This is a genomic window from Prevotella sp. FD3004 (assembly GCF_000746155.1).
Taxonomy (GTDB): Bacteria; Bacteroidota; Bacteroidia; order Bacteroidales; family Bacteroidaceae; genus Prevotella.
On the sequence record NZ_JQKR01000012.1, the window covers coordinates 57,672 to 115,342 of the forward strand.

The following is a 57,671-nucleotide window of genomic DNA, read 5'->3' on the forward strand; positions in this document are numbered from 1 at the left end:
GAGAATAAATGATGAAACGAACCATAACCGTATTGGCCTCTTTATTGATACTAGGGGCAACTTCTACAAAAGCAGAATCTGCAGATTCGTATGAGGAGTTTGAAGAGTCTAAGATTCGTATTAATGTGACAGGCGAACTGAATAGTGCTGACGCATGGAAACTGGAGGCAGGATGCCATTGGTTTCCTATTCCTTTTGTAGGAGTAGGAGGCTCGTTGGGTTACTATAGGCAGTTTTCTACAACGGATATAGCAAGAGGGGATACATGGTGGACTAATGAAGATTCCGAAAAAGCACAGAACCTCTTTTTGCATCCATCTGCCATTTTCTTCTCGCCATACATCTTCAGAAAGTCGGATTATGCGATTTGTTTGTATGGGGAACTGGGTACCCTGCTAACCATTCCATACGATAGAATCGACATTGATATAAATCCCAACGAGGTCCGTATTCCTGAAAATCGTAAGAGCATTAGTAGTAGTAAGGGCGCATGGTGTTTCTTTGACGGCAAGATAGGTCTGTCTCTCAGAGTCAACAAGGGGACGATAACTTTGGGATATTCGTATTCCACTCTCGATGTGTATGCCCAGCGTAGAACTATGAAATACGACAATCAGAAGTTTGACCAGTTCTACCCCAAAGCCAAAGGTACTCATGGTGCCTTTCTATCTATCCAGATAGGCCTATAGCGTTTGCAGCCATATAATCTTGCCAAACTAATGGGCGACTTTTTGCTGGAAGGCATCGAATTGGGCTTGGCCGCTGTTGCCATAGCAGAACAATCCTACACGGATGCCCTTCCAATAGCCTGAATGCATGGAGAACGCAGAACCTGCGGGCTGGTAATGTAGTCCATCGGTACTATAATAGAACTGGTGGCTGTTGGCCTGACAATCGTTGGTGACGCGGAGCCAAAGCTTTTGGAAACGGCCATTCTGGACAAGGGTACGCTGCCCATCGACTTCAATAAAAACGCCTTCTTTGCAGAGACCAACGCCTCGGAACTGTTTGCCAGAGCAGAAAAGCCCCGCATAATTATCACCTGAAGCCTCAACCATCGTAAGACTTTCACTCTGATAACCTACGACTTTCTGCGTCAACATGTTATGACTGACCATTAGACAATCGGCAGGCAGAGCCTTTAGCGTGAGCCAGCCCTTACGGGCTGTGAGGCTCCAATGAGTATCGACAGGGTTGTGGTTCCACTGCCATTGGAGGCCAAGAGTGGCAGAGAAGTCGTCAGAGGTCTGAGGCAGGAAGACTGTAGCCGATGGAATGGGCTTTTTCCATGAAGCGACAGGCTCACCAATGTCGTTTCCATCGAAATCGACGCCCATCAATGGCCAGTCGGCTTCCCAACGGGCGGGCTGCAGATGGACCACACGTCCCAAGACGGGCGTCTCCTGAAAATGGTAAAACCACCAAGAGCCATCAGAGGCATCAACCAAAGCACCTTGATGAGGACCATTCACACGGGTAGAGCCTTGTTCGAGAACAACACGGCGCTCGTATGGACCATAGATGTTCTTAGAACGAAGTGCAGTCTGCCATCCCTGGCCTACTCCGCCCTCAGGAATAATAAGATAGTACCAGCCGTTGCGCTTAAGGAATTTGGTTCCCTCGGCCACAGGGCCTTCGTAGACGGTCTGACCTTCGTCGAGCAAGGTCTTACCGTCAGCCGACATGCGATGGACGATGATAGGGCCCGCGCCACGACGGCTACGCCCTAAGTAGGCTTGTCCGTCTTCGTCCCAGAAAGGACAAGGATCCTCCCATCTCTCGACACGTTTCACCAGATGGAGCGGCGCCCAAGGGCCATGAGGATTGCGGGCGGTGGTCATATAAAGTCCTTCGTCGGGGGTACAAAAATAGACGTAGTAAAGACCGTTGTGATAGCGGATGGCTGGTGCCCACGAGCCGCTGGCATAGTGTTGGTTATCATCCCATCCCGGCTCATCGAAGCGGCGGTATATCTGACTGATATACTTCCAGTTGACCATATCATCGCTCTCAAGTACTTGCATGCCAAGGAAATGGAAATCGGAAGCGACCATATAATATTTTGAGCCCACTCGGATGACATCAGGATCGGAGAAGTCTACATTAAGCACGGGGTTGCGATAGGTGCCGTCGCCTTGGTCGCCCCATCCTTCAACATCGTCATTCACAAAGTCTGGACGTATATCGGGCTGTTCTGTCACAATCTCAATATTCGAGAACTTCACATTGCGAGCATGACGCACAAAAAAGCCTTTGGCAGGCAGGTTGCCCCACATGGTGGCTTCTGGATAGGCTTTTTCTTTCTCGTCGCGGATGGTATCGCAGATTTGTGCCATTTCATCGGCTTTGACACCCCCTTTATGATAGAGTGATATGTTTGAGAGCGAGACATTACGAACAGGATGACCAGGCAGTCCAGTGATACTGCAACCCATGGAGCCCGCATGGCGAATTTGGATGTTATTGAGGTGGACGCCATCAATGTGCCCCACATGATTGATGGGTACGATGGCTTCCATATTGGCACCACTGGACAGGTAGCCACGTCCACGATTGCCCAGACGGATGAAGATGGGTGACTCAGTACCTTCGACGGTGAAATCGGATATATTGACGTTCTCGAGCACGCCTCCATCGACAATTTCAAGCGAGATGGCAGAAGAACCTATCCACTGACCGAAAAACTTCTCCTTCTGATCAGCACTAGGCTTCACCACAATGCCAGAGATGTTGACGTTACGAAAACCGCCATTGGTCTCTGTGCCCAGCTTCACGGCATTGCAGTGGCTCGACACCACACAATCGCTGATGCGAATATTCTCGCAAAGACGAGGCGATGTGCTTTTTAGCGTAATGCCGTCGTCGTCGCTATCGGCCATCATGCCTCGTACTATCACATCGTGACAACCATCAATATCGAGAGCATCATTATTATAGTTATTACGGTTAAAAACCTTGATTCCATCGATATGCAGACGGTCACAAGCCAGATAGTGCTGCATCCAGCAACCACTGTTTTTAAGGGTAACGTCCTTAATAGTAATGTCCTGACTCTGGATAAAGCGAATGAGATGGGGGCGCGTGACACCCTCGTCATTCCAAGATAGTTTTTCGAAAGCACGCCCCTGCCCGTCAATGATACCATAGCCATCGATAACTATATTATGTACCGAGTCGGCATAGATCAGCTGAATGGTCTCTGTCTGGGTTCGGAGGGATACATAGCTCGATTTCATCGGGCGATAATCTTTCAGATCAGTAGAACCCAAGACAACTGCGCCATGATCAAGATGGAGATGGACATTGCTTTTCAGTACAATGGTTCCTATCCTGAAAAGGCCTGCAGGAATTACAACACGACCTCCACCTTTTTCAGAACAGCGATCGATGGCTTTCTGAAAAGCCTCCGTACTATTTACCCCAGCATCGCTGGTGGCTCCATAATCTACAACATTATAATCGGCAGCCCTACAAATGAATGCCGGAATCAGGAGAAGTGTTGTTAGCAGATGTCTCATAATATGTTGGCTATACGTTTCAATGCTTCTTCCAAACGGCTACGCTGTGTGGCAATGTTGAAGCGGACATACCCCTCGCCCGTCTGAGGACCATACATCGTACCAGGATTTATCCACACCTTTGCCTCATTCAACAGACGGTCGCATAACTGCTGGGCGGTAATGCCCATGGCAGAGATGTCAACCCATGGAAGATAGGTGCCTTCGAGGCGACAGAGTTTCCACTGGGGCAGTCTTTCCTCGATGAAATCGCGCAAAAAGCAGTAGTTCTTCCAAAGATACTGGTTCAATTCGTCAATCCACTCTTCGCTCTCGTTATAGGCTGCCTTTAGGGCTACAGGACCAAAAGGATTCAGGTCGCACACCTCGTTAATATTGATGGCACGATCCAGTCGGCGACGCCATTCAGGTTGTGCACAGATGATATTAGCGGCCTGCAAGCCAGCGATATTGAACGACTTGGAGGGAGAGTTAAGTATGACACTATTCTGACGACAGTTGTCGCTCACAGCAGCAAAGGGTTGGAACTTGTAGCCTGGCATAATAAGTTCACAATGTATCTCGTCGCTCACCACCTTAACACTGTGTTTCAGACAGATATCATTCATGCGTTCCAGTTCCGCTTTAGTCCACACACGCCCACAGGGATTGTGGGGGTTACAGAGCAGGAAGACAGTAGTTTTCTCGTCGGAACACTTGACTTCGAAATCGGCCCAGTCTACTTCAAAGGTATCATCAACCCGCTTCAATGCTGTCTCAAGCACTTCACAACCATTATTTCGAACAGAAGAGAAGAAGCAGTTATAATCAGGCGAAAGGATAAGCACCTTTTCACCTGGCATGGTTAATGCTTTGATTGCGACCGACATAGCTGGAACAACTCCAGTAGTATAGAGTATTTCTTCACGCCGGATGGACCACTCGTGGCGACGCTGAAACCATGAGATAATAGCTTCATAATAGTCTTCCTCGACAACGGTATAGCCAAATACCCCATGGGCGGCACGCCTTTTAACGGCATCAAGGATAGCTGGGGCAGCCTTAAAGTCCATGTCTGCCACCCAGAGGGGAATCACGTCAGCCGAGGGACCTTCATCCCATTTTACACAGCCCGTACCTCTGCGCTCTACTTCTTCATCGAAATTATACTTCATTTCCTAGTTTCTATTACACAATTATTCGGTTGACGCACGTTCTCATCAATGGTGATACTACCGATGGAATCGGCAATAATGTGCCCAGATGTAGGATTCTTAATATTCTCAATATGGCCTTTAATATCTGCCTCGACGGTGGAGTACTCAAACATACGGTCACATGCTGCGTCGATAGTACAATTCTCGAGCACCAGGTTCTGGGTGTAGCACAGTAACTGTTCACCTGCCAAATGACAATTCACAAGTCGTACGTTCTTGGAGTGCCAAGCCAGATACTCGCCATCGAGCACTGAGTCATAGACAGTTACATTCTCGCACTCCCAAAAAGAGTCTTTTGTCAGGATCTTAGCGTTATGAATCTCCACATTCTTGCAATACTGGAACACGTACTTTGAGTCGCTCTCAAGCCCATCGACATAGATATTCTCTGAAAACATGAAAGGATAAGTGCCTCCATGTAACTTGACGTTCTTAATCTTAATACCATTCACCTTCCAGAAAGTCTCATCAGCATCGGTAATCTCCACATTCTCAAGTTCCAAATTTTTCATTTCTCGGAAGAACTTCGGGCCATCGATGCGCGAATTCTTCATCACTAAATCGTTTGTATACCAGATGGCAGAACGAGAATCCATAGCAAAATAACAATTCTCAATATAGGCGCCATCGACATGCCACCAGGGATACTTACCATAAAACTTGCAATCGTGTGCTTCCATGTTCTGGCACTGCTTGATACCAGATTCGCCATCAGTGATTGTTACATTCTCCAATCGTAAATCATGACAGGCGAACAAAGGACGCTCGCCGCCGAATTTCTCATCTTTTATCAGTTTCATTGTTTTGTATTGTTTTATTCGGCGACAAAGATACAAATAAAAATCCGTAATCGGTTCACATCGACTACGGATTCTATAACCTATTTAAAGGTTTTTAATATGTTAGAGAGAGATTTATCATCGTTTGGCAATCAGACGACTATCGAGCGGCTCCATCACAACCATGCGACTTGAGAGGAACATATTGTCTTTTGCCTCGTTCATTTTATAGGTCCTGACCGTTGTAAGACTGGGAGCAACAGAGCGATAAAGCGTAACCTCGGCAGGCAGGTCGTAAGCCTGTTTCTCAGCATTCCACTTGCAAGTCTCCATGTTGTAGCCGTTCTTGTAATACTTGTAGTTGTGACAGAAATCGTTCACCCAATCCTTGCGGCCCTCATCCCAGCGCAATACTTCGCGGGTGGTAAGACGACCCTGCTCGTCGTACTCGTAACGATACTCCATCTTGGCACACACTTCATTGTCAGCCTTTTGCTCGTAGACTTCAATTCTGTGAATCACACCATCCTCCAGATCTGAGTTGTACAGATAGGGGGCATTCACGTCGTTAGCGGCATTGAAATACATCGTGAGAACTGTTGCGATAGTGATAATTGATTCCATATCTCTAATATTTTAATTGTTACTACATCTGTTTGACGTTGCAAAGGTAAGAAAAGTTGCAAAGGCATTAAGTTATCAGAATGTTATCTTTAGGTTAAATCCGAAGCACCATGTTAACAAACTATAAAAACAGCGTCTTCGATGCAGTATTTCACCACCCTCACACATTATAATAATAGGAAGGGGATTATTTTATTAATCATAAAGATATGGAAAAGAGAATCTTATTATGGATGGTCGCAATACTGACGCTTTGCAGTTGCTCTACAAGCGACAATATTTACGATCCTATTTCGCTATCCAAAGTGTCTCATAGCGATTGTGGGAATCATATTCGGACGCGTGGCGAATATGCGCCAAAGTTAAAGCTCACCTATAATAAGGATAGCAAGACCATTACTGGTGAGTATATCAACTACACGCTGAACTGCGACTATACCAATGCAGGCATCAATATTGACCATGATGTCGACGGGGCACTTGTCTTAAATCCTTGGAATGACGGTGAGGGTAAAGCCAACTGCATCTGTCATATAAACATCTACTTCACCATTCATAACGCCACCATGCCAAGATACCATCTCATCTTAAACCGCCAAAAAGTCATCATCCATGAAGGAGACGGTTCCATACGCGAAGAGATTTGGACAGACTACGATGGTGTTATTTCCTTCTCAACCCAGAATACAATTACAATAAATCTGTAATACAGATATCATAATAAACTTCTGTTTTTATTTGGTCATCTCAGGAAAAACCTATACCTTTGCCCCTTGTATTAAAGAGAAGCAAAGCAGGCCATCGACGGGCTGACGCGAGAAGACCATTATGCATAGAAACAGGTATAGAAACGTTTCAATCATTAGTGCGGCGGCAGTATTGTTGCTACTGGCCCTCTATATGTGGATGACCTACCGCTCTGTGTCGAAAGACATCTCGGAAAGGGCCAGTAACCAGTTGACATGGGCCATGTTCTATGAAAGTTACCAACGCGCGGAATTTGTAACCACTGGCGACACTCTCAGTCTGCCCCAGGCACGAGGAAATCTGAGTCTGGCCTCATCGGTCGAAGGTATGAACGACGCGTTAAGTTGCAAATATCAGTCAGAGATATCGCTTGACACAGTGGCTCTGTTTGTCGACTCATTGCTGAGCATAGCCCACATTAACCGCGATGTAACAATCCAAGAAATAGATGCCACCAAGAAGGTGATTCGTCAGAACAATAACCGAAGTACATCGTGGTCTCTGCTGACAAAACCTGTCAGTATACGTCGCAATCAGTCAAAGGCTATACGATTGGCGCTGAACAATCCCTATCCGGAATTAGCCCAAAAACTGAGCCCGCTATTCCTCATCAGCGCCATTATCCTGGGGTTCTTCGCCATCATCATCTTTCAACTATTGCGCTTCATTACGGAACAGGAACAGATTGCAGAACTGAGAAACGACTTCTCGTATGCCATGGTGCACGACATGAAGTCGCCACTATCGTCGATTATCATGGGAGCCCACTTCCTGCATAGCGGCAAGGTTGACGACAAGCCTCAGATTAAAGAGAAATATTATAGTATTATCGAGGATGAGGCAGAACACCTGCTGACACTTGTCAACAAACTGCTTACCATCTCGAAACTGGAAAACAAGAAACTGATACTCAACAAGTTGGACATCAATCTTGAGCCCATTATTGATGATCTTATAGAGAAAACCAAACCTAAGACCACAAAACCTTTAAAGGTTACTACCGACTTAAAGACAAAGAACATTCTGGCCGACGAACAGTATATTACAGAGGCCATTTCGAATCTGTTAGACAACGCTATCAAATACTCAAAAGACAATATCGAAATCAAGATATCAACCATAGATACCGACAAATATGTATTACTTAAGGTTCGTGATAATGGTATCGGCATCTCGAAAGAGGAGCAGCAGGTGATATTCGACAAGTTCGGACGGGCAGCTATACACGAGAAGAATCGCAAAGGCGGTGTGAGCGGCTTCGGCCTTGGACTGAACTACGTAGATCAAGTGATGCAGGCCCATGGCGGCAAAGTTACGGTGTCGAGTGAGAAAGATAACTATTCCGAATTTACTCTTTATATACCCAAGAACGTATGATAAAACTATTGTTAGTAGAAGACGACGAATCGCTGGCTTACATTGAGAAGACCGGTTTGGAAGATATCATAGGCGGCTATGAGGTAACGACTGCTTCCAATGGAAAGGAAGGCGTAAAAGCCTGGGAAGAGACGCATCCCGATGTGATTATATCAGATATCGACATGCCCGTAATGAATGGTTTTGAGATGGTGGAGCGTATCCGCGAGACGGATGGCAATGTGATTATCATCTTCACCTCTGCCCTTACCTCACCCAACGATGTGAAAGCCGGTTACCGTCTTGGCATCAACAACTATGTGAAAAAGCCTTTTGTACCCGAGGAGTTAGATGCCCATATTCAAGCTCTGATGAAAATGCGCGGTGGACTCAAGACACAGAACGAGACCAGCCACTACAAACTGGGCAAATACACGCTTGACGCCGATCATGCAACGTTGAGAAACGACGAAACAGGAGAAACTCAGACTATAACGGTGCGTGAGGCCCAGATTCTACAGCTGCTGGCAGACAATAAGAACAATGTGGTGAGGCGCGAGGCCATACTCAGTCGGTTCTGGAACACAGAGGATGACTACTTTGCCTCACGTTCGCTTGATGTTTTCATTAATAAATTGAGAAAGCTGTTAGCTGACGAGCCTAAAATCAACCTGAAAACGATTCGAGGCATCGGACTACAATTGCTGGTCGAGGGTTAATCAATGGGCTTGTAAGGCTCCATTGCTTTCAAGGTATAAAAGACAGCAGGCAGGACCAAGATGGCAACCATGAAGAACCACCAGCCCTCGAAAACGGTGCCTATCAGGCAAAGCATAACGATATAAAACACCACATCACCGATGATGACAGGTATCACGCTACGGGAATACTCGTAGACCCATCCCTCAAACATCACCATCATCATAGTTGGCACTATTAGTAACGGACTGTTGTAAAGAAGTGACAACAAAGACATAACAACACCATAAACAGTTATCACGATGGCAGGACGATGCTTCCATTCCAATATCTCACGAAGCACAGCCCCATAGATAACCAGATTACAAGTAGCCTCAATAGCCGACAGCACCAAAATGGAGAAGATCGGATGAATTCTCATCCACCTGTATGTTTCACGCACGGTGGAATCCGACTCTGTAATAATCGTACCGTCAGGCTCTGCTATCGGATTATACACAATACAATTGAGCAAAGCCATACCTGCCATAGCTATAATCAGCGCAATAATCACCTTCCAACGCACGTTTCTGGGAATACGTCCCTCTGAATAAGACGCGAAACCAAAATGAAGAAACACCCAATGAAGGAGAATACAAAGTGTAAAGATCATACAGCATCCTCCAACTGTCATGATACTCATGGTTGTTGTTGTGCCCGATTCGTTTTCATTGAATCCATCGATGAATCCCGTGACAAAGCCGACAACGGCTCCACCAACAAACAGCACTCCGAGAGTAATTCCAAGTGCCAGAAGTAAATACATCAATGCCTTCTTCATCGTTTTTTTACACTTTATCGGGTGCAAAGATACGACGATTTTCTGAGATACTCCCCTATCGCAATGTTATCTTTAGGTTAAATCTTTAAGGTTCAAACCACGTTCTCCCTATAAATCAAGTTGTTGGCACCGCTCGTAATTTTCAAGGCTTCAGGATGTTCCTTAATGAAAGAATCGATATGGCGCACACGTTTTTCTTCAAAGATCTCCTCAATAGCAATGAGAATACCTGTCTCTTCAACATCGCCAAAACCATAGTTGATTGCTGTACCAAAAAGTTTCATAGTAGGCGAGAGACTCATATAAGCATTAACCAGCGGCGGAATATTATAGCCCAATTTACGAACCTGCCCATTCAATATCTTATAGTCTTCCTTGAATGTATGGCCGCTGAAGAGTGCCTCCAACTCCTTCGGGTCCGTCTCCAATTCAAGCGGTTTCATCGGGATAATCAACTTGTCCTTATCGTCGAAATGCTTTTTCAGGAAATAAAGAATCATATCACGACCTTTGCGGATATAAGAAGGATACATGGTCATCTTACCAAAGAAATACTTCACGTTGGGCTTGATAACTGTCAGAGCGCCAAGTCCATCCCAAAGATTGTCGAGCGCAAAGAGACTTTTGGCACCCATGCGGGAACTCTGATAAGGGAGAGCAACAAACGAACGTCCCAGTTCGATAGTCAAAGGCGCATAGTCCTTAATAAAGCGATCAGAGAAATGGAACATATGGCTGGTAGCCAGGATGGGCTGACCTTTTTCGTCATACTCCCAGTCGGTACCCAACAGATAACGATAACCACCAATGATTTCTTCTGCCTCAGGATTCCATACGATAAGCTGCTTATAACAATTGTCACAGGTATCGAACTCATCGATATCCATTGACTTGCCCGTACCTCCACCAGCTTCACGGAAAGCGATCTCACGAAGTCGCCCGATCTCCTTCATTACATTAGGTGCGTTGTGAGCAGTTATCACATAAATCTCGTTATGACTCTTGTTCGTCATACGAAGTTGGCGCTCAGGTGTCAGCTCACTCTTAAGAAGTTCTTTGTCTATTGGCTGGATAATCTCCTGTTCCATTTTATTTATTTATAGCTTTAAAGTTTATAACAGTTTTCTCTAACAAATTGTGCCCATTCCATCGGCGATTTGCTTTTGTCAAAAGTTTGCCAGGGTACAGGCTTTCCTATCTTGATTTGAAAGGTTTTATGCACGTTTTTATACATTTCATCGACCAAATAGAGCATTGCGAGATTGAATGGCAGATACCTATCACTGAAATTAGCCAGACGATAAAAGAAATTAGAATTCTGCCCTCCGAAATGAATCGGCACAACATCACGTTGGTACTCTACACTCTTAGAAATAAAAGTTTTGGTCCAGGGTATATCCTCAATAACCCCATTACGACGGCGAGAACATAAGCCCGCAGGGAACATCAGCATATGATTGTCACTCTCAAATCCCGCCTTCACCATAGCAGGGAAGTTGCGACTTTGGCCGCCTGTCTTATTGATAGGGATACAGACGGGAGCCAAACCTGGCAAATTCATCAGTAAGTCGTTGACAAGATAGCGGAATCGTCCGTTATAATGCCTACCGATAACAGCCCCAAGAGCCACCCCATCCTCTCCACCAAGGGGATGATTGCTGACAAAGGTGTAAAGTTTGCCGTCCTGAGGATCCGGAAGATTCTCCTTACCCTCAATCTCCAATGTCATGTCGAGATATCTGACACACTCCTCGAGCCATTCCACCCCCGATTTGTCGCGACTCTCCCACAGGAAAGCGTTGACTTCATCCTGATGAGCGATGCGCTTGAGCCAGCTAATCAAGGGGCGTGGTACAAACTTTGCCCTTGTGCCCATCTTGCCTTTCAATATCTGATCGATATCAATGGTTTTCTCTGTTACAGTTGTCATTCTCTCTTCAAAACACTAACGTGGTGCAAAAATAGCACATTTCTTTCAATAATGAGCAAAAAAAAGAAGAAAAAGTTTCTTTTTAAATGTATTTAGTACACAAAAGGGGGTTAAATCAATAAAATAAAGTTAAAAATAAAAAAAAGTGGGGAAATGTGGTGCAAAGTGGGGAAAAATTCATATCTTTGTAACCGATTTCTATTAATTATGTACGTATGCGTTTTTTAGGTAATATAGAAGCAAAGGCCGATACAAAGGGAAGAGCCTTTCTGCCAGCCGTTTTCCGCAAGGTGCTACAAGCATCAGGCGAGGAATGTCTGGTACTGAGAAAGGATGTTTTCCAAAAGTGTTTGGTGCTATACCCTGAAAGCGTATGGAATCAGCGTCTTGATCTGCTGAAGCAGCAGCTTCGCCCCTGGAAACAGTCACATCAGCAGATGTTCAGACAGTTTGTATCAGAGGCAGAAGTCGTAACACTTGACGGCAATGGCCGCTTCCTGATTTCAAAGCGTCTGCAGAAGATTGCAGAAATAGAACAAGACATCCAGTTTATCGGCATGGACGACACCATCGAGATATGGTCGCCGAGAAACCTGGAACAGACCCTCAAGACCGATGACGACTTCGGTATGGAATTTGAGAATATCATGAATACCAACGAGAACCAATGATGACTACTGCCGATACATATCACGTTCCAGTACTTCTACAGGAAAGCATCGACGGGCTTGACATCAAGCCCGATGGTGTTTATGTAGACGTTACTTTTGGCGGTGGCGGACACAGTAAGGAGATTCTGCGCAGACTTGGCAAGAAAGGTCATCTATACAGTTTTGACCAAGACGAAGACGCAGAGTGCAACATCGTTAATGACGAGCGTTTCACATTCGTAAGAAGCAATTTCAGATATCTCCGCAACTGGATGCGCTATTATGGCGTTGAAAAGATCGACGGACTTCTGGCCGACCTTGGTGTTTCCAGTCACCATTTCGATGACGAGACACGCGGTTTCTCTTTCCGTTTCGATTCTCCACTAGATATGCGGATGAATAAACGGGCAGGAATGACGGCAGCAGAAATCCTGAACAGTTACGACGAGGAACAACTTTCGGACATTCTTTACATCTATGGTGAACTGAAGAATGCTCGAAGAATAGCCTCAGCCATCGTCAAGGCCCGTAACGAGAAACATATAGAGACCACCAGCGACCTGATGGCAGCCACAGAGAAGCTATTTCAACGGGAGCGTGAGAAGAAAGAAATGGCCAAGATGTTTCAGGCCCTGCGCATAGAGGTAAACCACGAGATGAGTGCTTTGAAAGAGATGCTCAATGGCGCAAGAGATGTCCTTGGCGAAGGTGGCAGGCTGTCGGTCATCACTTACCACTCACTAGAAGACCGCATTGTGAAGAACTTCATGAAAGCAGGCAATGCAGAGGGTAAGGTAAAACAAGATTTCTTCGGACGTATAGAGGCACCTTTTAAGTCGATTAACAATAAAGTTATCGTACCCACAGATAAGGAACAACAGCAGAACCCACGAAGCCGAAGCGCAAAATTAAGGATCGCAGAAAGAGTTTAAGATTAAAATATGGCAGAAGACAAGAGCATGAAGCCAGAAGTGCAGGATGAGGAGAGCGTCAGCATACTGGAAGAAGCAGCCGACATGAAGGAACAGGCCAAGAAGACCATCCAGATGATTAAGGAGAAGGCGAAGGAAGAAGATCCCAAACTAACCTCTTCCTTGACATTGAGGACGATTCTCGGTGGTGACTTCCTGACAGCCGACATGGTTCGCCGACAAATCTGGCTCTTCGTACTGATGGTTGTCTTTACCATCCTCTATGTAGCATTCAGATACCAGTGTCAGCAGGACATGATTGCCATAGACAAGCTGGAGAAAGAAGTCCTCGATGCGAAATACAAGGCCCTTTCGAGTTCAAGCACCCTTACTGAGAAATGCCGTGAGAGCCATGTACTGGAAGCTTTGAAGCATAACAAAGACAGTTTGCTGCACATTGCAGACCAGCCACCTTATATAATTAATGTACCAGAATAAAGAGAGGCGGAATGAGTAAGTTCAAAAGCGAAAAAGTAATGCCCCGCTACTTTGCCATTGCAGTAGTCATGACATTGATTGGTTTTGCCATTGTAGGTAAGGCCATGTATATCATGACCGCCAAGAAGCAATATTGGACTGAGGTGGCATCCCGTCTGAAACGCGACAGCGTTACCGTAAAGCCAAGCCGTGGCAACATTCTCAGTTGCGACGGCCAGCTGATGGCCAGCAGTATTCCAGAGTATAAGGTATACATGGACTTTCAGGCTGGAGCCGATGACTCTGTCGGCAGCCACAAGCGCGACTCTGTCTGGGAAGAGAAGATAGACAGCATCTGTCTGGGCTTAAACCAGATCTTTCCATCAAAAAGCGTCAATGAGTTTAAAACACACCTACTTGAAGGAAAAAAGAAGGTACAGAAGAACGGCACCGTGGGCGCCCGCCATTGGGCCATCTGGCCACGGCGCATCGACTATAATACCTTCTGCGAGATTCGCCAATTGCCGATTTTCAAGGAGCCTGTATATAAAGGCGGTTTTCATTGGGAAGAATATAATGCCCGCCGCAAACCGTTCGGTTCATTGGGCGAACGTACCATCGGTGCTATGTTCGGAGCCAAGGATAGTGCCAAATACGGTTTGGAACTGTCGTTCGACTCTATCCTCCGAGGCAAAGACGGCTTGATGCACCGCCGTAAAATTCTTAGCAAGTACCTGGATATTCCCGTTCTCTCTCCTATTGATGGTGCTGACATTGTAACAACCATCGACGTAGGTATGCAAGACTTGGCAGAGCGCGCTGTTGTTGAGGAACTGAAGGAGATTAACGGAGAAATGGGCGTTGCCATTCTGATGGAAGTGGAGACAGGCGATGTAAAAGCTATTGTTAATATGTCGCGTGGTTCAGATGGACGATATTACGAAACTGTGAACAACGCTATCAGCTATCGTTGTGAGCCAGGCTCTGTATTCAAGGTCGCATCGTTCCTGGTAGCCCTCGACGATGGTATCATTCCCAACGATACGAACTTCGTAATCCATACCGGTAGCGGTGTCATGGAGATGCACGGCAGACTGATGAAAGATCACAACTGGCGTCGTGGCGGTTATCAGGATATAAACGTTGCCAGAACGCTCGAAGTCAGCTCGAACATCGGCGTGAGCTATGTCATCGACAAGTTCTATGGCAGTAACCCCAGAAAATATGTAGAAGGTCTTTATCGTGTAGGCATCCACGAAGATCTGAAGATTCCTCTGGTGGGCTATCGCACCCCGATGATTCGTATGCCCGACACTAAGACCACTGATCGCGCCAAATACTGGAGTAAAACGACTCTACCTTGGATGAGCATCGGCTACGAGACACAGATTGCCCCCATCAACACGGTTGCTTTCTACAACGCAATAGCCAACAATGGCAAGATGATGCAACCCCGCTTTGTTAAGCAGATTGTAAAGAATGGCGAAGTCATTAAGGAATTTGAGCCCGTTGTTCTGAAAGAGCGTATTGCAAAACCCCAGGCCATCAAAACCATGCAGACCATTCTGGAACATGTGGTTAGTCAAGGATTAGGAAAGAAAGCCGGCTCAAAATCGTTTAAGGTGGCAGGAAAGACCGGTACAGCTCAGGTGGCTGACCAATACGGAGGCTACCACTCTGGTGTTACCCGCTACTGGCTTTCGTTTGCGGGTTACTTCCCTGCAGACAATCCACGCTACAGTTGTATTGTATGCCTGAAGAAGTCTGGTCTTCCCGCATCAGGCGGTGGTATGAGCGGTGTGGTATTCCACCATATTTCCGAAGGTGTCATGGCCCAGAATCTGAAGCGAAGCGTAGAAGACGCTCACGATGAATATTCCGTTCTGACCCCAATAGTAAAGGAAGGTGATGTCGTTGCGTCAAATCGCGTACTGAGACAACTTGGCGTGAAGGCAGGCAATAATATCAACGAAAAGAGAACTGCCAGGAACATTGTACCCAATGTTATAGGCATGGGAGCCCGCGATGCTGTTTACCAAATGGAAAGCAGAGGCGTCAAGACAAAACTGAGAGGCAGAGGCAGGGTGAAGTCACAAAGCATCTTTGCAGGGACAGCCGTCAGACAGGGCATGGTGTGCGAATTAATATTAGAATAATAATCAAATAATGTATAGAGAGAGATGAAACTGAACGAGCTGCTTAAACATGTAGAAGTAGTCGAGATCCTTGGTAATATGGATGTAGAGATTACTGGTGTGAATATTGATTCACGTCGCATTGAAGCCGGTCATCTGTTTGTTGCCATTCCTGGCACACAGACCGACGGTCACAAGTTCATTCCAAAAGCTATCGAACAAGGCGCTACAGCCGTGCTCTGCGAATATTTCCCGGAAGAGAGAAAGCCCGGCATCACCTATATAGCAGTAACATCAACTGAAGGCTGCGTCGGTGAGGTGGCTACCCAGTTCTTTGGTGATCCTTCACGGAAACTGAAACTGGTGGGTGTAACTGGCACAAATGGTAAGACAACCATTGCGACCTTACTATATAATATGTTCCGTAAGTTTGGACACAAATGCGGTCTGCTCTCTACCGTCTGCAATTACATTGAAGGTGAGGCAATTCCCGCAGACCATACCACACCAGACCCAATAGAACTGAACCGCCTGCTCGCTAAGATGGTAGAGGCAGGTTGTGAGTATGCTTTTATGGAGTGTAGCAGTCATGCTATTGCCCAGAAGCGCATCGGCGGACTCAGATTTACCGGTGGACTCTTTACCAATCTGACTCGTGATCATCTGGACTATCATAAGACGTTCGAAAACTATCGCGATGCGAAGAAAGCCTTCTTCGACGGACTCGACAAGGATGCTTTCGCTATTACCAACGCCGACGATAAGAACGGCTCTGTTATGGTTCAGAACTGTAAGGCACAAATCAAGACCTACTCTACCCGTTCGATGGCCGACTTCAAGGCGAAGATCATCGAATGTCACTTTGAAGGCATGTATCTCGACATTAATGGCAAGGAAGTAGGTGTACAATTCATTGGCAAATTCAATGTCAGCAATCTGCTTGCAGTATATGGCGCTGCAGTTATGCTGGGCAAGAAGCCCGATGACATCCTCGTCATTCTGAGCACACTGAAGAGTGTGAACGGACGATTGGAGCCCATCCATTCACCCGAGGGATACACAGCCATCGTTGACTATGCCCACACGCCCGACGCACTTGAGAATGTACTGAATGCCATCCACGAAGTGCTCGATGGTAAAGGGAAGGTGATTACCGTATGCGGTGCCGGCGGCAATCGTGACAAGGGGAAACGCCCGCTGATGGCGCAAGAAGCAGTAAAACAAAGCGATAAGGTGATTATTACCAGCGACAACCCCCGTTTTGAAGAGCCACAAGACATTATCAATGATATGCTGGCAGGTCTCGATGCTAAACAGATGAAGAAAGTTGTTAGCATTGTCGACCGCCGAGAAGCCATTCGCACAGCATGTATGATGGCTGAGAAGGGAGACGTCATCCTCATTGCCGGCAAGGGACATGAGGACTATCAGGAGATTCAGGGTGTGAAACATCACTTTGATGATAAGGAAGTAGTTCGCGACATCTTTAACGCTTAATTTTTTGGCTTATGTTATACTATTTGTTCAGATTCCTCGACCAATATGACATCCCAGGCTCTCACATGTGGGCCTACATCTCATTCCGCTCCATTCTGACGCTGATTATCTCATTGATGATCTCGGCCTGGTTTGGCGAGAAGTTCATCAAGTGGATGAAACGTAGGAAGATCTATGAAACCGAGCGCGACCCGAAGATCGACCCATTTGGAGTCGAGAAGAAAGGAGTGCCAACCATGGGCGGCATCATCATTATCGTCAGCATACTAGTACCTGTTCTTTTGCTTTGTCGTATACGTAACACTTACATCATCCTGATGATCATCACCACCATCTGGTTGGGATTCCTAGGATTCCTTGATGACTATATCAAGATTTTCAGACGCAACAAAGACGGTCTGAAAGGCAAATACAAGATTGTAGGACAAGTCAGTATTGGTTTCATCGTAGGTTTGACCCTCTGGTTGAGCCCCGATGTCGTTGTCAGAGAGAATGTCAACGTGAAACAGCATAATCAGGAATTAGTGGTAAAGCATAAACCTGAGGCTGTCAAGTCACTACAGACCACCATTCCTTTCATCAAGAATCACAATCTGAATTATTCAGAGATCATGTCGTTCTTCGGAAAGAACAAGGTAGCGGCAGGTTGGGTTATCTTCGTGTTTATCACCATCATAGCCGTAACAGGCGTATCCAACGGTGCCAATCTGAACGATGGCATGGACGGCATGTGTGCAGGAAACTCTGCCATAGTCGGTGTGGCACTAGGCATATTGGCTTATGTTTCATCACACATAGGTTACGCCTCCTATTTCGACATCATGTACATCCCTCACTCTGAGGAGTTAGTAGTCTTCCTTTGCGCATTTATTGGAGCAATGATTGGTTTCCTGTGGTATAATGCATATCCTGCTCAGGTGTTCATGGGCGATACAGGATCGCTGACCATCGGTGGTATCATCGGTGTATGTGCCGTCATTATCCACAAAGAGCTTCTGCTTCCGATTCTCTGCGGAATCTTCTTCGTAGAAAGTCTGAGTGTCATCATACAGACCCAGTGGTTTAAGATCCAGAAGCGGAAAGGCAAGCGTGTACGCGTATTCCGCGCCACCCCGATCCACGACAACTTCCGCAAGTTGGATTCCCAGTTAGATGCGACCAGCACCTATATCTTTAAGAGCTGGCCCAATCGCCCATTCCATGAATCAAAGATCACCATCCGCTTCTGGATTACATCCATTATCTTAGCGGCATTGGCCATCATAACATTAAAGATGAGATAAAAAAAGAAAATGAAAAGAATAGTTATCTTAGGAGCAGGAGAAAGCGGTGCCGGCGCAGCTGTCCTCGCCAAGAAAGAAGGTTTCGACGTGTTCGTATCAGACATGTCGAAGATTGCCGACAAATATAAGAAACTGCTGAACGACCACCAGATTGAATGGGAAGAAGGACAGCACACAGAGGAAAAGATTCTCAATGCCGACGAGATTATCAAGAGTCCAGGCATCCCCGATACCGCTCCCATGATTCAGAAAATCATCGGTAAAGGTATTCATGTCATCAGTGAGATTGAGTTCGCTGGCCGATACACCAACTCGAAGATGATTTGCATCACTGGCTCTAATGGTAAGACCACCACCACATCGCTCATCTATCACATCTTCAAAGATGCGGGTTATGATGTCGGATTGGCTGGCAACATCGGTAATTCACTCGCCCTGCAGGTGGCTGAGGATCCTCACGAATACTATGTGATTGAACTGAGTTCTTTCCAACTGGACAACATGTACGATTTCCATGCCGATATCGCCATCCTGCTGAATATCACGCCCGACCATCTCGACCGCTACAACTTCGAGATGCAGAACTATGTTGATGCCAAGATGCGCATTATCCAGAACCAGACCCCGAAAGATGCTTTCATCTATTGGGCCGACGACCCCATCATCAAACGTGAACTGGAGAAGTACGACATCAAAGCCATCCAGTATCCTTTCTCAGAGTTGAAGGAGAAAGGCGTGATTGGCTACATTGAAGAAGGACAGTATAAGATTGAGGAGCCCGAGCCATTTAATATGGAACAGGAGAGCCTCAGCCTCACGGGTAAGCACAACATATACAACTCGCTGGCCGCAGGTATCGCAGCTGATATCGCAGGTATCAAGAAAGAGGAGATCCGCAAGTCTCTGAGCGACTTCCCCGGCGTAGAGCATCGTCTGGAAAAGGTATGTATGGTTCGTGGCGTCCAATACATCAACGACTCCAAGGCAACGAATGTCGATGCCTGCTGGTATGCGCTCGAAGCCATGAAGACAAAGGTCATCCTCATCATTGGCGGAAAAGACAAGGGCAACGACTACAGCCCCATCAAACCGTTAATCAAGGAGAAATGCTCTGGCCTCGTTTATCTTGGCGCCGACAATCAGAAGCTACACGACAACTTCGACGGAATGGGCATACCCGTACGCGACACCCACTCCATGAAGGAATGTATCGAAGCATGCTACGAGATGGCACAGCCTGGAGAGACCGTACTGCTCAGCCCCTGCTGCGCATCCTTCGACCTCTTCAAGAACATGGAGGATCGTGGCGAACAGTTCAAGGAACTGGCAAGAAGTTTATAGTTTACTGTTTATGGTATAGAGATGAATAAAAAGATTGGCAACATCTTCAAAGGAGATAAGGTCATCTGGATGGTATTTTTCTTCCTCTGTATGATCAGTATCGTCGAAGTATTCTCAGCTTCGAGCAACCTGACATATAAGAGCCAGAACTACATCGGGCCGATTGCTTTCCACACCGTCACCATCATCATCGGTGCCATCGTGGCAGTAGTCACCCTTAATATACCATGCCGTTATTTCAAGCTGATGACACCTTTCTTACTTATCATCTCAGGCTTTACCCTGCTATGGGTGCTTGTCGGCGGCGAATCCATCAACGGTGCCAACCGCGTCATCTCACTCCCTGGCGGCATCACCTTCCAGCCATCAGAGATAGCCAAGGGCACGATGGTACTTATCACGGCCCAGATTCTCAGTGCTATGCAAAGAGAAGAAGGAGCCGACAAGAAAGCATTCAAGTATATCCTGTGGATTGTCGTGCCCACAGCCGCTCTCATTGGTATTGAGAACCTGTCTACTGCCGCCTTGCTCTTTGCCGTCATCTTCCTCATGATGTTCATCGGCCGCGTGCCTATGGTACAGATGGGCAAGCTTGTTGGAGTAGCAACTGTCCTCATTGGCATCTTCCTTGCGCTGGTATTGACGCTTGGAAGCATTGGAGCCTCACAAGAGAGTACCAGCCAGACGGTAGAGACGGTAAATGGTCAGACCACCGACACAAAGGTCATCAAGGGTGGTGGTGTCTTTCACCGCTTTGTCACTTGGCGTAACCGTATTATCAAGCATCTCGACAAGAAAGACATTTCTCCAGAAGAGTACGACCTTGACAAAGATGCACAGGTGGCTCACGCCAATATCGCCATTGTATCAAGCAATATCATCGGTAAGGGTCCGGGACAATCCGTAGAGCGCGACTTCCTCTCGCAGGCATTCTCCGACTTTATCTTTGCCATCGTGATTGAGGAATTAGGCATTATCGGCGCTACCTTCGTGGTGTTCCTCTATATCGTACTGCTATACAGAACGGCTCGCATTGCCAGCCGGTGCGAGAACAATTTCCCTGCCTTCCTCGCCATGGGACTAGCTTTGCTACTCGTGGTTCAGGCTGTCTTCAATATGCTGGTAGCCGTCGGCATCGCTCCTGTTACAGGCCAGCCCCTGCCATTGATCAGTAAAGGCGGAACTTCGACCATTATCAACTGCGCCTATATCGGTGCTATTCTCAGTGTTAGTCGTTCTGCGAAAAAAAGGGAGCCAAAAATAGCCGTAAAAGAAATATAATTTGTAATTTTGCACCCAATATAATAAATAAGGTATGAGCGAAGAACTGAGAGTCATCATTAGCGGAGGCGGAACAGGTGGTCACATATTCCCTGCCGTCTCAATTGCAAACGCCATCAAAGCCTTGCGCCCAGACGCCAAGATTCTGTTTGTAGGAGCCTTGGGACGCATGGAGATGCAGCGTGTTCCAGCAGCAGGCTATGAGATTAAGGGCTTGCCTATTTGTGGTTTCGACCGCAAGAACCTTCTTAAGAACTTCAAGGTGCTCTATAAGATCTGGAAGAGTCAGCAGATGGCCAAGAAGATTATCAAGGATTTCCGTCCACAGGTTGCTGTGGGTGTTGGCGGCTATGCCAGCGGTCCTACTCTGAACAAAGCCGCAGCCATGGGCATCCCCTGCCTCATCCAAGAGCAGAACTCCTATGCCGGAGTTACCAATAAGTTACTCGCCAAGAAGGCCGAGAAGATATGCGTGGCATACGAGGGCATGGAGCGTTTCTTCCCTGCCGACAAGATTATTCTGACAGGAAACCCTGTTCGTCAGGCATTACTCGACACCACCATATCGAAAGAGGAAGCCGTTAAGAGTTTCGGCCTCGACCCAACCAAGAAAACAATTCTGCTCGTAGGCGGCAGTCTGGGTGCCAGAACCATCAATGAGAGTGTCCTTCAGCATCTTGATCTCGTCAAGTCATCCGACGTGCAGTTTATATGGCAGACAGGCAAATACTATAGTGCAGAGATTGCCGAGCGTCTGAAAGGCCAGGATATTCCGAATCTGAAGGTGACCGATTTCATCACCGACATGGGTGCGGCCTATCAGGCAGCCGACCTCGTAATCAGCCGTGCCGGTGCCAGCAGTATCTCTGAATTCTGCCTGATTGGCAAGCCCGTCATTCTTGTTCCAAGTCCGAATGTGGCAGAAGACCACCAGACCAAGAACGCCTTGGCTCTGGCCAACCGCGACGCTGCCATCTATGTAAAAGATGTAGATGCACCTGACACACTATTAGAACTTGCAGTCAAGACAGTCAACGACGATGCATGGCTGAAGTCATTAAGTGAGAACGTTCTGAAACTCGCATTACCCGACTCGGCAGAGATTATCGCAAAAGAAGTAATCAAGTTAGCAAAATGAAAATAGAAGATATTAAAGCAGTATATTTCGTAGGAGCAGGTGGCATCGGCATGAGCGCCATCGCTCGCTATTTCCTTAAGAAAGGATTAGTCGTAGCAGGCTACGACAAGACACCTTCTGAGCTGACGCGTCAGCTTGAGAAGGAAGGCATGCTGATCCATTACGAAGAAGACACAGAACAGATTCCCTTTGCCTGTCAGCAAAAGGCCTCTTGCCTTGTTATTTACACACCTGCGATACCTGCTGAGCATCAAGAACTGCAATTCTTCCGTAACAACGGATTCGAGATACAGAAACGTGCACAAGTACTTGGCACACTGACACAAGCCCACAAAGGTCTCTGTGTGGCAGGCACCCATGGCAAGACCACCACATCGACCATGTGCGCCCATATCATGCACCAGAGTCATCTTGACTGTAATGCATTCCTTGGTGGTATCTCGAAAAACTACGGCACGAACTACATCCTTTCCGACTCCGACTTCGTGGTTATCGAGGCAGATGAGTTCGACCGTTCTTTCCATTGGTTGCGCCCATGGATGAGTGTCATCACCTCTACCGACCCCGACCACCTGGACATTTATGGCACGAAAGAGGCCTATCTCGAGAGCTTCCGTCACTATACAGAACTCATCCAGCCAGAAGGCGCTCTGATTATCCACCGCAATCTGGAAATGAAGGAGCATCTGCAGGATGGTGTACGCCGCTATGACTACAGCCTCAACGATGGCGACTTCCACGCAGAGAACATCCGCATCGGCAATGGTGAGATTGTCTTCGACTTCATCTCTCCCATAGAGAATGTGAAAGATGTGCAGCTCGGACAGCCCGTCCCCATCAACATCGAGAATGGCATCGCCGCTATGGCCATGGCGCAACTCAACGGCTGCACAGCCGAGGAGCTGAAATACGGCATGAAGACCTATGGCGGCGTAGACCGCCGTTTCGACTTCAAGATCAAGACCGACAAGCTTGTCTTCCTGAGCGATTACGCCCACCATCCCAAAGAAATATACCAAAGCGCCAAGAGCATCCGTGAGCTGTACAAAGACAAGCATATCACCGCTATCTTCCAGCCCCACCTCTATACCCGTACCCGCGACTTCTACAAAGATTTCGCAGAGGCTCTGAGCCAGCTCGACGAGGTTGTTCTCACCGAGATCTATCCCGCTCGCGAAGAGCCCATAGAAGGTGTTACGTCAAAGCTCATCTATGACAACCTGAAGACAGGCGTGAAGAAAGAAATGATTCAGAAGGATGAGGTGCTCAACTACATCAAGACCCACCAGTTCGAAGTGCTTGTCGTACTTGGAGCCGGCGACCTTGACAATCAGGTGCCCCAGATGGTAAAGATATTAAATAGCAAGAAATAAGTAAATAGACTGATGACCGTCAACTGGAAGAAATCTGCTCTCGTAGCTTGCGACCTCGTTATCGCTGCCTACCTGCTGCTCGCCATCACCGCGTTCAACCGCCCTGATGTAAAGGCGACGTATTGCTCGGAGGTCAAGATCGACATTGAGGAGAGCGAGGTAGAAGGCTTCCTGAACGTAGACGAGATAAAGCGCATTCTGTCGCAAGACCACCTTTACCCTCTCTCCCAGCCCATGCAGGCCATTTGTCCGCGTAAGATAGAAGAAAGTCTGCACAAGAGTCCCTTTGTCGAGAAGGCAGAATGCCACAAGACCCAAAGTGGTCATGTATGTATCCGCATCCAGCAGCGGCTGCCGGTAGTCAGAGTGATGGCCGACAACGGCGAGAACTATTACGTAGACTCTCACGGCAATATGATGCCAGAGACCCGATACGTCACCGATCTCATCATTGCTACAGGACATATCTCACGCAAATATGCGCAGGGCATTCTGACACAGGTTGCGAAAATCGTTCTGCAAGACAACTTCTGGAAAAACCAGGTTGTACAGATCAATGTTCTTCCAAACGGTTCGATGGAGATAGTGCCTCGCGTTGGCGATCACATCATCTATCTCGGATTGCCCAATCAGGTAGAGAAGAAGTTGGAGCGCATGCGTAAGTTCTATCTATACGGTCTCAACAAGGCCGGGTGGAACAAGTACTCATATATCAGTGTAGAATTCAACAATCAGATTATCTGCAAGAAAAGGAATAGTAGTAAATCGTAAATATATCAGATGATGGCAGCAAAGGAATTTATCGTAGCAATTGAACTCGGTTCATCCAAAATGACCGGTATCGCGGGTCAGAAGAACCTCGACGGCAGCATTAACGTGCTCGCTATGGTCAAGGAGGATTCTTCTTCGTTTATCCGCAAGGGAGTGGTCTACAATATCGACAAGACCGCTCAATGCCTTACCAGTATCATCAAGAAACTGGAAAACCAACTTAAGACAGAGATCACTCAGGTATACGTGGGTGTAGGCGGACAATCTATCCGTGGTGTCAAGAATGTCGTGTCCAAAGACCTGCCCGTAGAAACCATCGTCACCCAAGACATGGTTATTGAACTGATGGATGCTAACCGCAATATGACTTATCAGGATCAGGAAATCCTCGATGCTGCCGTCCAGGAATATAAAGTAGGTCCTCAGTTCCAGCTCGATCCTGTTGGCATTCAGGCCACCCACTTGGAAGGACATTTCCTGAACATCCTGGAGCGCAAGGCATTCTACAGGAATCTCAACAAGTGTTTTGAAGTTGCGGGTATCAATGTAGCCGAGATGTATCTGGCACCTCTGGCACTGGCCGACAGCGTGCTGACCGAGGCAGAGAAGCGTTCCGGTTGTGCACTTGTTGATATCGGTGCCGACACGACCACTGTTTCCGTATACAGCAAGAACATCCTGCGCCACCTGGCCGTCATCCCCCTCGGAAGCAACAACATCACCAAAGACATTGCCACCCTGCAGATGGAGGAGTCAGATGCCGAGAATATGAAACTGAAATACGGTTCAGCCTTCACCGACAACAACGACATTGACAATGAACTGAAATACTCTATCGACCCGGAGCGCCAGATTGAGAGCCGTAAGTTCATCGAGATTGTTGAAGGCCGTGTTGAGGAAATCATAGAGAACGTATGGTATCAGGTTCCTTCAGAGTTCTACGACAAACTGCTGGGTGGTATCATTCTCACTGGTGGCGGTTCAAACATGAAGAATATCGAGAAGGCATTCACGAACCACACCCATATCGAGAAAATCAGAATCGCCAAGTTCGTTACGCAGACCATTCTTACCAACAACGAAGAAATCAAGTCACATAACGGCATGATGAACACGGTACTTGGACTGCTCATCAAGGGCGATATCAATTGCGCTGGCAGCGCCATCGACCCGAATGGCGACCTCTTTGGCAGCCAGAAACAAACCATTCATCCGACAAACGACCAGCGTCCTGCGCGCCAGGCCTCTGACATCCCTGCCGGTGTCATCCGCACAGAGGCAGAGAAGCAGAAGGCCGAGGAAGAACGACGCCGCCAGCAGGAGGAGGAAGAGCGCATCAGGCGTGAAGAAGAGCTCCGCCAGCAGGAGGAAGAAGAGCGTATCCGCAAGGAGAACAGTTTCTGGAACAAGGCCAAGAGAAGCCTTCTGAATTTTGGTAAGTCTATTGTTGAAGAAGAATAAAAACGCAAGAGCATTATGGAGAATAACATGAATATAGATATCCTGGACTTCGGAGCACCGGAGAAGGAACACAGCATCATTAAGGTTATTGGTGTTGGCGGTGGCGGCGGCAATGCAGTCAACCACATGTACCGCGAGGGCATTCACGACGTAACGTTCGTGCTTTGCAACACAGACAACCAGGCACTCAACGACTCGCCCGTACCTGTTCACCTGCAGCTTGGCAAGGAAGGCCTTGGTGCAGGAAACAAACCCGAGAAGGCCCGCCTGGCAGCAGAAGAGAGCATTGAAGACATCCGCAACATGCTCAGTGACGGCACACGTATGGCCTTTATCACCGCCGGTATGGGTGGTGGCACTGGCACAGGTGCGGCACCAGTCATTGCCCGCATCTCAAAAGAGCTTGGCATCCTCACCGTAGGTATCGTCACCATCCCCTTCCGCTTTGAGGGCGACCGTAAGATCGACCAGGCTCTGGATGGTGTTGAAGAGATGCAGAAGCACGTCGACGCCCTGCTTGTCATCAACAACGAGCGTCTGCGTGAGATCTACCCCGAACTGTCGGTCCTCGACGCTTTTGGCAAGGCTGATGACACCCTGAGCGTGGCAGCCAAGTCTATCGCCGAGATCATCACCGTACACGGCCTTATCAATCTCGACTTCAATGATGTGAAGACCGTATTGAAAGACGGAGGCGTTGCCATCATGTCAACAGGCTATGGCGAAGGTGAAGGACGCGTGAAGAAGGCCATCGAAGACGCTTTGAACTCACCGCTGCTCAACGACAACGACATCTTCAACTCGAAGAAAATCCTGTTGTCCATCTCGTTTGCAGGCTCTAAGGACGGCCAGCAGTCGCTGATGATGGAGGAGATGAACGACGTGAACGACTTTATGGCCAAGTTTGGCAACGACTTCGAAATCAAGTGGGGACTCGCCACCGATCTCGAACTGGGTAAGAAGGTCAAGGTCACCATCCTTGCCACAGGCTTTGGCATTGAGAGCATCGACGGCATGGGCAACCACCTGAAGAAACAGAGTCAGGAAGACCTCAACCGCATTGCTGCAGAACAGGAAAAGGCTGCCGAGCGCCAGGACCGTCGCAACCGCTACTATGGCGGCGAAGGGACCACCAAGCGCTACAAGCGCCGCCCGAACATCTACCTGTTCCGCCCTGAGGATCTTGATAACGACGATGTCATCTCCGCTGTAGAACAGACACCTACTTATAAACGCACGCGCGAGATTCTCGAGAGCATCAACAGTCAGACCAATACCATCGAGGCTGTCGATATCGACGACACGCCCTCTGATTCACATGATGCCATTCAGAGCACCATCGTATTCTCATAAATAGAGTTCTTGAAGCACGCTTATCGACTTCATCTCCGGAAAATCCGGCAGGTGAAGTCGATAATACTTTAACGACACCTCCAGCAAGCGGTTACGTTGCTGGTGCGACATCTGAAACAGGTGCATTGTCGGATAGTCCATTCGCATCATCAGCTGTACGCGCTCCGCTTCTTCTGGGAATAAGAAGTCCCTATGCACGGGGGGCTGAGGCATGAACACACTCTCACGCAAGTCAAAATAGTCGCCGGCACGATAGTGCTCCAGATTAGGATAGAAACCCAGGAAACGCGAGAGCCTCATCAGAAACACCAGATGGAAATTGGCAAAGCCACCACTCTTGCCGTCGAGCCACAACACACTACTCTCCAGATAGTCGTAAAGCAACTCGTTACGCTGCTCTGAGCGAAGCGCATAATACAGGAACTCAGCCACAAAGAGAGAGATAGCCAGCTTGTGCGGATCGAACGGGATTGACGAGAAAGGTACGGCCAACCTCACGTCCGACAGTTTCTGCAACTGCACCTTCTGCCTCACATCCACCTCAATCTCCAGCATCGTCATGGGCTGGAAGAACTGCTTCTTGATCTTCGACTTTGTCGACTTCGGTATATTGACGATAAACGATAATCTACCGTGGCTTCTGGTGAACATATCCACAATGATACGCGTTTCACCATACTTAAGCGAGTGAAGCACAATGGCCTGAGTTTTCGTCAACATACGTGGGCAAAGGTACGAAAAAAGTAAAAAAGTAAAGAATTGAAAAGCAGAAAAATACAAAAAAGAGGGTAAAATGGCATTTTTTTTATAGAAAATTTGGTGGATTGGAAAAATAGCAGTAATTTTGCACCCGCTAAAAAAGGCGATGGTCCCTTCGTCTATCGGTTAGGACGAGAGATTTTCATTCTCTAAAGAGGAGTTCGACTCTCCTAGGGACTACAGAATTAAATCTGTCATCTGCACAGCCAGTGCTACTGAGAACATCGGGAACGGTGACAGAGGACTTTCGGAAGAAAGTCTGCCCAGGGTAGCCCCAAAGGCGTAAAACCCACAAGCTTTAAGTTAAACATTCAAATTTTTAAATTAAAAAAATGGCAAATCACAAATCATCAGTGAAGAGAATCCGCCAGGACAAGAAGAAGGCGCTTCACAATCGCTACTACGCAAAGACAATGCGTAACGCCGTACGCAAGCTGCGTGCAATGACAAACAAGGACGAGGCAGTAGCCCTCTATCCAAAGGTACAGAAGATGCTCGACAAGCTGGCTAAGACCAATGTTATCCACAAGAACAAGGCAGCCAACCTGAAGTCAAGCCTCGCTCTGCACATCAACAAACTGTAATCAGTTATAGTTTCGTTATAAAACAAAACCGCAATCTTTTCAGGTTGCGGTTCTTTTTTTGTAGTTTTTTAGCAGATAAACATAGTTTATCTGACTTTTTTTTTGTACCTTTGCCAAAAATTTGGCGAATTACGGGCTGCATCACAGCAAAAAGCAAGCTTTCTGCATTCGATTTGCACCGTTTTTGCAACCAATTAGTGAATTATAAAGAAATGACTGAAGAACAACTCAACCAAGAACAAAATTACTCCGCGAGCAATATTCAGGTGCTCGAGGGTTTGGAAGCTGTACGTAAGCGCCCCGCTATGTACATTGGTGACATCAGCGAAAAGGGACTTCATCATCTGGTCAATGAAACCGTCGACAACTCTATCGACGAGGCCATGGCCGGTTACTGTACACATATCGAAGTAACTATCAACGAAGACAATTCTATCACCGTACAGGACAACGGACGTGGTATTCCCGTCGACGAGCATGAGAAGATGCACAAGTCGGCCCTTGAGGTCGTTATGACCGTTCTCCATGCCGGTGGTAAGTTTGATAAAGGCTCCTATAAAGTATCAGGAGGTCTGCATGGTGTGGGTGTAAGCTGTGTAAACGCCCTCTCTACCCACATGATGTCACAGGTATTCCGCAATGGTCACATCTACCAGCAGGAATACGAGAAGGGTAAGCCCCTCTACGACGTAAAGATTGTAGGCGACACCGATAAGACCGGTACCCGTCAGCAGTTCTGGCCCGACGGTACCATCTTCACCACCACAGAGTACAAGTACGACATCATCGCCAAGCGTATGCGTGAGCTGGCTTATCTTAATGCCGGTATCACCATCACACTGACCGACCTGCGTCCCGATGAGGAAGGCAATCTCCGTCAGCCCGAGGTATTCCATGCCAAGGAAGGCCTAAAGGAGTTCGTTCGCTACGTCGACCGCCACCGCACCTCAATCATCGGCGATCCTATCTGTCTGAAGACTGAGAAGGATGGTGTGCCCATCGAGGTAGCCCTGCTGTACAACAGCGATTACTCAGAGAATATCCACTCTTACGTTAACAATATCAACACCATCGAGGGTGGTACCCACCTTACTGGTTTCCGCATCGCCTTGGCTCGTACACTTAAGAAGTACGCCGACGAGGACGATCAGCTGCGCAAGCAGATTGAGAAGGCCAAGATCGAGGTAGCCCAGGACGACTTCCGCGAGGGTCTTACCGCCATCATCTCAGTAAAGGTTGCTGAGCCTCAGTTCGAGGGTCAGACCAAGACCAAGCTCGGTAACAGCGAGGTGAACGGTGCCGTACAGAAGGCCGTAGGCGAGGCTATGACCAACTACCTGGAGGAGAACCCCAAAGAGGCCCATACCATCTGCGAGAAGGTAATTCTAGCCGCTACAGCACGTATTGCAGCCCGCAAGGCCCGCGAGAGTGTACAGCGTAAGAACCCGATGACTGGCGGTGGCCTGCCTGGTAAGTTGGCCGACTGCTCAAACAAAGATCCTAAGGAGTGTGAGATCTTCCTCGTCGAGGGTGATTCGGCCGGTGGTTCTGCTAAGCAGGGTCGCGACCGTCACTTCCAGGCCATCCTGCCTCTGCGTGGTAAGATTCTGAATGTAGAAAAAGTACAGTGGCACCGTGTGTTCGAGGCCGAATCGGTTATGAACATCATCCAGAGTATCGGTGTACGCTTCGGCGTTGACGGCGAGGACTCAAAGGATGCCAATATCGATAAACTGCGTTACGATAAGATTATCATCATGACCGACGCCGACGTCGATGGTTCTCACATCGACACACTGATCATGACACTCTTCTATCGCTTCATGCCACAGGTTATCCAGGGCGGTCACCTCTACATCGCTACCCCACCACTCTACAAGTGTACTTACAAGAAGACCTCAGAGTACTGCTACACCGAGCAGCAGCGCCAGGCATTCATCGATAAGTACGTAGCAGGTAACGGCGACGACAAGGCTCTGCACACCCAGCGCTACAAAGGTCTTGGTGAGATGAACCCCGAGCAGCTGTGGGAGACCACTATGAATCCCGAGAACCGCTTGCTAAAGCAGGTAACTATCGAGAACGCCGCCGAGGCCGACGAGATCTTCTCAATGCTGATGGGCGACGACGTAGAACCACGTCGCGAGTTCATCGAGAAGAACGCCACCTACGCTAATATCGACGCGTAAGGCACGATATCAAATACTTCAAATACTTTTCAAATCCCCACTTGCGATAGGTCTTATCCTATTCAGGTGGGGATTTATCATTGTTATCCTGTACCATAAACACGGAACTTGCATTGAAGGAATCCTGCTTCTGAATGCCTTGCGGTGATGACACATAACGGGGACGGGGCAGACAAGGAATATCCCTTGAATTGACAAAGACTATCTGCGCTCTACCAATTTAGTCTAAATTGGTGAGCAATTTAATCTATTTTGCTCTGCAATTTAGTCTAAATTGGAATACAAGATAACCTAAATTGCAGAAACTCAGATAATAATTGTCATGGCTTACACCTATATATACCAAGTATACAGATTATGTTATACATAAATTTTAGCCTGACGTTTGCCTTGGAGTACGGCGAGGGCATTGAGGGCGAGGGCTTCCATCTCATCCTCGCCAGGGAAGCAGTGGATGGGAGCCAAGAACTCCACACGTTGACGGAGGCGGCTGACAACATACTCAGAACGTGCCAGACCGCCCGTGAGCAGGATGGCATCGATATGGCCACAGAGTACAGCCGACTCGGCAGCGATGCTCTTGGCAACATGATAGATCATGGCATTGAGGATGAGTTCGGCATGTTTGTCACCATAGTCTTCGATACGGCGGATCACCTCGCGCACATCGTTGGTACCCAGATGGGCATTGAGACCTGCCTTTCCTGCGATACGCTTCAAGAGCTGCTTCTCGTTATACTTGCCACTGAAACAAAGACGGATAAGGTCGGAAGCCGGCAGCGAGCCGGCACGTTCCGGTGAAAAAGGGCCTTCGCCATCGAGGGCGTTATTAGCATCAACGGCACGTCCGTGGTCGTGAGCCGCCACAGATATGCCACCACCCATATGACAGATAATCAGGTTGAGGTCTTCATACTCCTTGCCTATCTCGGCGGCATAGCGACGGGCTATGGCACGCTGGTTGAGGGCATGCCAGATACAGATACGGTTCATCAAAGGGGAGCCGGAGATACGGGCATAGTCGTTGAGCTCGTCGACAACACCTGGATCGGCAATGAAAGAACGACAGCCAGGAATGGAGGCGGCTATCTCGTGTGCTATCAGGCAACCCAGGTTACAAGCATGATTATGGAGGGCTATGCCGCTATGGGTGTCTTGAATCATAAGGTCGTTAATCTCGTAGACACCACCCTCAAGCGGTTTTACAAGGCCACCACGCCCAATGACGGCATCGAACTCTACAGGGATGTTGGCCTGGCGAAGTTCATCGAGCACCAGTTGGCGACGGAAGTCCTGCTGCTCTATCACATCGTCGAAACAAGCCAGCTGTTCAGGGGTATGCGCGATGTTACGGACGAGCAAGGGCGACTCATCCTCAAAGACTGCCACCTTTGTAGAGGTAGAGCCTGGATTGATGACAAGTATCTTCATATAGCAGCAAGGGCGAGAGAATAGTACTTCGACTCCGGACTGTCAGCACGCGATGGCAACACGCAGCAACACTGTGTACCCTGCAACACACCAGCCGTCTTGGCATAGCCAAAGAGGGTGATGGTCTTATAAAACACGTTGCCTGCCACGATGTCGGGGAATATCAGTGCATCAGCCTGTCCGTCGATGACGGAACGGATGCCTTTCTCACGCAGGCTGACGGAGTCGAGCGAGGTCTTCAGGTCTAACGGTCCATCGATGATGCAGCGCCCGAAGGCACCTGTCTGGGCCTCAGCGATAATCTCCAGATAGTCGACAGTATAGGGGAATGTCTTGGCACTTACCTTCTCTGCACAATGGATGAGCGAGATACGCGGTTCCTCGATACCAAGGGCATGGCACACATAGTTCACATAGTGAATCTGCTGGCGACGCTGAGCCTCGGTGGGCACAGGAATCACGGCGGCATCGGTGAAAAAGAGCAGTTTCTCGTATTTGGGAATCTCGGCCATCGCCACATGGGTGAGCACATGACCCGGGCGGATGATGCCACTTTCCTTATCTAATATGGCTCGCAGAAGCACATCGGTATTGATGAGTCCCTTCATCAGGATGTCGGCCTCACCGCTCTTACACAGGGCCACCGCACGACGGGCGCACTCTTCCTTATCGTCGCCATCGACATAGATAGGTTCGATGAAGCCCATCTCCACACCTTTCTCTACAGCATAACGGGTACTGGCGTCGTTGGCACACACCACGGCTACACGCTTTTTGTCGCCTCGCTGCTGGAGAAAGACAATCATATCATTCAGGGTCTTTATCGGCTGCATGGTCTTTAAATTTTTGGTTTTATGCTGCAAATATACAAAAAGTTTTGTATCTTTGCAAGCGGAAAGAACTAAAAACAATGATTATGAGGAAATATCTGCTAATTTCTGCTATTCTTATGGGAAGCTCTTCTTTGTGTGAAGCACAGACAGAGCAGGCGCCTATGCTGTTGCAGTACGACAAGCCTGCCACCTACTTCGAGGAGTCGCTGCCCATAGGTAACGGTAAACTTGGCGCCCTGGTATATGGTGGTACTGACGACAACATCATCTACCTGAACGATATTACCTTATGGACGGGGAAACCCGTAGACAGAAACCTTGATGCCGATGCCCACCAGTGGATATCAAAGATACGCGAAGCGCTGTTCTGTGAAGACTACAAGCTTGCCGACTCACTGCAGTTGCACGTACAGGGTCCCAACTCACAGTATTTCCAACCGCTGGGTACGCTGCATATCAAAGACCTGGGGCTGGGCGCTATCACAAACTACCAGCGCAGCCTCAGCCTCGACTCGGCTATTATCAAAGACAGGTACGTACGCAACGGAAAGACTATTGAGCGAGAGTACTTCGCCTCGAACCCCGACAAGCTGATTGCCATCCGACTGAAGGGTGACATCAACTGCAGGATAGCCCTAACGGCTCAGGTGCCTCATCAGGTAAAGGCCATCCCCACCCAACTCACGATGACAGGTCACGCTACGGGCCTTTCTCAAGAGAGCATCCACTTCTGCACGATGCTCAGCGTTAAGACGGATGGCGAAGTGGCTGCATCAGACTCTTCCGTAACAATCACGAATGCCAAGGAGGCGATTCTCTATATCGTCAACGAGACGAGTTTTAACGGTTTTGACAAGCATCCCGTCAGAGAAGGCGCACCCTATCTAGAGAATGCAGCTAACGACATCTGGCACACTCAGAACATGAGCTACGACGAGTTCTACACCCGTCATCTGGCTGACTACAAGGCTATCTACGACCGTGTAAAGATCCGTCTCTCGGATAAGGCCATAGCCCACAAGGGTAATACCGATGACTTATTGCTCGACTATACCAACCATGGAGGCAAGAGCCGCTATCTCGAAGAGCTATATTTCCAGTTCGGACGCTATCTGCTGATCTCCTGCTCACGTACAACTGGCGTTCCTGCTAACCTGCAGGGACTCTGGACACCTCACCTCTGGTCGCCATGGCGTGGCAACTATACGGTAAACATCAACCTTGAGGAGAACTACTGGCCCGCTTTCGTGGCTAATATGGCAGAGACGGCTACCCCACTCGACGGCTTTATCAGCGCGCTTGCTACTAACGGCAGGTTTACCGCCAAGAACTACTATAATATCGGTGAAGGCTGGTGCTCGAGCCATAACAGTGACATCTGGGCAATGACAAACCCCGTAGGCGAGAAGCGCGAAAGCCCTATGTGGTCGAACTGGAATATGGGCGGGGCCTGGCTGGTGAATACCCTGTGGGAGCGCTATCAGTTTACACAAGACAAGGCTTATCTGAAGGACATTGCCTACCCGCTGATGAAGGGTGCTGCCCGGTTCTGTCTGCGCTGGCTCATTGAGAATCCTAAACAGCCTGGCGAGCTGATAACAGCTCCCAGCACGTCGCCCGAGAACGAGTATAAAACAGATAAGGGCTATCACGGCACCACCTGCTATGGCGGTACAGCCGACCTGGCCATTATACGCGAACTCTTCATCAACACGATTGCCGCAGGCAAAATTCTCGGTCAAAAAGACAAGGAGATGGAGCTGGCTCTGGCTAAGTTGCATCCTTATACCATCGGTCACATGGGCGACCTGAACGAATGGTACTACGATTGGGACGACTGGGACTTTAAGCATCGCCACCAGAGTCACCTGATTGGCCTATACCCAGGCAGTCACCTGACTGATCCGGCTCTACAGAAAGCAGCTGAAAGGACTCTTGAGATCAAAGGTGATGAGACGACAGGATGGAGCACCGGATGGCGCATCAACTTGTGGGCACGACTGAAGAACGGAGAGAAGGCACATCAGATATACCGAAAACTGCTGACAGCTGTTGCACCTCAGAAAAGCAAAGCACCTAACTACAGCAAAGGCGGGGGCACTTATCCTAATCTCTTCGATGCTCACCCACCTTTTCAGATCGACGGTAACTTCGGCGGCACAGCTGGCGTCTGCGAGATGCTCATACAGAGTAAGGACGGCGTCATTGAACTGCTGCCCGCCATTCCTGAAGCATGGAAGGACGGGGCTGTCAGCGGACTCTGTGCCAGAGGCGGCTATGAGGTGGCATTTGAATGGAAAGACGGCAAGGTGCGTGACTGCCAAATCAAGGCTAAGAACAACGGCCGTGTCACCTTATTATATAATAACATGCAGAAGACTATTAAGTTGAAAGCAGGTCAAACTCAAAATATCAAGACGTGGTAAAATTACAAATCAAAGAAACAGATCTGAACAAGGCAAAGAGCTGGAGCGAGTCGGTTTTCCTTGACGACGACCTCCTGCTGACGGAGCACATCAACAAGGCTCCTATGCCTACAGAGCCCAGAAAGATGAACTTTATCCTCATCGGACTGTGTACTAAAGGTAGAATCGAGTATCGACTCGACACCCAAGAGATGATTATCAACCCTGGCGATATTCTCATTGTCAGCGATAAGCATGTGGTAGATAAGTATCAACCCTCGCCCGACATGGAAGGACTGTGTATGATGCTTAGCGTGAACTTCTTCCATGAGATTATCCAGAACGTGAGGGATGTCAACTCACTATTCCTCTTTGCCCGTAGTCACCCTGTGATGAGTCTCGACAGGAAGGAGCAGGACACCTTTAAGGAGTACTTCCAAGTGATTAAGCAAAAGATTGGCGACAATGGAAACTTCTTCCACAAGGATCTGATCAGGACTTTGCTACTGGCTATGTTCTACGACGTTGGCAATATCATCAACCGAGTGAGGAAGCTCGACAAGCCACAGACACGCGCTGAAGCCATCTTCACCAACTTCATCAAGATGGTTGAGGCTAACTACAAACATGAACGCCGTATCAGCTGGTATGCCATACAGCTTGGCATCACACCGAAGTATCTGTCGGAAACGGTAAAGGCCGTTAGCCGTCGTACACCTAACGAATGGGTCGACAACTATGTCATGATGGAACTGCGCGTTCTTCTGAAGAACTCTACCAAAAGCATCAAGGAGATTACCGAAGAGATGAATTTCCCCAATCAGAGTTTCCTGGGTAAATTCTTCAAGGAGCATGTAGGCATCTCGCCCAATAAGTTCCGTAAACTATAAGTAGTTCTGGCGGCGCAGCTCTTCAACGGTATCGAGCAACTCCTGATACCATGCCTCGCCAAAACGACGGATAAGCGGGTCGCGAAGGAATTCATAGAGCCGGAGGTTCTCTTGAATACCCTTGGCAACGGCCATCTTGCAGACCGACCAACGGTTGTAGTTCAGACCTATAAGGCCCTCGCCAATACGCTTCTCACGAATAGGATAGAGCGCACAACTTACAGGCTTGCAGAAACGGGTTCGCCCTGCTCTGTAAGCCTTTTCTAATGCGCAAAGACAACAGTTCCCGATGGGCAAATGGGTGTTCCAATCTTCTATATCACCATAATAGGTAAACACACAATCCTTGCCACGAACGATACTCGTCACCAAGTCACCCTCCTGATCGGTATAAGCCACACCTTGCTTGTCGATCACTGCCTGAGCCGATGCAGACAGATCGCCCCACACCTCGTCGAGACAATTCTCAATCTCAGCAACCTCATCGAAGGTCACAGGCGCACCAGCGTCGCCCTCTACACAGCATTCGCCTTTGCAAACGCTGAGGTCACAACAAAATTTCTCCGTCAATATCTCTGACGAGAGCAACACATCGCCTACTTGGATAATGGGTGGAAGTTGATTCATCTTCTGATTGAATTTTGGCACGGATTACACGGATTAACACTGCTTTATTCTTATGCACAGAGCCGTGTCTTTATTTATAAAGCCGCGTAATCCGTGCCTAAAGTCTTTTACCAAAGAATGGGAGTCATGCCGTTTTGTTCGAGATAGGCGTTACAACGTGAGAACTGATGCTGACCAAACCAACCACCACGATTGGCACTCAGAGGTGAGGGATGGACAGATTCAAGCACGAGATTGTTCTGCTTGTCAATCATATATGCCTTTGAACGGGCATAGCCACCCCAAAGCATATATACCAGATGCTGGCGGTTCTGTGCCAAGGCCTGGATAGCGGCATCGGTAAACTTCTGCCAACCTAAGGCTGAATGACTGTTAGCCTGATGAGCTCGAACGGTGAGCGATGCATTGAGCAGCAACACACCTTGTTCAGCCCAGCGTGTCAAGTTGCCAGAGGTAGGAACGGGTGTACCAAGGTCGTCCTGAATCTCTTTAAAGATGTTCTGCAGCGAGGGCGGAAACTGGATACCATCCTGCACAGAGAAACTCAGTCCATGGGCCTGTCCTGGCTCGTGATAGGGATCCTGACCGATAATCACCACCTTCACCTTGTCGAACGGACACAGGTTAAAGGCATTAAAAATCAGTTTGCCTGGAGGATAGCACGTAGTGGTTTGATACTCCTTACGCACAGCTTCAGTGAGCTGAGCAAAGTAAGGCTTCTCAAACTCGCCCTGCAAATACTGCTTCCAAGAGTCCTCTATCTGTACTGCCATATTTCTTTAATAATTTGGCACGGATTACGCAGATTAACACGGATTAATTTTGTTTCGCCAAATCCGTGAAATCCGTGTAATCCGTGCCTGAAAATTAGTCTGTAATCAGGTTCTCACCAGTCATGTCGGCAGGCTGCTCCAGTCCCATGATATGGAGGATAGAGGGAGCCACGTCGGCCAGACGACCGTCCTTCACTGTTGCCGAGTTGTTGTTGGTTACATAGATGAATGGAACGGGATTCAGTGAGTGAGCGGTGTTTGGCGTACCATCAGGATTGATGGCGTTATCAGCATTACCATGGTCAGCAATGATGATAGCCTCGTAATCGTTAGCCTTAGCAGCCTCGATTACGTCCTTCACGCAGTTGTCAACAGCCCAGACGGCCTTGGCAATAGCGTTGTACACACCAGTATGGCCTACCATATCGCCGTTAGCGAAGTTAACCACAATGAAATCGTACTTTGCCTCGTTGATAGCAGCCACCAGCTTATCCTTCACCTCAAAAGCACTCATCTCAGGCTTCAGGTCGTAGGTTGCTACCTTCGGAGAGGGAACCAGGATGCGATCCTCGCCCTCGTAAGGCTGCTCGCGACCACCATTGAAGAAGAATGTTACGTGAGCATACTTCTCGGTCTCGGCGGTGTGGAGCTGCTTCTTGCCCTGCTGTGAGAGATATTCTCCCAGCGTATTCTCAACGTTCTCCTTGGGGAAGAGAATGTTGACACCTGTGAAGCTGGCATCGTATGGAGTCATGCAATAGTACTGCAGTCCAGGGATGGTCTTCATGCCCTGCTCAGGCATATCCTGCTGAGTCAGTACGATGGTGAGCTCCTTGGCACGGTCGTTGCGGAAATTGATGAAAATCACAACGTCGCCCTCTTCGATGCAACCATTGACACTGGCATTGTGGATAGGCTTGATGAACTCGTCGGTCACACCGTCGGCATAGCTCTCCTCTACGGCTTTCACCATATCGGTAGCCTGCTTACCTGTGCCATTCACGATGAGGTCGTAGCCCTCTTTCACACGCTCCCAACGCTTATCACGGTCCATTGCATAGAAACGACCTACAATCGAGGCGATAGCAGCATCATTGTCTGCACATGCCTTAGTCACCTGCTCAATGAATCCCTTACCGCTCTTGGGGTCGGTATCACGACCGTCCATGAAACAATGAACGAAAGTCTGATTCTTCAGTCCATAGTGCTTACCCACCTCGATGAGCTTGAACAGGTGGTCGAGTGAAGAGTGCACACCACCGTCAGAGCAAAGACCCATCAGGTGCAGTTTCTTATTATTTTCTTTGGCGTAGGTATAAGCTGCCTTCACCTGAGGATTATCTACGATAGAACCGTCTTTGCATGCGCGGTTGATCTTAACAAGGTCCTGATAAACGATACGACCAGCACCGATATTGAGGTGACCCACCTCTGAGTTACCCATCTGTCCGTCGGGCAGACCAACGTCTTCACCAGAGGCCATGAGCTGAGAGTGAGCCGAAGTAGCTGTCAACAAATCGAGATAAGGAGTCGGTGTGTTGAAAATCACGTCACCCTTACCATGCTTACCGATTCCCCATCCATCGAGAATCATCAATAATGCTTTCTTTGCCATAATCTTATTACTAATTTAAACGTACGTTCTATTTTGCGGTGCAAAATTACAAAATTTCTTCGAAATGAGTACGATAACACGTTGCTTTTAAGCAGATTTCACACCTGCTCGACTCAAAATTCCGCTCATCGAATCATACAATCTTCCAAATTGCTAACTCCTCTTATCAGAATGTTATTCCCAACACTCCAACTCGCTTTCCAACTCAGGCAACTGACTGCGGTGGAACGCAGGTTCTTTAATGCCCTGTCGCTTCTGCTGGCGATAGTCGTCGAGCAGACGGAAGGCATAGCGACCCAGAAGCATGATAGCCACGAGGTTACAAGCCGTGAGGAAAGCCATAAAAAAGTCAACAATGTTCCAAACCAACTCGAAACTGGCCAATGCGCCAAACACAACCATCACGCCTGCCGAACAAATGCGATAGACGGTCATCACCTTCGTGTTGGGGGTGATAAAACGGATGTTTGCCTCGCCATAATAGTAGTTGCCGATGATGCTGGAGAAAGCAAAAAGAAAGATAGCGACAGCCACGAAGACTGGTCCGGCCGATCCAACCTCGCTCTGCAAAGCTGACTGCGTAAGGGCAATTCCATTGAGTTCTGGTGTCTGATAAAGCCCACTTATCAGGATGATAAAGGCCGTACACGAGCATACCAGCAACGTATCGGTAAATACACCCAATGCCTGAATCAGTCCTTGCTTCACTGGATGACTCACAGCTGCCGTTGCTGCCACATTCGGCGCACTACCCTCGCCCGCCTCGTTCGAGAACAGTCCACGCTTTACACCATTCATGATCGTAGCACCGATACCGCCACCAGCTATCTGCTGGATGCCGAACGCATCACTCACAATTACCTTCAATACGTGTGGGATATGCTCGATGTTCATCACGATAATCACCAATGCCAGCACCACATAGCCAATAGCCATCACAGGCACTAACACCGCACTGACATGGGCAATACGCTGAATACCGCCAAACACGATGAATAAGCCTAAGGCAGCCAACATAGCTCCCACCCAAGCGGGCGACCAGCCGAAGGCCTCTTGCATGGCACCACAGATGGTGTTGGCCTGAATAGAGTTATTCGAGAGTCCGAACTGCAGCGTGATGAGCACCGCAAACGTAATGGCAAGCCAACGCTGATGCAGGCCTTGCTGGATATAATAGGCTGGTCCGCCAATAAACGAATCCTTATGTTTCTGTTTGAATAGCTGCGCCAATGTAGATTCGACGAAAGCCGTTGCCGAACCTATCAACGCTATCACCCACATCCAGAACACCGCTCCCGGGCCTCCGATGGCGATGGCCGAAGCCACACCAGCCAAGTTACCTGTGCCCACGCGGGTGGCCACACTCACTGCAAAAGCCTGGAACGAGGAGATGTGTTTACGTTTGCCCTCGGCAGCGTTCTCCATAATCTGTTCGCCAACGGTATCAACCGCCGAATCTGTGAGCAGACGGATCATCTCGCCCACCATACGGAACTGTACAAAGCGTGTCTTCACCGTAAACCACACGCCACAACCCACCAGCGCAGCTATCAGCACATAGCCCCACACGGCATCGTTTATCGTAGTAATCAGCTCATTCATAAATCATCTTTTCCATCACAAAGGTTCGGATATCTTAGAAATCAAAGTCAATACTGAGTTGACCGTCGCCTAAGAGGTTATAGCTCTTGCGGTGATAGGGGGTAATGCCGTATTGGCGGATGGCTTCGCGATGTTTCTTCGTGGGATAGCCTTTGTTGGAGAGCCAGTCATATTGGGGATATTCCTCTGCCAACTGGTTCATATAATCGTCACGATAGGTCTTGGCAAGAATCGATGCTGCTGCGATGGCGAGGTATTTGCCATCACCTTTGACAATGGTGGTAGAGGGCAGCGTCTTTCCTTCTGCCGGGTCTTTATAGGGTTTGAAGCGATTACCATCGATGATAATAGCCTCAGGGCGAACCTTCAACTGGTCGAGGGCTCGATGCATGGCAAGAATCGAAGCGTTGAGAATGTTTATCTTATCGATCTCCTCTGGGGTGACGATGCCTACAGCCCATGCTACAGCATCCTTCTCGATGATTTCACGAAGCTGATAACGGCGCTTCTCGGTAAGTTGCTTGGAGTCGTTGAGAAGTTCGTTTTGATAGCCATCAGGCAGAATGACAGCAGCTGCATAGACGCTACCAGCCAGACAGCCACGCCCAGCTTCATCACAACCTGCTTCAATCTTGCCTTCGTAGTAATGACTCGCCAACATCTTGTCAGAACATTTGCGAAACACGACGGATACCTGCTACAAGGGCATCAATCTCTTCTTTCGTATTATATAGTGCAAACGAGGCTCTCACAGTACCAGAGATTCCAAGTCTGTCCATCAAGGGCTGGGCACAATGATGACCTGTTCGAACTGCAATGCCCAGACGGTCAAGCAAGGTTCCCATATCCAAGTGGTGGATATCGCCTACGTTGAAACTCACCACAGCATCCTTCAACGATGTATCCTTCGGGCCATAAATATGCATGTCAGGAATTGTCAAGAGTTGTTCCATGCAATATTTTGTGAGTTGCTGTTCATGTGCCTGAATAGCTTCGAAGCCGATGGAATCGATATATTCGATGGCTTTAGCGAGTCCGTGGGTAGCCACATAATCTGGCGTGCCAGCCTCGAACTTAAAGGGCAAGCGCTCGAAAGTCGTCTTCTCCCAAGTCACCTTATCAATCATCTCGCCACCACCCTGATAGGGAGGCAGTTTTTCGAGCCATTCTTCCTTGCCATAGAGCACGCCTATGCCCGTAGGACCATACATCTTATGTCCGCTGAAAGCAAAAAAGTCGCAATCCATCGCCTGCACATCCACCTTAAAGTGGGGTGCGCTCTGGGCGCCATCCACCAATACGGGGATATCGTGAGCGTGGGCTATCTTGATGATCTGCTCGACAGGATTAACAGTTCCCAATACATTGCTGACATGGACCACGCTGATAATCTTGGTTTTCTCTGTAATAAGTGCTTCCAACTGATTGAGGCAGAGCAATCCGTCATCCGTAATAGGAACATGCTTCACAACAATACCCCGTTTCATCGCCTGAAGTTGCCAGCTGACGATGTTGGAATGGTGCTCCATCTCAGTCACAATCACCTCGTCGCCAGTCTGCATCTGCGATTCACAGAACGACTGAGCCACCAAGTTAATCGCCTCTGTGGTGCCACGGGTAAAAACAATCTCCTCTATCTTGCGGGCATTGATAAATCCGCGGACCTTTTCACGGGCTGCCTCGTGCAGATCGGTAGCCTGTTGCGAAAGATAGTGAACACCACGATGCACGTTGGCATTTACATTGAGGTATTCATCCCTCATGGCGTCGAGCACCATGAGCGGCTTCTGCGTAGTTGCTGCATTATCGAGATAAACCAGCGGCTTCTTATAGACCTCGCGACCCAGGATGGGGAAATCCTCACGTACCTTATTTATATCGTACATATTACTTACACAATTTACAACCAGAGCATTTGTTGAGTTCGCCACGGAATCGCTTTTCTACCAAGTAGTGAAGGCGATCGCGGAGAGGTTCGAGCTGCATGTGGTCGATGACCTCGTTGATGAAGGCATTCTGCAACAGGAGTTTGGCCTCATTGAGCGAGATGCCTCGCTGACGCATATAGAAGAGGGCGGCATCGTTAAGCTGTCCAACGGTTGAGCCATGGGCACACTTCACGTCGTCGGCATAAATCTCGAGCATGGGCTGGGTGTACATACGCGCCTCTTTGGTTGCCGTCAGATTCTGATTGGTCATCTGCGAGATAGTCTTCTGAGCCCCATGCTCTACCAACACACGGCCAGCAAAGGCACCAACAGCCTTATCGTCGAGCACATATTTATAAAGTTCGTTCGAAGTGCAGTGCGGCACTTGATGGGTAATCAGCGTGTTGTTATCCACGTGCTGCTGCTTATCGGCTATCACACAACCATAGCACTGACACTCAGCCCCCTCGCCAGAGAAAGTGAGGTCGAGCTTGTTGCGCGTGATACCATTATGCAGCGTAATTACATTGTGGTTCACACGGCTGTTAGCCTGCTGGTCGATATAGACATTGCTTACACGCACATTCTTATGGTGTGTTTCCTCCATGCAGTAGAGGTCTAACGACGCATTCTCGCCCACATAAGCCTCAATGACCTGAGTAGCCAGGAAGTTACGATCGTCGGCAGCATGGTCGCAGAAGAGCATCTTGATCTCTGCGTTCTCTTCGAGCACGATAAGCACACGTCGGTTCACCATCAAATCAGGCACCTGACGCTGGGCATTCTGGGGTGTTGCCTTGGCCGATGGCCGAGCCACCTCAGGCTCGGAAGAGCTGATGCGAGCATCGCTCTTCACTCGCAAGGTCGGTGCCTTAAGGATATTGATTACCTGAATGGCACGATCAACCTTAACATTTTTGGGCACGTAAACCAGTAGTCCGTCCTGTGCCAGCATGGTGTTGAGCGCTGTGACAGCATCCTCACTGGTCTTAGCCTGCTTGGTGTAGTATTTGCTCACCAACTCAGGATAATCTCTCAACGAGCCGATAATCACACCCTCAGGCAGATGTCCCTTTGGTTTTTCATCGTGATAGAACATGTCGTTCACCACGAAGTAGAGGCTGGTAGAGAGGTTGGGCACATCGCAATGGAAAGCCTCATAAGGATCGACGGGAATCTGGAGACGGCTGAGGTTCACACCATAGTCAGGCTCGAAGAGCTTCTGCATATCGGTGTACTTATAGCGCTCCACCTTACGTGAGGGAAAGCCCAGAGTCTTGAAATTCTCAAAGGCCTCATCACGCACGGCATTCATCGCCTCTGGGGCATGCGAGAAAATCATCTCACGTGCCTGCTGGTACAACTCTATATATTGTTGTTCTGAGTTCATTCTTCTCCTATTTCTTCCTTAATCCAATCGTAACCATGCTCTTGAATCTGCTTGGCCAGTTCTGGGCCGCCAGTCTTCACGATACGCCCCTTGTACAGCACATGTACAAACTGAGGCTTGATCATCTCAAGCAAGCGATCGTAATGGGTGATGACGATGCATGAAGTCTCTGGTGTCTGCAGTTTATTCACTCCTTCGGCCACGATACGCATAGCATCGACGTCAAGACCAGAGTCGGTCTCATCGAGAATGCTCAGCTTTGGCTCAAGCATAGCCATCTGGAAGATTTCGTTGCGTTTCTTCTCACCACCACTAAAGCCCTCGTTTACAGAGCGGTTAGCCAGCTTGGAATCGAGTTCAACAATCTTACGCTTCTCACGCTGAAGCTTCAGGAACTCAGCGGCGTTCATGGGTTCCAGACCCTGATACTTACGTTTCTCATTGATGGCTGCCTTCATGAAGTTAGTCATCGACACGCCAGGAATCTCAACAGGATACTGGAACGAGAGGAACAGCCCCTCATGAGCACGATCCTCTGGTTTCATCTCCAGCAGATTCTTGCCATTGAAGAAAGCCTCGCCTTCAGTCACCTCATAAAGCGGATTGCCCACGAGCACAGCACTCAAGGTCGATTTTCCAGAACCGTTAGGTCCCATGATGGCATGTGTCTCACCATCGTTGATCACAAGGTCAATACCTTTTAATATCTCTTTGTCGCCAATGCGAGCATGTAGATTTCTTACCTCAAGCATTTATTTACCTTTTTACTTTTTTATCTTTTTACCTTTACCCTACGGTTCCTTCAAGTGATACACTCAGCAGTTTCTGAGCCTCAACGGCAAACTCCATGGGGAGTTTCTGGAGCACTTCCTTTGCATAGCCGTTGACAATGAGTCCTACTGCCTGCTCGGTAGGGATACCACGCTGGTTACAATAGAAGAGCTGATCCTCAGAGATTTTCGAGGTCGTAGCCTCGTGCTCGAAGATAGCCGTGTCGTTATGCACATCCATATAAGGGAAGGTATGTGCACCACAATCAGAGCCCAGCAACAACGAGTCGCACGAAGAGTAATTACGCGCATTATCAGCATTGCTGGTAGCACGCACCAATCCGCGATAAGAGTTCTGCGAATGGCCTGCCGAGATACCCTTAGAGATGATGGTACTCTTGGTGTTCTTACCAATATGAATCATCTTGGTACCCGTATCAGCCTCTTGATAGTTGTTGGTCACAGCCACACTATAGAACTCTGCCTGAGAATTATCGCCACGCAGGATGCACGACGGATATTTCCAAGTAATGGCAGAACCCGTTTCAACCTGAGTCCAGGAGAGTTTAGAGTCCACACCACGCAAATCGCCACGTTTAGTTACCAGATTCAATACACCACCTTTACCGTTTTCATCGCCAGGATACCAGTTCTGAACGGTTGAGTACTTCACCTCAGCACGGTTCATCACGATAATCTCTACGATGGCCGCATGGAGCTGGTTCTCATCACGCATCGGCGCTGTACATCCTTCGAGATAAGATACGTAAGCATCGTCATCAGCGATAATCAATGTACGCTCGAACTGTCCCGTATTCCTTGCATTGATGCGGAAATAAGAACTAAGTTCCATGGGACAGCGAACACCTTTGGGGATATAGACAAACGAACCGTCGCTGAACACAGCACTATTCAAGGCTGCAAAGAAATTATCGCGATAAGGCACCACCGTACCTAAGTACTGGCGTACCAAATCACCATGTTCCTTAATGGCCTCACCTATCGAGCAGAAGATAACACCCTTCTCACGGAGTTTCTCCTTAAAGGTGGTCTTCACCGAAACCGAGTCCATGATGGCATCGACAGCGGTATTACCACTCAGCGCTAAACGCTCTTCCAGAGGAATACCAAGTTTGTCGAACGTCTTTTCAAGTTCAGGGTCAATCTTTCCGTCGCCTTCAGGCTTCTTGGCCAAAGGATCGGCATAGTAGCTGATGGCCTGATAGTCAATAGGAGGCACATGCACATGTCCCCATTTGGGCTCCGTCTGCTCCTTCCAGTAGCGGAACGCCTTTAAGCGGAACTCGAGCATCCACTCAGGCTCCCCTTTCTTAGCAGAGATGAGCCGAACGATGTCCTCGTTCAGCCCCTTCTCTATAATCTCTGTATGTACGTCAGTGGTAAAACCGAATTCGTATTTCTGTTCTGCCACCTGACGGACAAACTCATTTTTCTTTTCTGACATTCTTACAGTTTCTGTTCTACCTCGATCTCAGTGAAGGTCTCGATGATATCACCCACCTGGATGTCGTTGAAGTTAACCAGTGAGATACCACACTCCAGTCCGGTTGCCACTTCCTTGGCATCGTCCTTATAACGCTTCAGGGCGTCGATAGGAGCAGTGTGGATCACGATACCATCGCGGATGACGCGAGCCTTATCCTTGTTATGTACCTTACCATCGGTAACAAGACCACCGGCAACAGTACCGACCTTGGATATCTTAAATACCTGCTTAACCTCGATCTCACCAGAGATAACCTCCTTCTTCACCTTGTCAAGCATACCCTGCATGGTCTGCTTCACATCGTCGATAGCATCGTAGATGATAGAGTAGGTATTGATTTCAACACCCTCACGATCAGCGGCACGACGTGCATCGGCAGAAGGACGAACCTGGAATCCGATGATGATAGCCTCAGATGCTGATGCCAGCATGACATCATTCTCAGAAATCTGACCTACGGCCTTGTTGATCACATTTACCTGAACCTTCTCGGTAGAGAGTTTGATGAACGAATCGCTCAGTGCCTCAATAGATCCGTCGGTATCACCCTTCACGATGATGTTCAACTCGTGGAACTCACCCAGGGCAATACGGTGTGACAACTCGTCGAGACCCAGTTTGGTAGTTGTACGCAAGCTCTGCTCACGCTGCAACTGGATACGCTTGTTAGCGATATCACGAGCCTCCTGTTCCGACTCCATCACATGGAAAGAGTCACCAGCGGTAGGCGCACCGTTCAGACCCAGGATAATAGCAGGCTCAGCAGGTCCTGCCTCATTGATGCGCTGGTTACGCTCGTTGAACATAGCCTTCACCTTACCCCAGGCAGTACCTGCGATGACAACATCGCCGACCTTCAGTGTACCATTAGACACAAGCACTGTTGACACATAGCCACGGCCTTTATCAAGTGAGCTCTCGATGATGCTACCAGTGGCCTTACGGTTAGGATTAGCCTTCAGGTCGAGCATCTCAGCCTCGAGCAGCACTTTTTCAAGCAACTCGTCGACACCAATACCCTTCTTGGCACTGATTTCCTGACACTGGTACTTACCACCCCACTCTTCAACGAGCAGGTTCATGTTGGCCAGGTCTTCACGAATCTTATCTGGGTTAGCACCTGGTTTATCAATCTTATTGATGGCGAATACCATTGGTACGTTGGCAGCCTGAGCATGAGCAATAGCCTCCTTGGTAGTAGGCATTACTGAGTCATCAGCCGCAACGATGATAATGGCGATATCAGTTACCTGAGCACCACGGGCACGCATGGCAGTGAAAGCCTCGTGACCAGGCGTGTCGAGGAACGTAATCTGACGGCCATCCTTCAGTTTCACGTTATAGGCACCGATGTGCTGGGTGATACCACCAGCCTCACCGGCAATCACGTTGGTGTTACGGATGTGGTCGAGCAGAGATGTCTTACCATGGTCAACGTGTCCCATCACTGTTACGATTGGAGCGCGACTGATCAGATCGTTCTCATCGTCCTCCTCCTCAGTAATGGCGTTCTGCACTTCGGCTGATACATATTCTGTGGTGAATCCGAACTCCTCGGCAACGATATTGATAGTCTCAGCATCCAGGCGCTGGTTGATAGACACCATGATACCGATGCTCATACATGTACCGATAACCTGGTTGACGCCAACATTCATCATCGTAGCGAGTTCTGAAACAGTCACGAACTCTGTCAGCTTGAGTATCTTGCTCTCTGCTGCCTGTGACTCCATCTCCTCCTGCATACGCTCGGCGACGGCATCACGCTTCTCACGACGGTATTTAGCACCTTTCTTATTCTGATTCTTAGATGTAAGACGGGCCAGTGTCTCCTTTACCTGACGGGCTACAGCCTCATCATCCACCTCCAACTGCTTCACTGGGCGATTCTTCTTATTCTTCTTACCACCCTGCTGGTTGCCGTTATCCTGGAAGTTCTGGTTGCCTCCCTTATTCTTATTCTTCTTGTTCTGGTTATTCTGACCCTTATCTTGATTGGCAGCAGCCTCGATATCCACACGTTCCTTACCGCCACGGATGCGCTCACGCTTCTTCTTCTCGCCATTAACGCCACCGTGCATCTGGGCCTGTTTCTCCTCACGCTCCTTACGGCGCTCCTCCTTTGACTTCTTCTTAGGACGAGTGCTCTGGTTCAGAGAATCGAGGTCAATCTTACCAACCACATTCAGGTTAGGCACAGACTTCTGTTCAGTCCTCAACTTAAAGACATTATTATCATCAGCAGCCTGCTCCGTCTGAACGGGAGTCTCCTTTGGAGCTTCCTTTACTACAGGAGCAATAGGCTCCGGCTTCACCTCTTTGACAGGCTCTACCTTAGGCTCCTCGGGCTTCTTCTCCACTACGGGCTCTGGCTCCTTTTCTTCCTTCACCACAGCTACGGGTTCGGCCTTCGGCGTCTTGTCCTCCTGGGGCTTGGGCTTACCAATGCTGTCCAGGTCAATCTTTCCTAGAGGAGTGAAAGTCTGGCGGCGCTCTTCCTTCGGCTCTGATACAGACTCCGATCTTGCGTCCTTCTTAGGCTTCTTCTCCTTCTTTGGGAACATCATGCCTGCCTGGGTCTTAACGTCTTTGTCGCCCTTGAATTCCCTAACGAGCGCGTTATACTGCTCGTCGGTAATCTTAGTATTGACATTAGCGTCGTCTTTGATTTCACCCAAGTCTCTCTTATTCTTCAGAAAGTCTACTGCCGTCTGAAGACCGATGTTCAATTCTGTTAATACTTTATTTAATCTGACTCCCATTCTTAACCTTTTTATTTTTTCCTCTTTTCTTTTTACTCAAACTCAGCACGAAGAACATCCAACAGATGATCTACCGTCTCCTCCTCAAGGTCAGCCTTTTCAATCAGCATCTCACGTGGAGCATTGAGAACAGCCTTGGCTGTATCCAGACCAATAGCCTTGATAGCGTCGATCACCCACTGGTCGATCTCATCAGAGAACTCATCCAGATAGATATCCTCATCGGCCTCGTTTTCACTAACAACGCGGAATACGTCGATGGTATACTCTGTCAGCATAGAAGCCAGCTTGATGTTCATACCACCACGACCGATGGCCAGAGAAACCTCCTCGGGCTGCAGATAAACCTCTGCCTTACGGTTCTCCTGATCAAGAACGATGCTTGAAACCTTAGCAGGACTCAACGCACGCTGGATATAGAGCTGTACATTGCTTGAGTAGTTGATTACGTCGATATTCTCATTGCAGAGTTCACGAACGATACCGTGCACACGGCTACCCTTCACACCAACACAAGCTCCAACCGGGTCGATACGCTCGTCATAGCTCTCAACGGCCACCTTGGCACGATCGCCTGGCATACGGGCCACTTTCTTGATGGTAATCAGACCGTCGTTGATCTCAGGTACCTCGGCCTCGAGCAGACGCTCCAGGAATACAGGACTGGTACGAGAAAGGATGATGCGAGGATTATTATTCTCGTTCTGCACTTCCTTCACAATGGCACGAACGGTTTCACCTTTGTGGTAGTTGTCTGAAGGAATCTGCTCCTGCTTAGGCAGGTGGAGTTCGTTACCCTCGTCGTCCATCAGCAGCACCTCGCGCTTCCAGATCTGGTAAACCTCACCGCTAACAATGGTATTCACCTTATCCTTATACTTCTGATAGAGAGAGTCATGCTCCAGCTCAAGAATCTTAGAAGCCAAAGTCTGACGTAGATTCAGGATGGCACGGCGGCCGAACTTAGCGAACTCAACCTCCTCAGAGACCTCCTCGCCAACCTCGTAGTCGGGTTCGATCTTCTGAGCCTCGCTCAGTGCAATCTCCTTATTCTCGTCCTGCACATCACCGTCAGCCACAACCACACGGTTACGATGAATCTCAAAGTCGCCCTTGTCGGGGTTCACAATCACATCAAAGTTCTCATCCGAACCAAACATCTTAGCGATCACATTACGGAAGCTCTCCTCCAGAACGCTCACCAACGTGGTACGGTCGATGTTCTTTGTCTCTTTGAATTCCTGAAAGGTCTCAATCATTGAGGGGCCTTTCTCTTCTTTCTTAATTGCCATTGTCTTATTTTTTATTTTTATTCATTAGCTTACTTAAATGCCAACAGATACTTGGCATACTTGATTTGATCCATCGAGAATGTCTTATCCACATCCACCAGCACGGGGCGCTTCTTTCCTTCCTGTTTCTGCTTTTCGCGAACAGTCAGCACAAAATCGCGTCCTTCAACCGACTTCAGGACACCCTGTATCTTCTTACCATCGAGCCCAAGAACCTCCAAGGTATCACCAATATGATTCTGGTACTGCTGAGCCACCTTGAACGGTTGTCCAAGTCCAGCGCTGCCAACCTCCAGTTCATACTCTCCGAGCTCTTCGCCCAGACGCTCCTGAAGGAATCGGCTCAATTCCGCACAATCTTCAATCCACACACCGTCTGCATGGTCAATCTCAATGACGATTCTGTCATTGGCCACAAAATTAATGTCTACCAGGAAATAGTCGTTGCCCTGCAACCACTCTTCCGTCAATGCTTGAATAGTTTCCTTATTTATCATCTAATACATATTAATATCGAAAATGAGAGACTCTTTCGAGCCTCTCATTCCGCTGAACGGGTGCAAAGGTAAGCATTTTCCCGCTAACTACCAAATATTTAGCTGTTTTTTTACGCAATATAGCTGAATATTTCTAATTCCTTCTGTTTCAGAGAGATATTTCCAAATGGTTTCTTGTCGATTCTGATGACTGAAGAAGTATCCTTGCCCTTCTTGGGAGTCAGCAATTTTTGATACTCCTCAGGCGACTTCAGCAGCCTTTCGGCCTCTTTCAGCTGGCGATCGAAATTAAGTCCGGCCTCGATAGCGCCCGACTGATAATAGTAGGCAGCGATAATGTCCGCTTCAAGAATATGCATCAGCACCGTCTTATACTTCTCCAAATCAACAGCCACGTCATGGTTCAACTTCGATTCGAGCGTATCGAATGCCTGCTTGGCATCGTCATAATACCCTTCAAACTTAGCCGTCTTCACCAGTTCGGCAAACTGTTTCTTGCTCACGGGGTCGTAGGTGAATCCGCTCTTAATGACACGTGCCTTGAACTCCTGCCAGTCAGCATCAGTCAGATGGAACTCCGACGCAGAAGCGATTACAGGATGTTTGGCGATGTAGTCTACCACATAGTCGAACATCACCTCCGTAGAGTCCTGACCACTGGCCGAGAGATAGAAGGCGATGTTGGGAATCGTATCGGCCTTCACCTCAACATCCGGTTTAATACCACCGCCATCACGCACCTCACGACCGCGACGGGTATAGAACACCTTTGTCAACGAATCGGGTATATGCTCACGATAGCCGCTTCCGTCGTGCTTATAGTTTATCGCCTGAATACAACGCCCGCTGGGGATGTAGTATTTCGAGGTCGTCACCTTCATATTTGTATTGTAAGGCAAGTCAATAGGAACCTGCACCAATCCCTTTCCATACGTGCGCGTACCTAATATTATACCTCTGTCCAGATCCTGAATGGCACCACTGGTAATCTCGCTGGCACTGGCCGTCTCACCATTCACAAGCACCACCAGCGGCATCACCGTGTCGACAGGTTCCACAGTGGTCTTATATTCCTTATTCGCCTGTCTCACCTTACCGCGATTTGCCACCACCGTAATTCCTTTCTGCAGCCACAGGTTCAGGATATCGACAGCCTCCTGCTCTGAGCCGCCGCCATTACCGCGAAGGTCAAGAATCAGCGAAGTCGCCCCCCTCTTCTTCAGATCCACGAAAGCACGACGCATTTCCTTGGCGCATCCTTCCGTAAACTGGTTCAGGTTGATGTAGCCGATATTGCCGTCCCTCATACCATAGTACGGCATCTCAGGCAGTTTGATGTTCCTGCGGGTAATCTTGAAACTCATCAGTTTGCCTGTCGACGGACGCATCACCTTCAGCAGGAAGCTCGTGCCAGGCTCACCACGCAGATGATCACTCACATAGCCCACCTGCTTATCCGTCATCATCGAGTCGTCGATGCTCAGAATCACGTCACCCTTCTTCAGCCCAGCCTCAGCTGCCGGCATATTAGCATAGGGTTCATCAATCACCACGCGATCCAGTTTCTGGTGCTTTCTGATAAGAGCGCCGATACCGGCATACTTACCCGTGAGCATCATTCTCAGGTCCTTCGTCTCGTCCTGAGCATAATATTCCGTATAAGGATCCAGCCTGCGAAGCATAGCCGTGATACCCGTACCGATGGTTTCCTTCGGGTTCAGGGTGTCCACATAGAGCAGCTCCAGGTTCTTATACACGTGATTAAAGATATCAAGATGCTTCGCCACCTCAAAGTTGTGGTCGTTCGTTTTCTGAGCCTGTGCCGTCATCGAAACAACCATCATCATCAGAACGGGTATGATATGTCTTCTCATAACTTCCTTAAGTTGATAAATACAGCTGCAAAATTACATGATTATCTCAAGAAAACGTTCTTTTTCCCTCCTTTTTTGCAAAAAATTTAAGTTTCTATGAATTTTTTCGCTTAAAAGTTTGGTAGTTTCAAAAAATCGCCGTACTTTTGCACCCGCTTAACAGCAAGACCTGCTTCAGTAGCTCAGTTGGTTAGAGCACCTGACTGTTAATCAGGGGGTCGTTGGTTCAAGCCCATCCTGAAGCGCAAAAGTCCCAATCGAAAGGTTGGGACTTTTTTTGTATTTAACAAAAAAATAACATAGGTTTAATCCTTTTTGTTAATGAAAACATCTATCTTTGCACCATCAATTAACAAATTAATAAAGATAGATAATGATGAAAGCAATAAATAAAACATCGATTGGTATTGTATGCGTACTCCTTTGTGTTCCATTCCTGCACATGATTAATAATCTCCATTTCATGGGTTGGGCATATATGGCAGGCAGCGCATTTTATGTTGCCATATTGTTCTCTATGGCGATTATCTTACTTAAATATGCCACATCCAAAGAGCAGATGCAATTATCGGGCACATTGTTAAAGAGTGCATGTAAATATTGGGCCATCGCCTTTGCCGTCATGATGCTGATTCTGGTGTTTGCCAAATATTTTATTATGAATTAGTCTTCATCGGGAGTAAATTATATCAAGAGAAATCTAACACCTTTTTTCTTTTTTGCCATAGGAAACACCATTGAGAGCACGTAATTTTTATTTTTTGATTAATTATTCTTTATTTCTTTTCTCATTTTTGAATAACTCTATTTTTTTTTGTACCTTTGGGGCAAAATATTTCTAAAAATATGGCAAAGAAAATGGAACAGATAGAATCGGTTAACAGATAGTTATATGGATTGCATATTTGATATAAATGATACTAATGACATGTATACAAAAACGGCTTTTCCTATATATGAAGATGGTAATATGTATACAAAAACGCCAAATCATATACATGTTAATCATCATATAGATAAGTTAAAGAAAAGATATATTATTGACAATGACGTTCAAAAAGACAGAAAAGGAAATCATTAAAGCCATTGTGAAGTACGACGAGGATGCCCAGAAGATGGGGCTGAGTACTTACGAGTATGCTTTCTATACAGCGGTAGCCAACAATGAGAGTGCCAAGGAATTGATGGGCAAGGATAAACTGCGGGAACTGGCAGTCGTACTAACAGAGACCATTCGTAAGAATGCTTCCATCGACTGGACTATCAAAGAAAACGTAAGAGCCAAAATGAAAGTTGCCGTCAAACGACTACTACGTAAGTATGGCTATCCGCCTGATATGCAATTGTTAGCAACGGAAACCGTATTGAAGCAGGCTGAAAAGATTGCAGAAGAAATAGTCAATAATGATTAAGTATCTCTTTATGAAAACTTTGATACTACTTAGCCGAGGACTGGCGGGCAACGCCTCTCTGTTCGTCATCGCCGTTGCAGTGATAACGTTCTTCATACCAGAATTGTTTGTATGGGTGCGTGGCACCACTCAGACGGTCATCCTGGGCATCATCATGCTCACGATGGGACTGACCCTTACCACCGATGATTTCCGCATATTGGCCCGTCGGCCGTTTGATATCCTTATCGGCGCATGTGCACAGTTCTTCATCATGCCCTGCGTGGCATACCTGCTGGTAAACGTTTTCCGGTTGGAGCCTGCATTGGCATTGGGCATCCTGCTGGTTGGCTGCTGTCCTGGCGGCGTGTCGAGCAACATCATGTCATATCTCTGTCATGGCGACGTGGCCTTCAGTGTTGGAATGACCTGTGCCTCAACCCTTCTGGCTCCAGTCATGACACCACTGCTGATGGAGCTTACGGCAGGTCAGATTATCGAGATCGACGCTATCGGCATGTTCATTAACATCCTGATAGTCACCATCATCCCCGTTGGCTTGGGCTGTTTTCTCAACTATATCTATTCTAAGAGCAAACACTTCCCCACCATCCAGAGCCTGATGCCAGGTCTCAGCGTAATATGTCTGGCATGCATTGTTGGCGGTGTCATCTCAACGGTTCACGACGACCTGATTGCTCGCGGACTATGGCTATTCCTTTGGACGTTTGCCGTTGTGTTCTGCCACAACACCCTAGGTTATATCCTGGGCTACACGTCGGGTCGGTTAGCAGGATTCAACCAAGCCAAGAAGCGCACCATCTCTATAGAGGTAGGCATGCAGAACGCCGGTCTTGCCACAGTCCTTGCAGGTAATTTCTTTGCCGCCCAGCCACTGGCAGTACTTCCCTGTGCCATCAGCTGTGCCTGGCACAGCATCAGCGGAACCATTCTGGCAGGACTGTTCCTCCGCCGCGACAAGCACTAAGCCCCAATATCAAACCAATAAAACAGATAGAAGATGACTGCCAAGGAAGTGAGAACCTACATGGAGTCGATGCGAGACGAAGCGCAACGACAGATATTAATGCGATTCTTCAAGACCGCAGAAGGAGAATATGGCTACGGCGATGAGTTCTTAGGACTGAAAGTGCCTCAGACAAGAGAGGTCGTCAAGGCCGCATGGAAAGACTTCCCATTAGACGAGGTTCCCGAACTGCTAATGAACCGCTGGCACGAAGTGCGCCTCTGTGGTTTCCTGATTCTTGTGGAAAAGTTCGAACGGCTGGCCACCAAACGGCTGGAAAACGACGCATCCGCCATACAGGGCCGCGATGAAATCCTGCTGATGTATCTCAAATATGCCGACCAAGCCAACAACTGGGACCTGGTAGACCTCTCGGTTCATAAGATTCTTGGCCACTGGCTGCTTCTGCCCTCAAATCTTGGCAATCGTGATTACAAGCAAACGATTCTCGACGAGCTGGCCCAGAGCAAGAGTCTCTGGCGACAGCGCATGAGCATGGTCTGCTCCTGGAAGACCTCCCAGATGGGCGACCCCTCTTGGTGCCTGCGCTATGCAGAGATCCATCTGCACCACCCACACGACCTGATGCATAAGGCTGTTGGCTGGATGCTCCGCGAGATGGGCAAACGGGTCTCGATGGATATGCTGAGAGACTTCCTTAGCAAGCATGCCCATGAGATGCCTCGTACCGCCCTCCGCTATGCCATCGAAAAGATGTCAGACGATGAGCGCCAGTATTGGATGACGTACAAAGCAGAGTTATAAGGAAAGAATGCCCAGTCGGCGGAACCAGACGGTTTGCACGACACCTCGTGTGACCAGATAGACGACCTGGGCAAGCCACAACGCATGATTACCGATGAAACCGCACAAAACATAATATGTCGAAAAGAACAGTAAGGCCGCTATGAACGAGGAGACCAGCATGCCACGGGTAGCAGTGATGCCCACGAAAACGCCATCCCAGATAAACGCCATCACCCCAGCAGCAGGAATCAGCCATGCCCACCAGATAAACGCATGAGCCGCCTCCCTCACCTGAGGCTCGTCAGTCAGCAGACGCACCAGCCACTCACCACCAAAAATATATACTAAAGTATAGACACCCGTCACTATCGACGCCCACATCCAAAGCCGTTGCAAGGTCTCACGGAGGGCAATAGTGTTACGAGCGCCAAAGGTCTTCCCGCCCAGGGCTTCGCCCGCATAAGCAAAGCCATCCATGAAGTACGAGAAAAACAGGTAGAGCTGCATCAGCACGGTATTCACTGAGAGGATGACCGCTCCGCTACGAGCACCCGCAGAGGTGAAAAACAAATTGACAGCTACCAGACAGAGCGTGCGCAGAAAGATGTCGCGGTTCACCTTGAAGAATACGCCGATATGACGGAACAGCCGTTTACGCTGGAAGTAGCGCGACAACCGCCCATAATACCTCATCAGCAACACAACGGCCACGATGAAACCGGCATATTGCGCAATGACCGTACCCATAGCCACACCCTCTATCTTCAGTCCGAAGCCATAGACCAGCGTGAGTGAAGCCAGAATGTTGACGATGTTCTGCATGATACTGATAAACATCGGGATACGGGTGTTCTGCATACCGATAAACCACCCCGAGAGACTATAGAGCCCCAACATGGCAGGCGCTCCCCAAATCACGATATCAAAGTAAGTCGAGGCAAACGGCGCCACATCAGCCGTAGGGCCGATAAACCAGAACATGAGCCATTTCATCGGTGTCTGTAGCACGATAAACAGCAACGCTATCCCCAGAGCAATCGCCACCGAACTCACCAGCAGCCTCACCACCTCTGCCATATCCCTGCGCCCCAAAGCCTGCGAGGTGAGACCACTCGAGCCCATACGCAGGAATCCGAAGAGCCAGTAAACGAGGTTGAAGATCATCGAGCCCACCGCCACTGCGCCGATATACACAGCGCTGCCCATGTGCCCCACGATGGCCACATCAATCATTCCCAACAGCGGCACCGTGATGTTCGATACGATGCTGGGAATGGCAATTTGAAGTATTTGATGGTCTCTTTTGTTCATTTTCGTTGCAAAGTTACGCTTTTTATTTCTATATGTTTGGCTTTTATCTTGTTTTTTCGTAATTTTGCACCCAAAATTCCGAAGAAGTATGAATATAGAAGCATTGATCAGCAAAGCTGCAGGCGAG

Annotated in this window: 50 protein-coding genes and 2 tRNA genes (1 of these 52 only partly in view); 28 read left to right on the forward strand and 24 right to left on the reverse strand. The window is 48.4% G+C overall.

Features of this window, described 5'->3' with window-relative positions; all coding sequences use genetic code 11:
- Window positions 1-11: 11 nt before the first annotated feature.
- Entirely contained in the window at window positions 12-689 is a 678-nt protein-coding gene (locus T325_RS03735) for a hypothetical protein (protein ID WP_146063080.1), read from the forward strand.
- Between the two features lie 27 nt (window positions 690-716).
- Here T325_RS03735 and T325_RS12540 read toward each other — a convergent pair whose 3' ends face one another.
- From T325_RS12540 to T325_RS03755, 4 genes are all read right to left on the reverse strand, one after another.
- The gene (locus T325_RS12540) at window positions 717-3,518 is read right to left on the reverse strand and encodes a family 43 glycosylhydrolase (protein ID WP_081911034.1); all 2,802 of its coding nucleotides are present in this window, start codon (window positions 3,516-3,518) and stop codon (window positions 717-719) included.
- Entirely contained in the window at window positions 3,515-4,672 is a 1,158-nt protein-coding gene (locus tag T325_RS03745; protein WP_036910539.1) for a MalY/PatB family protein, read from the reverse strand. Before T325_RS03745 ends, T325_RS12540 begins: the two co-directional genes overlap by 4 nt.
- A complete protein-coding gene (locus tag T325_RS03750; RefSeq protein WP_036910540.1) occupies window positions 4,669-5,514 on the reverse strand; it encodes a DUF3737 family protein in 846 nt (281 codons plus the stop codon). The genes T325_RS03745 and T325_RS03750 overlap by 4 nt, the downstream gene beginning before the upstream one ends.
- 117 nt (window positions 5,515-5,631) lie before the next feature.
- On the reverse strand, window positions 5,632-6,117 hold the full coding sequence (locus tag T325_RS03755; RefSeq protein ID WP_081911035.1) for a DUF3836 domain-containing protein: 486 nt from the start codon (window positions 6,115-6,117) through the stop codon (window positions 5,632-5,634).
- Between the two features lie 209 nt (window positions 6,118-6,326).
- Between T325_RS03755 and T325_RS03760 the strand changes: the two genes are divergently transcribed.
- The 3 genes from T325_RS03760 to T325_RS03770 all read left to right on the forward strand — a co-directional run bounded on the left by T325_RS03760 (window position 6,327) and on the right by T325_RS03770 (window position 8,939).
- Window positions 6,327-6,824: a hypothetical protein gene (locus tag T325_RS03760; RefSeq protein WP_143058309.1), complete on the forward strand. Its 498-nt coding sequence runs from the start codon at window positions 6,327-6,329 to the stop codon at window positions 6,822-6,824.
- Between the two features lie 121 nt (window positions 6,825-6,945).
- Window positions 6,946-8,241, forward strand: coding sequence for a sensor histidine kinase (locus tag T325_RS03765; RefSeq protein ID WP_036910546.1), 1,296 nt, complete (start codon window positions 6,946-6,948; stop codon window positions 8,239-8,241).
- Window positions 8,238-8,939 (forward strand): response regulator transcription factor, encoded by a 702-nt coding sequence (locus T325_RS03770; RefSeq protein WP_036910548.1) that lies wholly within the window; start codon window positions 8,238-8,240, stop codon window positions 8,937-8,939. The genes T325_RS03765 and T325_RS03770 overlap by 4 nt, the downstream gene beginning before the upstream one ends.
- On the opposite strand, the gene T325_RS03775 is transcribed toward T325_RS03770, so the two are convergent.
- From T325_RS03775 to T325_RS03785, 3 genes are all read right to left on the reverse strand, one after another.
- Window positions 8,936-9,739: a hypothetical protein gene (locus T325_RS03775; protein WP_036910550.1), complete on the reverse strand. Its 804-nt coding sequence runs from the start codon at window positions 9,737-9,739 to the stop codon at window positions 8,936-8,938. The genes T325_RS03770 and T325_RS03775 overlap by 4 nt on opposite strands.
- A 92-nt stretch (window positions 9,740-9,831) precedes the next feature.
- On the reverse strand, window positions 9,832-10,827 hold the full coding sequence (locus T325_RS03780; RefSeq protein ID WP_036910552.1) for a GNAT family N-acetyltransferase: 996 nt from the start codon (window positions 10,825-10,827) through the stop codon (window positions 9,832-9,834).
- Between the two features lie 17 nt (window positions 10,828-10,844).
- Window positions 10,845-11,669 carry a glycerol acyltransferase gene (locus T325_RS03785; protein ID WP_036910554.1) on the reverse strand — a complete coding sequence of 275 codons (825 nt, stop codon included), beginning with the start codon at window positions 11,667-11,669 and terminating at the stop codon, window positions 10,845-10,847.
- Between the two features lie 215 nt (window positions 11,670-11,884).
- Here T325_RS03785 and mraZ point away from each other — a divergent pair, with 215 nt between their 5' ends.
- Genes mraZ through ftsZ form a run of 13 tightly spaced genes read left to right on the forward strand, consistent with a single transcriptional unit; the run spans window position 11,885 to window position 27,340 of the window.
- Window positions 11,885-12,340 carry a division/cell wall cluster transcriptional repressor MraZ gene (gene mraZ / locus T325_RS03790; protein WP_036910556.1) on the forward strand — a complete coding sequence of 152 codons (456 nt, stop codon included), beginning with the start codon at window positions 11,885-11,887 and terminating at the stop codon, window positions 12,338-12,340.
- Window positions 12,337-13,251 carry a 16S rRNA (cytosine(1402)-N(4))-methyltransferase RsmH gene (gene rsmH / locus T325_RS03795; RefSeq protein ID WP_036910558.1) on the forward strand — a complete coding sequence of 305 codons (915 nt, stop codon included), beginning with the start codon at window positions 12,337-12,339 and terminating at the stop codon, window positions 13,249-13,251. The genes mraZ and rsmH overlap by 4 nt, the downstream gene beginning before the upstream one ends.
- Window positions 13,252-13,260: 9 nt before the next feature.
- Entirely contained in the window at window positions 13,261-13,728 is a 468-nt protein-coding gene (locus T325_RS03800; RefSeq protein ID WP_231622184.1) for an FtsL-like putative cell division protein, read from the forward strand.
- Window positions 13,729-13,739: 11 nt separating this feature from the next.
- Complete coding sequence (locus T325_RS03805; protein ID WP_036910560.1) at window positions 13,740-15,863, forward strand: penicillin-binding protein; 2,124 nt, start codon at window positions 13,740-13,742, stop codon at window positions 15,861-15,863.
- 24 nt (window positions 15,864-15,887) lie between these two features.
- Window positions 15,888-17,339, forward strand: coding sequence for a UDP-N-acetylmuramoyl-L-alanyl-D-glutamate--2,6-diaminopimelate ligase (locus T325_RS03810; RefSeq protein ID WP_036910562.1), 1,452 nt, complete (start codon window positions 15,888-15,890; stop codon window positions 17,337-17,339).
- A gap of 11 nt (window positions 17,340-17,350) precedes the next feature.
- Window positions 17,351-18,622, forward strand: coding sequence for a phospho-N-acetylmuramoyl-pentapeptide-transferase (locus T325_RS03815; protein WP_036910564.1), 1,272 nt, complete (start codon window positions 17,351-17,353; stop codon window positions 18,620-18,622).
- 9 nt (window positions 18,623-18,631) lie between these two features.
- Window positions 18,632-19,963 carry a UDP-N-acetylmuramoyl-L-alanine--D-glutamate ligase gene (gene murD, locus T325_RS03820; RefSeq protein WP_036910566.1) on the forward strand — a complete coding sequence of 444 codons (1,332 nt, stop codon included), beginning with the start codon at window positions 18,632-18,634 and terminating at the stop codon, window positions 19,961-19,963.
- 21 nt (window positions 19,964-19,984) lie between these two features.
- Window positions 19,985-21,244 (forward strand): FtsW/RodA/SpoVE family cell cycle protein, encoded by a 1,260-nt coding sequence (locus tag T325_RS03825; protein ID WP_036910568.1) that lies wholly within the window; start codon window positions 19,985-19,987, stop codon window positions 21,242-21,244.
- A gap of 34 nt (window positions 21,245-21,278) precedes the next feature.
- Window positions 21,279-22,382 carry an undecaprenyldiphospho-muramoylpentapeptide beta-N-acetylglucosaminyltransferase gene (gene murG, locus T325_RS03830; RefSeq protein ID WP_036910570.1) on the forward strand — a complete coding sequence of 368 codons (1,104 nt, stop codon included), beginning with the start codon at window positions 21,279-21,281 and terminating at the stop codon, window positions 22,380-22,382.
- Complete coding sequence (murC, locus tag T325_RS03835) at window positions 22,379-23,755, forward strand: UDP-N-acetylmuramate--L-alanine ligase (RefSeq protein ID WP_036910572.1); 1,377 nt, start codon at window positions 22,379-22,381, stop codon at window positions 23,753-23,755. The genes murG and murC overlap by 4 nt, the downstream gene beginning before the upstream one ends.
- Before the next feature lie 12 nt (window positions 23,756-23,767).
- The gene (locus tag T325_RS03840) at window positions 23,768-24,526 is read left to right on the forward strand and encodes a cell division protein FtsQ/DivIB (protein WP_036910574.1); all 759 of its coding nucleotides are present in this window, start codon (window positions 23,768-23,770) and stop codon (window positions 24,524-24,526) included.
- 12 nt (window positions 24,527-24,538) lie between these two features.
- Window positions 24,539-25,987 carry a cell division protein FtsA gene (ftsA, locus tag T325_RS03845; protein ID WP_036910856.1) on the forward strand — a complete coding sequence of 483 codons (1,449 nt, stop codon included), beginning with the start codon at window positions 24,539-24,541 and terminating at the stop codon, window positions 25,985-25,987.
- Between the two features lie 15 nt (window positions 25,988-26,002).
- Window positions 26,003-27,340 (forward strand): cell division protein FtsZ, encoded by a 1,338-nt coding sequence (ftsZ, locus tag T325_RS03850; protein ID WP_036910575.1) that lies wholly within the window; start codon window positions 26,003-26,005, stop codon window positions 27,338-27,340.
- Here the strand turns inward: ftsZ and recO are convergent.
- Window positions 27,335-28,060: a DNA repair protein RecO gene (gene recO / locus T325_RS03855; RefSeq protein ID WP_036910577.1), complete on the reverse strand. Its 726-nt coding sequence runs from the start codon at window positions 28,058-28,060 to the stop codon at window positions 27,335-27,337. The genes ftsZ and recO overlap by 6 nt on opposite strands.
- A gap of 147 nt (window positions 28,061-28,207) precedes the next feature.
- Here recO and T325_RS12665 point away from each other — a divergent pair.
- The 3 genes from T325_RS12665 (at window position 28,208) to gyrB (ending at window position 30,872) form a co-directional block, all read left to right on the forward strand.
- A tRNA-Glu gene (locus tag T325_RS12665) sits at window positions 28,208-28,279 on the forward strand.
- 152 nt (window positions 28,280-28,431) lie between these two features.
- On the forward strand, window positions 28,432-28,683 hold the full coding sequence (rpsT, locus tag T325_RS03860; protein WP_036910579.1) for a 30S ribosomal protein S20: 252 nt from the start codon (window positions 28,432-28,434) through the stop codon (window positions 28,681-28,683).
- Between the two features lie 212 nt (window positions 28,684-28,895).
- Window positions 28,896-30,872 (forward strand): DNA topoisomerase (ATP-hydrolyzing) subunit B, encoded by a 1,977-nt coding sequence (gene gyrB / locus T325_RS03865; protein ID WP_036910581.1) that lies wholly within the window; start codon window positions 28,896-28,898, stop codon window positions 30,870-30,872.
- A 360-nt stretch (window positions 30,873-31,232) separates the two neighbouring features.
- On the opposite strand, the gene buk is transcribed toward gyrB, so the two are convergent.
- Window positions 31,233-32,303, reverse strand: coding sequence for a butyrate kinase (gene buk, locus T325_RS03870; RefSeq protein ID WP_036910582.1), 1,071 nt, complete (start codon window positions 32,301-32,303; stop codon window positions 31,233-31,235).
- Entirely contained in the window at window positions 32,300-33,136 is an 837-nt protein-coding gene (locus T325_RS03875; RefSeq protein WP_036910583.1) for a phosphate acyltransferase, read from the reverse strand. Before T325_RS03875 ends, buk begins: the two co-directional genes overlap by 4 nt.
- A gap of 83 nt (window positions 33,137-33,219) precedes the next feature.
- On the opposite strand from T325_RS03875, the gene T325_RS03880 reads away from it, so the two are divergent.
- Both T325_RS03880 and T325_RS03885 read left to right on the forward strand, forming a co-directional pair.
- Entirely contained in the window at window positions 33,220-35,562 is a 2,343-nt protein-coding gene (locus T325_RS03880) for a glycoside hydrolase family 95 protein (protein WP_036910858.1), read from the forward strand.
- Complete coding sequence (locus tag T325_RS03885; RefSeq protein WP_036910585.1) at window positions 35,556-36,431, forward strand: helix-turn-helix domain-containing protein; 876 nt, start codon at window positions 35,556-35,558, stop codon at window positions 36,429-36,431. The genes T325_RS03880 and T325_RS03885 overlap by 7 nt, the downstream gene beginning before the upstream one ends.
- Here the strand turns inward: T325_RS03885 and T325_RS03890 are convergent.
- The 13 genes from T325_RS03890 to T325_RS03950 all read right to left on the reverse strand — a co-directional run bounded on the left by T325_RS03890 (window position 36,426) and on the right by T325_RS03950 (window position 53,068).
- Window positions 36,426-37,058 carry a DUF3109 family protein gene (locus tag T325_RS03890; protein ID WP_036910860.1) on the reverse strand — a complete coding sequence of 211 codons (633 nt, stop codon included), beginning with the start codon at window positions 37,056-37,058 and terminating at the stop codon, window positions 36,426-36,428. The genes T325_RS03885 and T325_RS03890 overlap by 6 nt on opposite strands.
- 107 nt (window positions 37,059-37,165) lie before the next feature.
- Window positions 37,166-37,831, reverse strand: a complete 666-nt coding sequence (locus T325_RS03895) for a uracil-DNA glycosylase (RefSeq protein ID WP_036910587.1) — start codon at window positions 37,829-37,831, stop codon at window positions 37,166-37,168.
- A gap of 94 nt (window positions 37,832-37,925) precedes the next feature.
- Entirely contained in the window at window positions 37,926-39,446 is a 1,521-nt protein-coding gene (gpmI, locus tag T325_RS03900; protein WP_036910589.1) for a 2,3-bisphosphoglycerate-independent phosphoglycerate mutase, read from the reverse strand.
- Between the two features lie 174 nt (window positions 39,447-39,620).
- Window positions 39,621-41,048: an alanine/glycine:cation symporter family protein gene (locus T325_RS03905; RefSeq protein WP_036910590.1), complete on the reverse strand. Its 1,428-nt coding sequence runs from the start codon at window positions 41,046-41,048 to the stop codon at window positions 39,621-39,623.
- A 34-nt stretch (window positions 41,049-41,082) separates the two neighbouring features.
- Window positions 41,083-41,709 (reverse strand): ribonuclease HII, encoded by a 627-nt coding sequence (locus T325_RS03910; RefSeq protein ID WP_036910592.1) that lies wholly within the window; start codon window positions 41,707-41,709, stop codon window positions 41,083-41,085.
- A 4-nt stretch (window positions 41,710-41,713) separates the two neighbouring features.
- Window positions 41,714-42,934, reverse strand: coding sequence for an aminotransferase class V-fold PLP-dependent enzyme (locus T325_RS03915; RefSeq protein ID WP_036910594.1), 1,221 nt, complete (start codon window positions 42,932-42,934; stop codon window positions 41,714-41,716).
- Window position 42,935: 1 nt separating this feature from the next.
- Window positions 42,936-44,366, reverse strand: coding sequence for a Fe-S cluster assembly protein SufD (sufD, locus tag T325_RS03920; protein ID WP_036910596.1), 1,431 nt, complete (start codon window positions 44,364-44,366; stop codon window positions 42,936-42,938).
- Entirely contained in the window at window positions 44,363-45,118 is a 756-nt protein-coding gene (gene sufC, locus T325_RS03925) for a Fe-S cluster assembly ATPase SufC (protein ID WP_036910598.1), read from the reverse strand. The genes sufD and sufC overlap by 4 nt, the downstream gene beginning before the upstream one ends.
- A gap of 34 nt (window positions 45,119-45,152) precedes the next feature.
- Entirely contained in the window at window positions 45,153-46,601 is a 1,449-nt protein-coding gene (gene sufB / locus T325_RS03930) for a Fe-S cluster assembly protein SufB (RefSeq protein ID WP_036910600.1), read from the reverse strand.
- 2 nt (window positions 46,602-46,603) lie between these two features.
- The gene (gene infB / locus T325_RS03935) at window positions 46,604-49,405 is read right to left on the reverse strand and encodes a translation initiation factor IF-2 (protein WP_036910602.1); all 2,802 of its coding nucleotides are present in this window, start codon (window positions 49,403-49,405) and stop codon (window positions 46,604-46,606) included.
- A gap of 32 nt (window positions 49,406-49,437) precedes the next feature.
- Window positions 49,438-50,697: a transcription termination factor NusA gene (gene nusA, locus T325_RS03940; RefSeq protein ID WP_036910605.1), complete on the reverse strand. Its 1,260-nt coding sequence runs from the start codon at window positions 50,695-50,697 to the stop codon at window positions 49,438-49,440.
- A gap of 29 nt (window positions 50,698-50,726) precedes the next feature.
- Complete coding sequence (rimP, locus tag T325_RS03945; RefSeq protein ID WP_036910608.1) at window positions 50,727-51,194, reverse strand: ribosome assembly cofactor RimP; 468 nt, start codon at window positions 51,192-51,194, stop codon at window positions 50,727-50,729.
- 110 nt (window positions 51,195-51,304) lie between these two features.
- Window positions 51,305-53,068, reverse strand: a complete 1,764-nt coding sequence (locus tag T325_RS03950) for a S41 family peptidase (RefSeq protein ID WP_036910610.1) — start codon at window positions 53,066-53,068, stop codon at window positions 51,305-51,307.
- Between the two features lie 171 nt (window positions 53,069-53,239).
- On the opposite strand from T325_RS03950, the gene T325_RS03955 reads away from it, so the two are divergent.
- From T325_RS03955 to T325_RS03975, 5 genes are all read left to right on the forward strand, one after another.
- Window positions 53,240-53,313, forward strand: a tRNA-Asn gene (locus T325_RS03955).
- 128 nt (window positions 53,314-53,441) lie between these two features.
- A complete protein-coding gene (locus tag T325_RS03960) occupies window positions 53,442-53,735 on the forward strand; it encodes a hypothetical protein (protein ID WP_036910611.1) in 294 nt (97 codons plus the stop codon).
- A gap of 379 nt (window positions 53,736-54,114) precedes the next feature.
- Entirely contained in the window at window positions 54,115-54,480 is a 366-nt protein-coding gene (locus T325_RS03965) for a type I restriction enzyme endonuclease domain-containing protein (RefSeq protein ID WP_036910613.1), read from the forward strand.
- A gap of 10 nt (window positions 54,481-54,490) precedes the next feature.
- Window positions 54,491-55,447 carry a bile acid:sodium symporter family protein gene (locus T325_RS03970; protein WP_036910862.1) on the forward strand — a complete coding sequence of 319 codons (957 nt, stop codon included), beginning with the start codon at window positions 54,491-54,493 and terminating at the stop codon, window positions 55,445-55,447.
- Between the two features lie 33 nt (window positions 55,448-55,480).
- Complete coding sequence (locus tag T325_RS03975) at window positions 55,481-56,251, forward strand: DNA alkylation repair protein (RefSeq protein WP_036910615.1); 771 nt, start codon at window positions 55,481-55,483, stop codon at window positions 56,249-56,251.
- Here T325_RS03975 and T325_RS03980 read toward each other — a convergent pair.
- Window positions 56,246-57,544 (reverse strand): MATE family efflux transporter, encoded by a 1,299-nt coding sequence (locus T325_RS03980; RefSeq protein ID WP_036910617.1) that lies wholly within the window; start codon window positions 57,542-57,544, stop codon window positions 56,246-56,248. The genes T325_RS03975 and T325_RS03980 overlap by 6 nt on opposite strands.
- Window positions 57,545-57,632: 88 nt before the next feature.
- Here T325_RS03980 and argS point away from each other — a divergent pair, with 88 nt between their 5' ends.
- Window positions 57,633-57,671, forward strand: partial view of an arginine--tRNA ligase gene (gene argS, locus T325_RS03985; protein ID WP_036910619.1) — the beginning only. The gene runs 1,743 nt beyond the window's last position; only the first 39 of its 1,782 coding nucleotides appear in the window; the start codon lies at window positions 57,633-57,635; its stop codon lies off the right edge, out of view.

What these genes read in the sequence shown, in the direction of transcription:
- T325_RS03735 (WP_146063080.1), top strand. Translation starts at nt 12, where the DNA reads ATGAAACGAACCATAACCGTATTGGCCTCTTTATTGATACTAGGGGCA.
- T325_RS12540 (WP_081911034.1), bottom strand. Translation starts at nt 3,518, where the DNA reads ATGAGACATCTGCTAACAACACTTCTCCTGATTCCGGCATTCATTTGT.
- T325_RS03745 (WP_036910539.1), bottom strand. Translation starts at nt 4,672, where the DNA reads ATGAAGTATAATTTCGATGAAGAAGTAGAGCGCAGAGGTACGGGCTGT.
- T325_RS03750 (WP_036910540.1), bottom strand. Translation starts at nt 5,514, where the DNA reads ATGAAACTGATAAAAGATGAGAAATTCGGCGGCGAGCGTCCTTTGTTC.
- T325_RS03755 (WP_081911035.1), bottom strand. Translation starts at nt 6,117, where the DNA reads ATGGAATCAATTATCACTATCGCAACAGTTCTCACGATGTATTTCAAT.
- T325_RS03760 (WP_143058309.1), top strand. Translation starts at nt 6,327, where the DNA reads ATGGAAAAGAGAATCTTATTATGGATGGTCGCAATACTGACGCTTTGC.
- T325_RS03765 (WP_036910546.1), top strand. Translation starts at nt 6,946, where the DNA reads ATGCATAGAAACAGGTATAGAAACGTTTCAATCATTAGTGCGGCGGCA.
- T325_RS03770 (WP_036910548.1), top strand. Translation starts at nt 8,238, where the DNA reads ATGATAAAACTATTGTTAGTAGAAGACGACGAATCGCTGGCTTACATT.
- T325_RS03775 (WP_036910550.1), bottom strand. Translation starts at nt 9,739, where the DNA reads ATGAAGAAGGCATTGATGTATTTACTTCTGGCACTTGGAATTACTCTC.
- T325_RS03780 (WP_036910552.1), bottom strand. Translation starts at nt 10,827, where the DNA reads ATGGAACAGGAGATTATCCAGCCAATAGACAAAGAACTTCTTAAGAGT.
- T325_RS03785 (WP_036910554.1), bottom strand. Translation starts at nt 11,669, where the DNA reads ATGACAACTGTAACAGAGAAAACCATTGATATCGATCAGATATTGAAA.
- mraZ (WP_036910556.1), top strand. Translation starts at nt 11,885, where the DNA reads ATGCGTTTTTTAGGTAATATAGAAGCAAAGGCCGATACAAAGGGAAGA.
- rsmH (WP_036910558.1), top strand. Translation starts at nt 12,337, where the DNA reads ATGATGACTACTGCCGATACATATCACGTTCCAGTACTTCTACAGGAA.
- T325_RS03800 (WP_231622184.1), top strand. Translation starts at nt 13,261, where the DNA reads ATGGCAGAAGACAAGAGCATGAAGCCAGAAGTGCAGGATGAGGAGAGC.
- T325_RS03805 (WP_036910560.1), top strand. Translation starts at nt 13,740, where the DNA reads ATGAGTAAGTTCAAAAGCGAAAAAGTAATGCCCCGCTACTTTGCCATT.
- T325_RS03810 (WP_036910562.1), top strand. Translation starts at nt 15,888, where the DNA reads ATGAAACTGAACGAGCTGCTTAAACATGTAGAAGTAGTCGAGATCCTT.
- T325_RS03815 (WP_036910564.1), top strand. Translation starts at nt 17,351, where the DNA reads ATGTTATACTATTTGTTCAGATTCCTCGACCAATATGACATCCCAGGC.
- murD (WP_036910566.1), top strand. Translation starts at nt 18,632, where the DNA reads ATGAAAAGAATAGTTATCTTAGGAGCAGGAGAAAGCGGTGCCGGCGCA.
- T325_RS03825 (WP_036910568.1), top strand. Translation starts at nt 19,985, where the DNA reads ATGAATAAAAAGATTGGCAACATCTTCAAAGGAGATAAGGTCATCTGG.
- murG (WP_036910570.1), top strand. Translation starts at nt 21,279, where the DNA reads ATGAGCGAAGAACTGAGAGTCATCATTAGCGGAGGCGGAACAGGTGGT.
- murC (WP_036910572.1), top strand. Translation starts at nt 22,379, where the DNA reads ATGAAAATAGAAGATATTAAAGCAGTATATTTCGTAGGAGCAGGTGGC.
- T325_RS03840 (WP_036910574.1), top strand. Translation starts at nt 23,768, where the DNA reads ATGACCGTCAACTGGAAGAAATCTGCTCTCGTAGCTTGCGACCTCGTT.
- ftsA (WP_036910856.1), top strand. Translation starts at nt 24,539, where the DNA reads ATGGCAGCAAAGGAATTTATCGTAGCAATTGAACTCGGTTCATCCAAA.
- ftsZ (WP_036910575.1), top strand. Translation starts at nt 26,003, where the DNA reads ATGGAGAATAACATGAATATAGATATCCTGGACTTCGGAGCACCGGAG.
- recO (WP_036910577.1), bottom strand. Translation starts at nt 28,060, where the DNA reads ATGTTGACGAAAACTCAGGCCATTGTGCTTCACTCGCTTAAGTATGGT.
- rpsT (WP_036910579.1), top strand. Translation starts at nt 28,432, where the DNA reads ATGGCAAATCACAAATCATCAGTGAAGAGAATCCGCCAGGACAAGAAG.
- gyrB (WP_036910581.1), top strand. Translation starts at nt 28,896, where the DNA reads ATGACTGAAGAACAACTCAACCAAGAACAAAATTACTCCGCGAGCAAT.
- buk (WP_036910582.1), bottom strand. Translation starts at nt 32,303, where the DNA reads ATGAAGATACTTGTCATCAATCCAGGCTCTACCTCTACAAAGGTGGCA.
- T325_RS03875 (WP_036910583.1), bottom strand. Translation starts at nt 33,136, where the DNA reads ATGCAGCCGATAAAGACCCTGAATGATATGATTGTCTTTCTCCAGCAG.
- T325_RS03880 (WP_036910858.1), top strand. Translation starts at nt 33,220, where the DNA reads ATGAGGAAATATCTGCTAATTTCTGCTATTCTTATGGGAAGCTCTTCT.
- T325_RS03890 (WP_036910860.1), bottom strand. Translation starts at nt 37,058, where the DNA reads ATGAATCAACTTCCACCCATTATCCAAGTAGGCGATGTGTTGCTCTCG.
- T325_RS03895 (WP_036910587.1), bottom strand. Translation starts at nt 37,831, where the DNA reads ATGGCAGTACAGATAGAGGACTCTTGGAAGCAGTATTTGCAGGGCGAG.
- gpmI (WP_036910589.1), bottom strand. Translation starts at nt 39,446, where the DNA reads ATGGCAAAGAAAGCATTATTGATGATTCTCGATGGATGGGGAATCGGT.
- T325_RS03905 (WP_036910590.1), bottom strand. Translation starts at nt 41,048, where the DNA reads ATGAATGAGCTGATTACTACGATAAACGATGCCGTGTGGGGCTATGTG.
- T325_RS03910 (WP_036910592.1), bottom strand. Translation starts at nt 41,709, where the DNA reads ATGTTGGCGAGTCATTACTACGAAGGCAAGATTGAAGCAGGTTGTGAT.
- T325_RS03915 (WP_036910594.1), bottom strand. Translation starts at nt 42,934, where the DNA reads ATGTACGATATAAATAAGGTACGTGAGGATTTCCCCATCCTGGGTCGC.
- sufD (WP_036910596.1), bottom strand. Translation starts at nt 44,366, where the DNA reads ATGAACTCAGAACAACAATATATAGAGTTGTACCAGCAGGCACGTGAG.
- sufC (WP_036910598.1), bottom strand. Translation starts at nt 45,118, where the DNA reads ATGCTTGAGGTAAGAAATCTACATGCTCGCATTGGCGACAAAGAGATA.
- sufB (WP_036910600.1), bottom strand. Translation starts at nt 46,601, where the DNA reads ATGTCAGAAAAGAAAAATGAGTTTGTCCGTCAGGTGGCAGAACAGAAA.
- infB (WP_036910602.1), bottom strand. Translation starts at nt 49,405, where the DNA reads ATGGGAGTCAGATTAAATAAAGTATTAACAGAATTGAACATCGGTCTT.
- nusA (WP_036910605.1), bottom strand. Translation starts at nt 50,697, where the DNA reads ATGGCAATTAAGAAAGAAGAGAAAGGCCCCTCAATGATTGAGACCTTT.
- rimP (WP_036910608.1), bottom strand. Translation starts at nt 51,194, where the DNA reads ATGATAAATAAGGAAACTATTCAAGCATTGACGGAAGAGTGGTTGCAG.
- T325_RS03950 (WP_036910610.1), bottom strand. Translation starts at nt 53,068, where the DNA reads ATGAGAAGACATATCATACCCGTTCTGATGATGATGGTTGTTTCGATG.
- T325_RS03960 (WP_036910611.1), top strand. Translation starts at nt 53,442, where the DNA reads ATGATGAAAGCAATAAATAAAACATCGATTGGTATTGTATGCGTACTC.
- T325_RS03965 (WP_036910613.1), top strand. Translation starts at nt 54,115, where the DNA reads ATGACGTTCAAAAAGACAGAAAAGGAAATCATTAAAGCCATTGTGAAG.
- T325_RS03970 (WP_036910862.1), top strand. Translation starts at nt 54,491, where the DNA reads ATGAAAACTTTGATACTACTTAGCCGAGGACTGGCGGGCAACGCCTCT.
- T325_RS03975 (WP_036910615.1), top strand. Translation starts at nt 55,481, where the DNA reads ATGACTGCCAAGGAAGTGAGAACCTACATGGAGTCGATGCGAGACGAA.
- T325_RS03980 (WP_036910617.1), bottom strand. Translation starts at nt 57,544, where the DNA reads ATGAACAAAAGAGACCATCAAATACTTCAAATTGCCATTCCCAGCATC.